The organism is Dorea sp. 210702-DFI.3.17, from assembly GCF_020560825.1.
Taxonomy (GTDB): Bacteria; Bacillota; Clostridia; order Lachnospirales; family Lachnospiraceae; genus Dorea; species Dorea formicigenerans.
The window spans coordinates 1-46,529 of sequence record NZ_JAJCNB010000022.1; the positions used below are offsets into that span (position 1 = coordinate 1).

The following is a 46,529-nucleotide window of genomic DNA, read 5'->3' on the forward strand; positions in this document are numbered from 1 at the left end:
GAAGTAGGAATGAAACATAGAAGTTTATAACTTTTTATAAGTTTTCAGTAACGGTAAAATCGAGTATGTGTGAAGCATTAAAAGAATTGATGGCAGAAGAATTTCAGGAAGTAAGAGATCAGGTAACAGAAGAAGTGACAGAACAACTCATTTGTAATGCGTATAAAAATATCGGTGATTTGGAAAAGGTTTCTGAGATACTAGGAGTACCTGTGGAAACTGTTAAGAAAGCAGTTGAAAAAGAAAAGTAAGAAAAGGTCTGACTTTTAAAAAGATTTAAGTAACAAAAGGGGAAGATTTCATAAGAAGGATTTGTGGAATCTTCCTCTTTAGGGTATTTGGTTAATATTTATAAAATAATATTTTGTGTTTTTAGTAGCTAAAATGTAAGGCGTTTTGACATTTTAAATTTGAGACAGTAATTAATTAAAGGTAAAGCTTTCGTTATGAAGAGTTAGATATTCCAGTAGATGAAAAAATCAGGGAGGAGTTGAATGATATGTGTAATTTATCAGAAGGTATTGAAGAAAAGGGAATGAAAAAGGGTGAATAAATGGTTGGACATATGTCATGTGATGTGCTAATATATACATGTATACAATCTGGAAATAAACGTAATTATTCAGAAGAATATAATTACAGGTAATCAGGAGGACTAGACATGTTGAAATTATATGACGGTGGTGCATATCTGGTAAATGGCACCGAGATCATTACAGACGAAGCAGAAGTAAAGGCAAAGACAGGCCGTGAGGTATCCAAGGAGGAAGCCAGAACGCAGACAATGGCTTACGGAATTCTGGACGCTCATAATACATCAGGCAATATGGAGAGACTGCAGATCAAATTTGATAAGCTGACATCTCATGACATTACATTTGTCGGAATTATTCAGACAGCGAGAGCTTCAGGACTGGAGAAGTTTCCAATTCCATATGTATTGACGAACTGTCACAACTCACTCTGCGCGGTCGGCGGAACGATTAATGAAGATGACCACATGTTTGGACTGACTTGTGCGAAGAAATATGGCGGTGTCTATGTACCGCCGCATCAGGCAGTTATTCACCAGTTTGCCCGTGAGATGCTGGCAGGCGGCGGCAAGATGATCCTTGGATCCGACAGCCATACCCGCTATGGAGCACTTGGAACGATGGCTATGGGTGAAGGCGGACCGGAACTTGTAAAGCAGCTCCTGAATAAGACATATGATATTAAGATGCCAGGTGTGATTGGAATTTATCTGGACGGAGAGCCGATCAAAGGCGTCGGACCACAGGACGTGGCACTTGCAATTATCGGCGCAACATTTGCAAATGGTTATGTAAACAATAAAGTTATGGAATTTGTTGGACCAGGTGTGGAGAAGTTAAGTGCTGATTTCCGTATCGGAATCGATGTTATGACAACGGAGACAACATGTCTGTCTTCTATCTGGAAAACAGATGATAAGATTAAGGAGTTCTATGAGATCCACGGCAGAAGTGAAGATTACAAAGAACTGAATCCTGGTGCAGTTACATATTATGATGGTATGGTCTATGTGAACTTAAGCGAGATACGTCCGATGATCGCAATGCCGTTCCATCCGTCAAATGTATATACAATCGACGACGTACGTAAGAATCTGAAAGACGTGCTTCACGATGTAGAGCAGAAAGCACTGGTGAGCCTGGATGGTGCTGTGGATTATTCACTTCAGGATAAAGTGATTGATGGAAAACTTTATGTGGATCAGGGAATCATCGCAGGATGTGCCGGTGGTGGATTTGAAAATATCTGCGCAGCAGCAGACATCATAAAAGGTCATTACATTGGCTCAGATGAATTTACATTTAGTGTATATCCGGCAAGTACACCAATCTATATGGAACTTGTGAAAAACGGTGCAGTTGCGGATCTTATGGAAGCAGGAACAATTGTAAAAACAGCATTCTGCGGACCATGCTTTGGAGCTGGAGATACACCGGCAAATAACGCATTTTCTATTCGCCACTCTACAAGAAACTTCCCGAACCGTGAAGGTTCCAAGCTTCAGAGTGGACAGATTGCATCCGTTGCACTTATGGATGCCCGTTCAATTGCAGCAACAGCAGCAAATAAAGGTTTCCTGACACCTGCAACAGATATGGACGTAGAATACAAGGGACAGAAATACCACTTTGACCAGAAGATTTATGCAAATCGTGTATTTGACAGTCATGGTGTGGCTGATCCGGATACAAAGATCAAGTTCGGACCGAATATCAAAGACTGGCCGGCAATGTCAGCACTTCCGGAGAATCTGGTATTGAAAGTTGTATCAGAGATTCATGATCCGGTTACAACAACAGATGAGCTGATCCCATCTGGAGAAACATCTTCTTACAGATCCAATCCACTTGGACTGGCAGAGTTTGCACTTTCCAGAAAAGATCCTGCATATGTGGGACGTGCAAAGGAAGTACAGAAAGCACAGAAAGCAATCGAAGCAGGCGAATGTCCGTTAGAGGTATTGGAAGAATTAAAACCGGTTATGGCAAAGATCCAGGAGAAATATCCGGAAGCAGGAAAAGGAAATATCGGAGTCGGAAGTACGATCTTTGCAGTAAAACCAGGTGACGGTTCAGCAAGAGAGCAGGCAGCTTCCTGTCAGAAGGTGCTCGGTGGCTGGGCGAATATTGCAAATGAATATGCGACAAAAAGATATCGCTCCAATCTGATCAACTGGGGAATGCTTCCATTTATCACAAAAGAAGACGACAAGAAATTAAGCTTCAAAAATGGCGATTATATCTTTGTACCGGAAATCAGAAAAGCAGTGGAAAACAAAGATGCAGAGATCAAAGCTTATGTAGTCGGAGATACATTGAAAGAAGTCACATTTACACTTGGAGATATGACAGACGCAGAAAGAGAGATTATTCTCAAAGGTTGTCTGATTAATTATTATAAGGGCTAAATAATCCGATAGGTAAAATTCACGTTCTATGTTCCGTTGCACTGGGAATTACGCTGAATTTTATCTTGCGCAGTATTTTCGGCGGTAATATAATTGAATAAACGAATGTAAATAAAAGGCGGCACTTATGAAAAAAAGTGACGCCTTTTTGTAACACTTGGGATATTTTGGGACTCTTATATGTAGAAGAAGTAATAATACTTTTTACACTGGGTATTGGGGAACGGCAATTGGATAAGTCAATGGAGGAGTGTGGAGAACTTCTTGAGAAAAACAAATTGAGGAGGAAAAAGAATGAAATGTGATGCAAAAGCATTTTCAAAGCTATATGAGCAGGTCTATCAAGACCTCTATCGCTACGCGCTTTGTCTGATGCGTGATCCGCATGAGGCAGAAGACGCGGTGAGTGCGGCAGTGTTATCTGCTTATGAACATATACATAAACTTCGAAAAGAAGAAGCTTTCAAGAGCTGGATTTTTACAATTTTGTCAAATACATGTAAGAAAAGATTGAAACAGGTGGCGAAAGAAGGAATACAGCAGACAGAAGATTTTTTCCCGGAAGGACAGGTGGAAGGAATTCATGAAGAAGATGTAGGACTTGCGATGGATGTGAGAAATGCATTTTTTATTCTTTCAGAAGAAGAGCAAATGATAGTCGGGCTGTCAGTGTTTGGCGGTTATAACAGCACAGAAATCGGGAAGATCCTAAGCCTGAAGCCGGGAACTGTCCGGGTAAAACGAAGCCGGGCGCTGGAGAAGATGCAGTGTGTGTTGGATGGGAGGACATTTTATGAATAAGAATGAGCAGGACATGATTCGGAAAATAAAGGAAAAGTCAGAACAGGTTCCGGTGCCGAAAGCGCTTGAACCGAGACAGATTGAAGCAAAGCTTGCAGGAAAGAAGAAAAAAGTGTGGACTCCGGCGAGAATCGGTGGGCTGGCAGCAGCATGCCTGGTGCTGATCGTGGGAGTGATGGTATATCAGAATTATTTTAAAATGGAAGACGCGACTCGAGATGATAAGATAGCATGCAGTGATGTGACGATCAGTGACAGTACGAAAGTAGAAAGTGCGGCGGAATATAAGGATGTCTATGCATATTTGGAAAAATATAAGAAAGATCAGGAAAGAGACAGTGCATACACTTCAAACGGGGCAAGATCATTGAATGATATAAGAGTCGATGAATCAGCTGACAGTAAGGCAAGCGGAGATGCAGCACAGAATATTGAAGAAAGCAGTACTGCAGCAGCGGACACCGGAATGGCAAGCGGTTCTTATTCTGAGACAAATGTACGTCAGGAAGGTGTGGATGAGGGGGATACAGCTAAAACAGATGGAACATACCTTTACGTGTTAAAAGATAAGAGCGATCAGATTGCCATTATAGATACCCGCGATAATCGGATGAAGCAAACGGCGACTATAACAGTGGAAGATGTTTCTGAAATCCAGGAAATGTATCTGGATATTGAAAGAAATCAATTAATCGTAGTGTGTGACGGTTATGTGGGCGGCAAATGGAATGATGATGATTATGGATATGGTCAGAGGGCTAATACGACCGCAGTAACTTATGACATTTCAGACCGGGAAAATCCAAAAGAAGTTGGCAGAGTCAGTCAGAGTGGATATTACAATTCTTCAAGAATTGCAGATGGATACTTATACTTATTCAGTGATTATTATGTAACACGTGATGGTATAACGGCGAAGAATCCGAAGTCCTATATACCACTTGTAAACGATAATCTGATTAAAGAAACAGATATCTGTCTTCCGTCCATTTCAAAGGCAGATATGTATTCGATCATCACATCAGTTTCTCTGGAAAATCCAAATGAGACAGCGCACAGTAAGGCACTTTTGGCAGACGGTGGTAATTTATATGTGAGCAACGATAATATTTATTTTTATGAAAATGTGTGGCAATATTCCGGAAAAGATGTGACGACAATCCGAAAAGTTTCTTATGAAAGTGGGAAATTGACGGCTGGAGCACAGTGCAAAATAGACGGCTATATTAATGATTCATTTTCTATTGATGAATATGATGGATATCTGAGAGTTGTAGTGACCGATGGCGACACGAACAGTGTTTATGTTTTGAATCAAGAACTGAAAGAAACTGGCTCCATCAAAGGTCTGGCAGAAGATGAGAGGGTGTACTCCGCAAGATTTATGGGAAAGGCAGGATATTTTGTAACATTTAAAGAGACGGATCCGTTATTTTCCGTTGATCTGTCGGATCCGAATAATCCAAAGATCATAGGAGCGTTGAAGATACCTGGATTTTCAGATTATCTGCATCCGTATGGGAAAAATAAGCTACTGGGTATTGGGATGAATGTTGATGAAAAAACTATGTCAACAGATGGCGTGAAATTGACGATGTTCGATATTTCTGATCCGAAAAATGTGAAAGAGGAGCAGACCTATGTCATTGAAAATGTGTACTATACAGATGTTTCTTATGATTATAAGGCAGCTTTAGTAGATGCAGAGAAAAATCTGATTGGTTTTGCTGCAGACAGCGAAGGCGGCCGGGAGTACTATACATTTTCTTACGACGAAAAACAAGGATTTACATGTACGATGCATGAGGAAATTAATGGAAATAATATGAGGATCACAAGAGGTATTTATATAGAAGATACGCTTTATGTTATCCAGGGAAATATTATAGAAGCGTATAGCCTGAAAGATTTCAAAAAAGTGGACGATATCATTTTGTAACATTTTTGTAACAAAATCTCGTATGTTTTTGACAATAAGACTAGTGTATGATAAACTTGTATCTGTAGAATTGTCAAAAAATTTGAGGTGAGAATATTGGATAAATATGAATATCGGGTAAAAACCGAGCAGATGCTCGAACATTACGAAAAGAAACAATTTAGAAAAGCAATGGAAATTGCCGATACAATAGACTGGAGAAGGGTGAAGAGCCCGGCAATGTTAAATACAGTAAGCGAAATCTACGAGAATAACGGGGAGTTTCAGAAGAGCCGTGATACGCTTATGATCGCATTTGACAGAGCACCGTCCAGCAGAAAGGTTGTGTATCGTCTGGCAGTACTTGCCCTGAAACTGAATGATCTGAATGAGGCTTCGGACTGTTATGAGGAATTTGTAAAACTGGCACCGAGAGATCCGAATCAATTCATTTTGAAATATCGGATTTTGAAGGCACAAGGGTCTGATCTGTCAGAACAGATTTCGGCACTGGAAGAATTTAAAAAGGCAGAATATATTGAAAAATGGGCGTATGAGCTCGCAAAGCTATATCATGAAGCAGGCATGACCTCAAAGTGCCTGGAAGAATGTGACGATTTGATCTTGTGGTTCAGCGAAGGAAAATATGTATATCAGGCAATGGAATTGAAGATGAAGTACAAACCACTGACACCACTCCAACAGGAAAAGTACGATGAGTATAAAGGCGTACCGAAAAAAGAGCCTAAGAAAGCAGTGGATAAAAAACCTGAGCGAGTTGCGCTTAAGGATGTAAAGAGTATTCCACAGGATACTGTATCAATTCCAAAAGAACAGATTAAAGCAGCGCAGGAAGCATCAGAAGCTGCGGAGGCAGAACAGCAGGAATCAGGAGCCAATACAACAGAAACTGTGGATGGTCTGGATGCAACGAGAAGAATTCCGACAGCAGAGCTTGGAGAAGCATTGAAGGCAATGGAAGAAAATGCCAAGGCAGACAAAGAAGTTCCGATAGAAGAATCGGTTTTAGAAGAACCAGTTTCAGAAGAGCCAGTTTCAGAAGAGCCGGAAGAAGCTGTTTCAGAAGAACCAGAAGTTGTAGAAATGGAAGCACCAGTCATTGAACCAATCGGAAAGGAAACTCCGGAAGAAGCTCGGAATGTCAGAGAGTTAGAAGGAATTCTTCAACATGCGGCAGAAGGACCAAAAAAGTCTATTACGACAGTTGTGAAGGGTGCGACACTTCAAGAAGCACTGGCTAATGGCGTGGCTATGGCGAGTGGAATTAATCCGGAAGACCAGAAGAAGATGGAGGAACGAGAAGAAGAACTCCGCATTGAAGGTCAGATGAAGATTGAAGACATCTTGATGGAATGGGAAGCCAAGCAGAAGGTAAATGCTGAGGCGATTGCAAAGCAAAAAGCATCCGATGAAGAACGACTTAGAAAAGAGAGAGAAGCACTGGAAGCCCGCCGTGAGGCAGAAAGACTTGAGGCAGAGAGACGCGAGGTAGAAGAAATAGCAAGACGGAAAGCAGAAGAAAAAGCCCGTCAGGAAGCAGAAGAGAAAGCACGCCGTGAAGCGGAAGAGAAAGCTCGTCTTGAAGCAGAGGAGAAGGCTCGTCGTGAAGCGGAGGAGAAGGCTCGTCGTGAAGCGGAAGAGAAGGCTCGTCTTGAGGCAGAGGAAGCAAGAAGAAAGGCATTGCTTTCTGATGATATCAGACAGCTTGTGGAAGAGCTGGAAGATCGTGTGACAGCACAGGAGAAAGAAGAGGAAAATTTTGATATAGAAGAGGAACTGGAGCTTGCAAAAGCAGAAGGGGAATCTGTTGAAGAAGAAATTGTAGATCAGTTTATTTCAGAAGAAGAGCTGGACGATATTGTGGAAGAACCTGAAGAGTCGGAAGAAGAACCTGAAGAAGAGATTGTTGAAGCAGTTTCGGAAGAAGAGGAGACGGAGGACGAGGATTCTGAGGATGAAGATGATTTCGAAGAGGAAGAGTTTGAAGACGAAGACTTTGAGGGTGAGGACGAAGAGTTTGAAGTAGAAGATGAAGTCGACGCTGTAGAAGAAATCGAAGAAGTACAAGAAGATGAAGAAATTCCGGAAACAGAAAACCAGGATGATTCGGAAGATAATTCCGAAGACGAGGATGATTTCGAAGACGAGGAATCCGAAGACGATGATTTTGAAGAGGAAGATGGATTCGACGAAGACGATTTTGACGAAGATGGTTTTGCAGATGAATTCCCGGAGGAAGATGAGGAAGAAGTAGAGGAATTCGATGCAGAGTGGAATGAATTCCCGGAAGATGAATCCGAGGACGAAGACGATTTCGAGGAAGAGGATGATTTCGAGGAAGAGGACGACTTCGAGGAAGAGGACGACTTCGAGGAAGAGGACGATTTCGAGGAAGAGGATGGCTTCGAGGAAGAGGACGACTTCGAGGAAGAGGATGATTTCGAGGAAGAGGACGACTTTGAGGAAGAGGATGACTTTGAGGAAGAAGACGACTTTGAGGAAGACGATGACTTCTATGAAGATGATTATGTAGAAGAGGACGATTACGAAGAGGATGACTTTGAGGAAGAGGACGACTTCGAGGAAGACGATTTCGAGGAAGAGGACGACTTCGAGGAAGAGGACGACTTCGAGGAAGAGGATGATTTTGAGGAAGATGATTTCGAGGAAGACGACTTTGAAGATGAGCTTCCTGAGATTCCGGATCCGGAAGACCTTGAAGGAGACTTGGAAATTGAAGAACCATCTGAGGAAGAGATTCAGCGCAGAATTAAGAAGTCAAAAGGAAGCGGAGTTCCATTTGATACCGGATTTGTTGTAACAGGAAGATATGACTTAAGTGCAACCAGTGAGATTGGACTGAAAGCCGGACTGACAGAGGAGCAGAAGAAATTATTCTCTTACTTCGTACCGGTCAGAGGAATGAGTGAACAGATTGTTGCAGTACTTGATAATGACAGACGTGCCCAGAGAGAGGGAACTTCAAGAACCGGTAACTTAATGATTATTGGCCGTAAAGGATCTGGAAAAACAGTACTTGCAGTAGATATTGTAAAAGCAATCCAGAAACAAAGAAATCTGAAACAGGGTAAAGTTGCTATTGTTACAGGTGAATCGCTGAATAAGAAGGAACTTGGCAATATTATCCAGAAGCTTCGCGGTGGAGCAATCATCATCGAAAAGGCTGGTAAGTTGAATTCCAGAACAATCAAGGAACTGAATGCATTGATGTCAAGAAAGACCGGAGAGCTTCTCTTTGTTCTTGAAGATCAGAGAAAACCTCTGGAGAGAATTATGACAGCTAATCCGGATTTCAAAAAGAAATTCACTTCTAAGCTTGAACTTCCGGTATTCATCAATGATGAGTTAGTAACATTTGGTCAGACTTATGCGAAGGAAAATGGATATAAGCTTGATGAAATGGGAATTCTGGCACTTTACAGCCGAATTGATGTAATGCAGCGTGAAGATCATGCGGTTACAGTTGCGGAAGTAAAAGAAATCATGGATGAAGCAATTAAACATTCACAGAAAGCAAATGTAAAGCATCTTGCAAGACGTGTATTTGGAAAATCTACGGATTCGTCAGATCGCATTATTCTGAAGGAAGAAGATTTTAAAATTTAATGATATAGTGAATGTAAGTGATGAAGCAGGGATACAATTGTAGAAAATTGTATCCCTGTTTTTTGTCTGGAATCGAGTGACATAGATTGAATTTTGTGTTCCGCTAAGGTATACTTAAGATATTGAAATCCGGATGAAATGTGAGGGAAGTTTATGGAGAAAGAATGGAAAGCTTATGAAATCGGAGAATTAGATCAGTACCTTTTCGGGCAGGGAAATCACTACGAAATTTATAAGAAGCTGGGTGCACATATGGTGGACGACGAAGGGCAGGAAGGAGTTTATTTTGCTGTCTGGGCACCGAATGCGAAATCAGTGTCTGTAGTGGGGGAATTCAATGACTGGGATCGCACAAGAAACCCTATGACAAGGGCGGAGTATATCGGAATTTACACATGCTTTGTACCAGGAGTAAAAGAAGGCATGATGTATAAGTTCTGCATTGAGACGATTACAGGGGAGTATCATATGAAGGCAGATCCGTATGCCAATTATGCAGAACTTCGTCCGGGTACAGCATCAAGAATAACGAATATTGAGAATTTGAAATGGACCGATAGTTCCTGGATGACTGCACGGGAAAAATGGAACCACAAAAAAGAACCAATGTCTGTATATGAGGTTCATATGGGTTCCTGGAAGAGACACCCAGGCACAGAGGACGAGGGATTCTATACTTATCGTGAGTTCGCAAAAGAAATTACAAAGTATATGAAAGATATGGGATATACGCATGTGGAGATCATGGGAATCGCAGAACACCCATTTGATGGATCATGGGGATATCAGGTGACAGGATATTATGCGCCGACAAGCCGTTATGGAACACCGGAAGATTTTGCGTGGATGATCAATTATCTGCATAGAAATGGAATCGGTGTCATTATGGACTGGGTTCCGGCACATTTTCCAAAGGACGAGCATGGACTTGCCGAGTTTGACGGAACAGCAACTTACGAGTATGCAGATCCAAGAAAAGGGGAGCATCCGGACTGGGGGACGAAGATATTTGATCTTGGCAAGAATGAGGTAAGGAACTTCCTGATTGCCAATGCACTTTTCTGGGTGGAGCATTTCCATATTGATGGACTTCGCGTTGATGCAGTTGCTTCTATGCTGTACCTGGATTATGGAAAGAAAGACGGAGAATGGGTTCCGAACCAGTATGGAGGTAATGAGAACCTGGAGGCAGTAGATTTCTTCAAGCATCTGAACACAGTTGTACTTGGAAGAAATCCGGGTGCACTTATGATAGCGGAAGAGTCTACGGCATGGCCGAAGGTAACCGGAGATGTAGAAGACGGAGGTCTTGGATTTAGCCTTAAGTGGAATATGGGGTGGATGCACGACTTTACGGAATATATGAAGCTGGATCCGTATTTCAGAAAAGACAATCATCATATGATGACATTTGCCATGAGTTATGCGTACAGCGAAGATTACATTCTCGTACTGTCGCATGATGAGGTTGTCCATTTGAAATGTTCCATGATCAATAAGATGCCAGGACTTGGATTTGATAAATATGCGAACCTGAAAGCAGGATATGCATTTATGATGGGACACGCCGGAAAGAAATTATTGTTCATGGGACAGGATTTTGCACAGCTTCGCGAGTGGTCAGAGGAACGTGAACTGGACTGGTATCTGTTGGAGGAGCCGGAGCATCAGGCAATTCAGTCATGGATGCGTGATTTACTCCACATGTATAAAAAGAAACAGGCACTTTATGAACTGGATCAGTCATGGGAAGGATTCGAGTGGGTCAATGCAGATGATGCATACAGAAGCATTTACAGTTTTATCCGCCATTCTAAAGATGGAAAGCATAACCTTTTGTTCGTGATCAACTTCACACCGATGGCAAGAGAAGATTACCGTGTAGGCGTTCCTAGAAAGAAGCAGTATAAGCTGATTCTGAACAGTGACGATGTGAAATATGGCGGAAATGGCGAGAAGAGACAGAACATTTATCATGCCGTGAAGAAAGAATGTGATGGAAGACCATATTCATTTGGATACAAATTGCCGCCGTATGGGGTAGCAGTTTTTGAATTTTAAAATGTATAATAAGAGAGGTGTGGAAGAGAAACAGGGAGATGGAATTTGATTATTCCATCTCCCTGCTAAAGTTATGAATTAATTTTATTCTGCGTTTGTAGAAGTGTCGTTATCAGCATTGTTGTCGGTGCTGCCTGTATCGGTGTTGTTGTTCGTATTTTCTTCGACTGCGTCAGTGCTATCTGTATTATCGGAGTTTTCGGTATCATCGCCTCCGAACAGATCCTTGAAAAATCCTACGATTTTATCCCAGAGACCTTCGTCTTTTGCCTGATTTACGGCATCGTTTGCTTTGCTTTTTACGGCATCTAATGTGCTGTCGATGATTGCATCATTTCCGAGTGCTGCATCATCCGTATTGTTAATAATTCCACCGCCAGAACTATCTCCGCCAAAGAAGCCTTTGATGGAGGACCACAAGTTGCTGAAGAATCCTCCAGATTTCCCGTCCAGGTTGTCGAGAGTCTTTTTCAGTGCTTTGACATCGTAGTCGTACTGGGAAATAGATTCCATCAGACTTGTGATTTTTGCAAGCTGGTCATCGGTCAGTGTAATTCCCTGCTTATCGGCTGCGTCAGAAATCGCGTCCTGAATATCGGACGGATCAGTCAGTTTATCTTCAATAACGGATTCTTTGACATCGTTGATCAGATCAGATGCTGTATCCTGACCGAGATCCTTGGCGAGGTCACCGGTTGTTACCAGCTCTTCTGTTGCAGTTGCTTTCTGGTCTTCGGAAAGTTCTTTCCCACTGGCTTTTTCGTAAGCCATCATAATACCTGTCAGTGCACCGGTTCCGGATACTTCAATTGGAGATCCGGCAACAACGTTACAGTTCTCAACGCCGGAAGTCAAAAGTGTACTGGCGATCATAGAACTTGTTACAAATGTTAGGTTTGCGACTTTTACCTGAATTCCGCCGCTGTCTGTCGGCTCAACATAAGAACAGCTATATGTTCTTGTACCAATCTGGGATTCGGTTGCGATCCCTTCCATATATTTTCTTTCGTCTGTGTTCGTGACTTCGATCGTGTCTACCTGATCGGCGGAAGTACCGAAGTATTTGTACATAGAAGCTTTCTGCTCGTCGGATAAGTTCGCTCCGAGAGTGACTACTTTTGCGCTGTCAGCCAGGGCAGTTACCGGCAGGCTTACAGATGCCAGAATTATTGCCAGGCTAAACGGCAGAACCCTTTTTAATTTTTTCATACTCATAATTATCCTGTGGTGTCAGACGCCACATCTCCTTTCTGTACCCCCAATAATAGCATACTTGTGTAAAAGTAAAAAGTAAAAAATTCTTAACTATTTCGAAAGATTTTGTTACGGCTTGTGTACATCTGTGGACTAAGACAGGATTTCCAGCATTCTGGATTCAAATGTGTGTTCATCCACCATTCCACCCATGACACTGATTGCCTTTTTATCTTTGAAGAGAACAAATGTCGGGACGATTTCCGGAGCGTATTCTGCGGCGAGTACTGCAGATTCTTCAATTTCGACTTCGCAGAACTTGATCTTTCCGGCGTATTTCTTTTCGATATCCTCCACGACCGGCTTCATCATGGCACATTTCCCGCACCAGATAGCGTAGAACATAACGACGACCGGGAGAGAGGTATCTTTTACTTCTATTTGAAAATTTTTTGCAGTTAAATGTAACATCAAATCAACCTTTCTGATCAGTGCCTTCGGCAGTCAGAACCGTGGTTCAGAATATCATATACTTCTTTCAGGGATTTCCTGAAACAATTGATCCACCTATGCAGACACCGATTTCGATAAGTGTATTCAAAAAACTTTTGTCGGAAGTTTTTTTTGTTATGACAATTTCGGCTCATGGCGAACAGACTCCGAAGGCTTTCTCATTAATAATATATGCGCTGTAGCGCTAAGAAAGTCACAGCAGACATCTTCTTTTAGCAATGAGCTTGCAGATCGGGTGATCCATGGATGAAAATTTCTCTTCATATTCTGTCATAATATTTCCAACGTTCATAATTTCATCATGGTGCAGGTCATAAGTACATTCGGAAATGCCCCATGTTTCGGATTCCCCTAAAGACTCAACGGAAAAATCAAAAAGATCACGGTTATCTGTCTTGAATTCTACCTGTCCGTCCTGGACAAGCAACTTGTCGTAACGTGCAAAAAATTCCGGTGATGTGAGGCGCCTTCTTGCATGGCGGGCTTTCGGCCATGGGTCGGAGAAATTCAGATAGATCCGGTCAACTTCATTTTCAGCGAACACATTTGCTATGTCCTGTGCGTCCATACAAATGAAGCGAATGTTTGGCAGAGTGCTTTCGTTTTCTTCTATATATATGTTTAACTTTTCCACAGCACGGAGAAGGACGCTTGTGTAGCGCTCGATTCCGATGTAGTTGATCTGTGGATTTTTCTGAGCCAGTGCCATGAGAAAACGGCCTTTTCCCATGCCGATTTCAATGTGGACCGGGTAGTCATTCTGGAATACATCAGATGCCCAGTGACCACGGAATTCTTCCGGAGTCTCGATAACCTGACTGCACTCTTTTAACACGCCTTCGGCGCGGGGTATATTTCTAAGTCGCATATATGCTCTCCTTATTTGTTGTATTTCTTTATTTGCAAACTTCCCAAATCCGGGAGATTCTTGCCTTGCCTTAGTTTACAGGCTTTGGCAAAAAAAGTCAAACTCAATGGTGTATAGCGGCCATATCTATATCATATTGCCGAAAGGAATATGCGTAACGACTAAAATTTTTCTGAAAAACACAAATAATTTGTGCAAATTTTCAACATGTTAAGGAGAAGGTATATAAAACGGGAGGAAAGTGACTAAATTTTGGACAAATGAAAAAACTCAAATAAGAGAATATGCTTAAAAAATTGTCAAATAAAGTAATTGTTAAGAAAAAAAGAAATGATTGACATTTAAAAAACAGGAGAGTAAAGTAATCACGAAATTTGAAGAAGAAAGGGAGGGAGTCATACGGAGAAATTAACAGAGAGTCTGTTGGAAGAGCTGAATTGTGATACAGCATTTACTATTCCGTTATTCGGGGGAATTAAGATTAGTGAATCCGTGGCGGTCACATGGATCATTATGGCTGTAGTTGTATTGCTGTGTGTCATATTCGTAAGGAATCTCAGTGTAGAGAATCCGGGGAAAGCTCAGCTTTTATTGGAATCCGCAATCGGAAAAGGAGTGGACTTCTTTGAAGATGTTATGGGCAAAGAAAACCGAAGATATATCCCATATCTGATCACGGTGCTGATCTATATCGGAATTGCCAATATCATTGGATTGTTTGGGTTTAAACCGCCGACAAAGGATCTGAATGTCACAATAGCGCTGGCTGTTATGAGTATGTGTCTGATCGAGTATTCCGGAATACATAAAAACGGATTAAAACACTGGGTCAAACATTTTGCAAAGCCGGTTCCGTTCGTCGCACCGATCATGGTACTGGAGATTGTAATCCGTCCATTGTCCTTGTGCATGCGACTGTTCGGTAATGTGCTGGGAGCATTTGTAATCATGGAGCTTTTAAAAATAGTAGCTCCGGCGATTATACCAATCCCGTTTAGTTTTTATTTTGATATATTTGATGGATTCTTACAGGCTTATGTATTTGTATTTCTGACGGCGCTGTTCATGAATGAGGAACAGGAGTAAAGCCGGAAGATAAGACGAACAGACTTAAAAGGGATTTAAGAAAACATTTTTAGACAAGAAGAAAAGGAGATTAAGATTATGTTAGTAGCAATTGGAGCAGGTATCGCAGTTTTAACAGGTTTAGGAGCAGGTATTGGTATTGGTCTTGCAACAAGCAAGGCAGTAGACGCTATCGCAAGACAGCCAGAGGCTGAGTCAAAGATCAGCAAGAACCTGATTCTTGGTTGTGCCCTTGCAGAGGCAACAGCTATTTATGGATTTATCATCGGTCTTCTGATTATCCTGATGCTGAAATAATTAGCAGTTCGTAAAGAAGCAGGAGAAAAGAAGAAAGGCAGGTGGGAAAAGGTGATAAAAGTAGATTTGAGCCTTCTCTGGACCATAATAAACCTTGTAGTCTTTTATCTATTACTGAAGAAATTCCTGTTCAAACCAGTTATGGGGATCATGGAAAAGCGTGAGCAGATGATTGCCGACGGACTGAAAAATGCAAGTGACAGACAGGAAGAGGCAGAGTCTCTGAAAAAAGAGTATGAGTCAGCTCTTTCCGGTGCAAAAGAGGAGTCGGTTAAAATCGTTGAAAATGCCCGTGTAGAGGCTAAGAGACAGTCAGATGAGATTCTTGCAGATGCGGACAGAAGAGCAGATGCCACGATCGAACGTGCCAGAAAGACCATCGAGACTGAGCGAAAGCAGGCACTGGATGGCGTTGAGACACAGATTGCAGGACTTGCAATGCAGGCAGCCAGAAAGATTGTAGATGAAGAGACAAGAAAACAAGGAAATCAGGCGATTTATGATCAGTTTTTGGAAAGCGTAGGTGACGCTCATGACGGCAAAGACGAGTAATACAGTAAAGTTCGTTCAGCCGGCAGCAAAGCGCTATGCAAGAGTTCTGTACGAACTGGAAATTCCGAAAGCAGATATTGAGAAAACAAAAGAAATCTTCTGTCAGGTACCGGAAGTATATGAAGTACTGTTAAATCCGGTAATTACGGCAAAGAACAAATACAGTGTTATCGAACAGATATTTCCAAAGTCTATTTGTAATTTCCTGAAGGTAACATGCGAGAACCAGAGAATGGGCATGCTTTGGGACATTTTCGAAAGCTATGATAAATATTGTGAGGAGCAGCAGCAAGTTATGACTGCGACTTTAATATGTGTAGACGAGCCAGACGAAGAGCAGGCTGAGAAGATGAAAACATTTATTATGGATAAATATCATAAATCGAAGGTAAATCTGGAGGTCGAAAAAGACCCGTCACTGCTTGGAGGATTTATCCTGAGAGCGGGCAGTGATGAATATGACTGGAGCATTCGTGGAAGAATGAACCGGTTAGAACAAAAATTGACCTGGAGGTGAACGTAAGTGAGTTCAATCAATTCAGATGAAATTATTTCAATTCTGAAAAGTGAAATAGAGAATTTTGATGAGATCAGTAAAGACAGCGAAGTCGGAACTGTTGTAACAGTCGGAGACGGAATCGCTACCATTTACGGAATCGATCATGCAATGTACGGCGAGATCGTTACCTTCGAAAATGGTCTGAAGGGTATGGTACAGGATATCCAGAAAGACGAGATCGGATGTATCTTATTTGGATCAGATACAGGAATCAAAGAAGGAACAAAGGTTGCACGTACAAAGAAAAAAGCCGGAATCCCGGTAGGAGATAAATTTATCGGAAGAGTTATCAATGCCCTTGGTGCACCAATCGACGGTGCCGGAGAGATTGAGGCAGATGATTATCGCCCGATTGAAAATGAAGCACCTGGAATCATTGACAGAAAATCCGTCAGCGTTCCTATGGAGACAGGAATCCTTTCTATCGACTCCATGTTCCCAATCGGACGTGGACAGAGAGAGCTGATCATCGGTGACAGACAGACTGGTAAGACATCTATCGCAACAGATACGATCTTGAACCAGAATGGAAACGGAGTAATCTGTATCTATGTTGCCATCGGTCAGAAGGCATCAACGATTTCAAAAGTTGTAAATACATTTAAGACATCAGGAGCTATGGATCACACCATCGTATTAGCATCAACAGCAAGCGACTGTGCGCCGCTTCAGTACATTGCTCCTTATGCGGGAACTGCACTGGCAGAGTATTTTATGTACAAAGGAAAAGATGTACTGATCGTTTATGATGATCTTTCCAAACACGCAGTTGCGTACCGTGCATTGTCACTGTTACTTGGAAGATCTCCTGGACGTGAGGCTTATCCTGGAGACGTATTCTATCTGCATTCAAGACTTCTGGAACGTTCCAGCCGTCTGAGTGAGGAAAAAGGTGGCGGATCTATCACGGCTCTTCCAATCATCGAGACACAGGCCGGAGATGTATCTGCATATATTCCGACAAACGTTATTTCCATCACAGATGGACAGATTTCCCTGGAAAGCAGTTTGTTCTTCTCAGGAATGCGTCCGGCGGTCAACGTAGGATTGTCTGTATCTCGTGTAGGTGGAGATGCACAGACAAAGGCTATGAAGAAGGCAGCAGGAAGTCTTCGTATCGATCTGGCCCAGTATCGTGAGATGGAAGTCTTCACACAGTTCAGTTCAGACCTTGATGATGCAACGAAAGAACAGCTGGAATATGGCAGCGGACTGATGGAGCTTCTGAAGCAGCCGCTTGGAAAACCAATGTCACTGGCAGATAAAGTTATTACACTTTGTGCTGCAAGACATAAAGTCATGCTTGGAATTCCAACTGCAAAAGTAAAAGGATTCCAGATGGATATGTTAAGTTACTTTGCAAGTGCACATCCGGAAATCGCAAGAGAAATTGAGGAGACAAAGGATCTGTCTAAAGAGTTGTCCCAGAAGATCGTGGAGATTGCAGAGGAATTCAAAAAGAGCAGGTGTTAATGTATGGCAAATATCAGAGAAATACAGACACGAATTAACAGTGTAAAAGATACGATGAAAATCACCAACGCCATGTACCTGATCTCTTCTACAAAAATGCGTCAGGCCAGAAAGAAACTGGCAGATGCAGAGCCGTATTTTTATAAATTGCAGGCTGAGATTGCCAGAATCCTGCGCCATATGCCGGAAGTGAGCAACCAGTATTTTGACAGTAGGGAAGAAATTCCGAAAGAAGAACGGAAAATCGGATCTGTAGTTATTACCGGTGATAAAGGACTGGCAGGAGCTTACAATCACAATGTAGAAAAAGCAGAAGAGGAAATTATGAAAATGCCGGGACATCACAAATTGTTTGTCGTAGGTGAGCTTGGAAGACATTATTTTGTAAGTCAGGGACATGAGATTGAACAAAATTTCCAATATACTGTGCAGAAACCGAACCTGAGCAGAGCCAGAATTATTTCTGAGACATTGATGGAACAGTTTAATAATGGCGAGCTGGACGAAGTGTATGTTGTCTATACGCGAATGGAGAATTCTATGGTATCTGAGGTGGAGACTGTAAAGCTGCTTCCGCTTGAGAGAAGTGCATTCGGAGAGGACAGCATTCCGGCAAACTTAAGGCGTGAGGCGATTCAGCTATATCCGTCTGTCGAGAGCGTCATGGACAATATCGTACCGAATTATGTAACCGGAATGATCTACGGTTGTTTGGTCGAGGCGTATGCAAGTGAGCATAATGCCAGAATGACGGCTATGAAATCAGCGACAGACAGTGCTGAGGCAATTATCAAAGATTTGTCTATTGCTTATAACCGGGCAAGACAGGCAGCCATTACGCAGGAGATCACAGAGGTATGCGCAGGTGCGAAGGCACAGAAACGGAAAAGGAAGTGAGAACAGATATGAATAAAGGACGAATTGTACAGGTCATGGGTCCTGTTGTCGATGTTTTATTTGAAGACGGAGAGCTTCCGAATATCAAAGATGCCCTTGAGGTAGATAACGGAGACAAGACTTGTATTATGGAAGTTGCACAGCATCTGGGAAACAGCGAAGTACGTTGTCTGATGCTGGCTGCAAGTGAAGGACTTCACAAAGATATGGAAGTCCGTGCAACTGGAAGCGGTATCAAAGTTCCAGTTGGAGATCAGACACTTGGACGTCTGTTCAATGTGCTTGGTCAGACCATTGATGATGGAAAAGAAATAGAGAAAGATGCAGAGCGCTGGGAAATCCACAGACAGGCGCCTACATTTGAAGAGCAGAGTCCTGCTGTCGAGATCCTTGAGACAGGTATCAAGGTCATCGACCTTCTTGCACCATATGCAAAAGGTGGTAAGATTGGTCTGTTCGGAGGAGCCGGAGTTGGTAAGACAGTACTGATCCAGGAGCTGATCCGAAATGTAGCAACAGAGCATGGTGGATATTCTATCTTTACAGGTGTCGGAGAGCGTTCCCGTGAAGGAAATGACCTCTGGACAGAGATGAAAGCGTCTGGCGTACTTGAGAAGACAGCTTTGGTATTTGGTCAGATGAACGAGCCGCCTGGAGCTCGTATGCGTGTCGCTGAGACAGGACTTACAATGGCTGAGTATTTCCGTGACAAAGAACATCAGAACGTGTTGCTCTTTATTGATAACATTTTCCGATTCACACAGGCTGGATCTGAAGTTTCCGCTCTGCTTGGACGTATGCCATCAGCCGTAGGTTATCAGCCGACACTGGCAACAGAAATGGGTGAATTACAGGAGCGTATTGCTTCTACAAAGAATGGTTCTGTCACGTCCGTTCAGGCAGTCTATGTACCGGCCGACGACTTAACAGACCCTGCACCGGCAACAACATTTGCACATCTGGATGCAACAACCGTACTTTCACGTAAGGTCGTTGAGCAGGGAATTTACCCGGCTGTAGATCCGCTGGAGTCTAACTCACGTATCCTGGAGGCAGACATCGTAGGTGAAGAGCATTATAAAGTAGCCAACCAGGTAACAGAGATTCTTCAGAAGTACAAAGAACTTCAGGACATCATCGCCATTCTTGGTATGGAAGAGCTGTCCGATGAAGATAAAGCAACGGTTATGAGAGCAAGAAAGATTCAGAAATTCCTGTCACAGCCATTCTTCGTAGCTGAGACGTTTACAGGAATTCCTGGAAAATATGTACCACTGAAAGAGACAATCCGTGGATTCAAAATGATCATCGACGGAGAAATGGATGAATATCCGGAGACCGCCTTCTTCAACGTCGGAACGATTGACGAAGTTATCGAGAAAGCAAAGACACTGAAAGACGGAGAGTAAGAGGTGCGTAAACTATGAAAACATTTTGGTTGAAAGTCATAGCCAGTGACCGCGTGGCGTATAACGGACGATGCCAGAAGGTGATCGTACCTGCAGCCGACGGCGGTCAGATGGGAATTCTGGCAGATCATGAGAACATGGTCATAGCAATCGAAGTCGGTGAAGCGAAGATGCAGCTGGAAGACGGAACGTGGGAGACACTTGCCGTTGGAACCGGATTCCTTGAGGTTGTTAACAACCGTGTTACCATGCTGGTACAGACCGCTGAAAAACCGGAAGAAATTGACGCCAGAAGAGCAGAAGAACGGCGTGAAGTCATGGAAGAAAAACTTCGTCAGAAGCAGAGTATCCAAGAATACTATCACACGAAAGCATCCCTGGCAAGAGCCATGAACCGGTTGAAGGTGTCAAGGGAGAAGAATACGAGGATATAATTTCACACAATACAATAAGTACAGTTTACTGCTTTCAGATGTGATGAATTTCGCAGATTTTGCTGCGCTATCTATTAAAATCTGTATGTGCAAACTCGCCTGAGGAACGGCTCAGACAGTGCACCTCCAGATTTAATGATGCTCGCAAAATACTGGAAATTGCATCAATCATCTGAGAAGCAGTGAACTGTACTTTTTCTATATGTGGAAGTTATATCGTATCGAGAGGCGAGGGAGGGTGAGTCTGGCAGAGCGGATTGCCAACGGTAGCTGTATTTTTATGTAAGTGGAAGTTTAAAGTTTGTGTGAAGGGGAAAGTGTGAGTGAAAGGGGAAGATTTTGCTGCGCTATTGACGAGCCAAAGTCAGAGCTTGCTCAAGACCTTGGCGACCGCGAGGTGGGTATGATAAAATAGGGAAATAAGGGAGATGCTACGCAAAGTAGCAGGAAAATGTTTTGATGACATCTTTGTGTGCTTGTGATGTAAAGTGCAGTTTTCTATACTGTAAGTTGTTAGGAGATGTTTAGAGAGTGCAGGCTGTCCAGACAAATAGTTTCGGATAAGAAATATGTCTGTGAAGCAACCTTAAGTTCTGTGATAAGACTCTCGAACGGGTAAGAAAAGACAAGGAGATTATGGATATGACTTTTGCAGAAAATGTGAAGATGCTTCGCAAGCAGGCTGGTATGTCGCAGGAGCAGTTGGCGGAGAAGCTTGGTGTATCGAGACAGGCGGTTACAAAATGGGAAACGGGTGCGGGGATCCCAGATATTGAAAATATAATGGCGATTTCAGCACTGTTTGACATTTCCATAGACGATCTACTTTCAAATGAAAGAGGTTCAAAAAAGGTAGTGGAGACGGAGTACTTGTATGAGAGTATTACGGAGTATGATATTGATGAATCGAAGAATTATGATATGAAGCTGGAAGGGGCGAAGCGGCTTATACTGGCGGGATATGAGGGCGAGAAAATCCGGGTCCGACTGGGGTCCAATACATTTTCAACTCTTCAGAATGATTTCAAGGTTAAGATTGATGATATCCGGAAACGAATTGATATAGATGTAAAACGAAAGAATGGTGCCACGGAAGCAATGGCGAAGAGTGAAATTGATATTTTCGTGCAGATTCCGGTGCAGTATATAGATAAGATTGAGTGTGAAGCTCATGCGGAAACGGTAGAAATCCGTTCCATAGAATGTGAAAATATGGAATTTGGTGTGAAGACAACAAATTTGATTTTGGAAAATGTTGTCGGTTCGGTGGAGGTTGATTGTAATCTTGACATGGAGATTATGTGCGATTCATTGAACGGCGAGATCGCAATTAATCAAGTGTCTGCGACATCAAAAATACATGTTCCAAAAGAGGCGATTTTCCAGGCAGTTGCAAAGGGCATTGGAACAAGCATTTCTTATGAAAAAGCCGGGCAGCAGGTGGAACGGTTTGATGCGCCGGAGGCGGACAACGTGATTGAACTGAATGGAATCAAGAGTGAATTAATTGTTTGTATAGGTTAAAAATGAAAATCTACAAGTTTGTCAAAAAGATGTAATGATTTTTTATTACTGGAAGAAAAATGTAAATAGTATAATAAGTAACAGACGGGAGGGATTTGTAATGCAGATTGAAACATACAGTGGAAAAGCGAGTATGACAGAATGGGAAAAACTGCAGGCGTGATGTGGGGATAGAGAAAAATTAATGGAAAATATATACTTATAGGTTGACTTTTATGAAAATAAAGCATATGATAATAACAGCTAAGAAATGTGATGAATTTCATGCATGAGCAAAACAAAACTCCCGGAAGTGGTCGAGACTTCCGGGAGTTTTTATTCCGTTTATGTAAGGTGGCTTATACCTTTCAGGCTGTTACTGCCTGTCGTTTCCGTCCAGCCATTTGCAAATAAAGTAGCTAACAATACTTGCCATAACAGAAACAAAAAATGTGATGAGAGTTTCGTGCATAAGACTTCACCTCCTTTCGCTTGGAGGGTGGCAGCAATTGTAGTATAACATGATAGTATAAAAAATTCAATATAAGTATATTACTGGTGAGTAAACTAATAAAGAATGAAGATATAAAAAGTGTGGAAATGTGGTAAAATGATTATATAAAACTGCGGAAATGTCAAAAGAAAAGAAATGGAGGAGTGTAGGATGGGAGCTTTTTTCAAACATAAGGAAAAGAATTCAGCGTCTGAGGACGGTTGTGTGAAGTTTTGCAATGTGCATGATATCATAGAGGCGGAAAGAATCATAGAGCTGCTAAAAGAGAATGAAATCGCTGCATTTTCTCAGGAATCAGGAGATGGTGTTTCTGTGTATGGTACAGTGGGATTCGGACTTTATGGAGTTGATGTTTTTGTGGAGGCGAAGAATGAGGAGCAGGCGAAAAAGCTTATAGACGCTGAAAATCTTTAATGGAGTCAGCTATGAGTGGGCGTATCTCAGCCCGTAAGTGAGACAGTTAAAAGAGAGTGTTTTGTCACTCAAAGTGTGAATTTAACAGCGGGACGGTTCTACCGTCCCATTTTTGTATACAGAGGGTAAATTATTGCCAGAAGGAATTTGTAATGCAGATCGAAACATACAGTGGAAAATATGATGATGAGATTATTTCGTTAATTTTAGATATTCAGAATAATGAGTCGAAGATTAATCTGTCTCTTGAGGAGCAGCCGGATCTGCTTACAATCCATGACTCCTATCAGAAAAATGGAGGCGAATTCTGGATTGCGCTAGATCAGGGAAATGTAATCGGAACTCTTGGACTGATGATAAAAGCTGACCACTGTGCAATCATGAAGAAATTCTTCGTGAAGAAAGAGTACCGGTCACAGAAAGTCGGGCTTGCTTTATACATGAAGCTGCTTGAATTTGCAAAAGAGGCAGAGGTAAAGCATATTATATTAGACACACCGTCGGTTGCGCATACATCACATCGGTTCTATGAGAAAGCAGGATTTCGGAAGATTAAAACAGAGGAATTACCGGTTCCGTATACTTATCCGGACAGAAACTGTATTTTATATATGTTGGATTTAGGAGAGACATCACAAATGACAGAATGGGAAAAATTACAGGCAGGACAAATGTACAATGATTTTGTTGATGATTTGTTTCAGCGAAGAATCGTAGCGAAAAAGTTGTTCCGGGCATACAACAAAACTGAGGACGAAGAAGTTGAGAAAAGAAATGAAATTCTGGCACAGCTTTTAGGAAAAGTGGGAAAGAACGTCTGGATTGAGCCGGATTTCCGGTGCGAGTTTGGAAAGAATATTGTTATCGAAGACAATGTGTATATTAACTTTGGCTGTGTTATTCTTGACTGTGCTGAAGTTGTGATTGGAGCAAATACATTGCTGGGTCCGAATATCGGCATTTATCCAGTGAATCATGCAATAGACGCAGAAGAGCGAATCAAAGGCGGCTGTTCTGAAAAACCAGTTCGCATTGGGAAAAATGTGTGGCTTGGCGGAGATGTAAAGATACTGGCAGGAGTTACGATTGGTGATAATACAATTATCGGAGCCGGAAGTGTTGTGCCAAAGGACATACCAGAAAATGTTATAGCAGTGGGTAATCCGTGTAAGGTACTGCGAGAGATAACAGAGGCAGACAAAACGGATTACCTGAAAAACGCGGAAACATGGTAAAATGATCATATAAAAAATGCGGAAACGTGGTAAAATGATCATATAAAAAATGCGGAAATGTCAAAAGTATAAGAAACGGAGGAGTGTAAGATGGGAGCTTTTTTCAAACATAAGGAAAAGGATTCAGCGTCTGGAGACGATTGTGTGAAACTTTGTAATGTGCATGACATTATAGAGGCGGAAAGAATGATAGAGTTGTTAAAAGAGAACGGAATTGCTGCATTTTCTCAGGAATCTGGAGATGGTGTTTCTGTGTATAGTACAGCAGGGTTCGGACTTTACGGTGTCGATGTTTTTGTGGAGGCGAAGAATGAGGAGCAGGCCAGGAAGTTTATAGACGCTGAGGGTATTTGAGCAATAAAGTGAAAAAATATTAGTTGAAAAAATGTAATATCATAGTTAGTGCTCTTGAAGATTATGAAGACAGTGGATTGTTTTTAGGCGGTTCACTGTCTTTTTTTATTGGAAATTAACTTATTTTTTAATAATGGATTGTGATTAACGTGAACTTAAAAAAGTTTTACGAAAGAATTACATGAATATGTCGCAATCCAAAAACAGAGGTTGCTACAATAAGTGCATCAAGGCAGAAGAGGGTTGATAAATGAATCGTTGAAGAGTAAGAAACGAGGAGGAAACTACGATGAAAATACGGCGGAGAGTACAAAAATACATTTTCATTATAAGCTTTGCGGTACTGGCTGGTTTTATGCATCAGAACACCTATGCGGAAACTCGGACGAATATTCAGCTTTATGTACCGGATGACAACCAGAATAACAGACAGGAAAATAATCAGACTGCCAACCGGGCTGACAACGGGAAGGTGGACAATTCTGTGGCAAAGACAGGTGATACCACCGGAGGTAAAATATTGGATTACGAGATAATGCTTGCAGTGAGTGCAGTATTGGGAACCATGGGAGTCATAATCCGTAAAAGCCAGAAGACAGAAAAGAATGGAGATTAGGTGCATGAAAGTAGAGAAAAAAAGAAATAAGAAAATATGGATATTCGCTGTGGTGGTGATTCTTGTCGCAGCGCTTGGAGTTGTATTTGCATATAAGCTGGGACAGCAGAAATCTGTAAACAATTCCAATGGGGTTGTGGTAGATCAGAATGCATCAGACTGGGACAAAGATTTAGATAATTTATCTGGACAGCAGGATTCAGGTATTAAAATGCCGGGATACGGAGAACTCAGTGTCGGGGCAGGAGATAAGACGTGGAAGATTACCCTGGCAAATCCGAAGGACAATGACTGCTATTTTAAATACAGCATTACAATTGGAGATGATGAGACTCCGATTTATGAGTCTGACTATATTGAACCGGGAAAGGCAATCAGTGAATTTCAGGTCGATAAGGCGCTGGATGAAGGAGATTATACAATATATATGAACATTTCTACATATTCTATGGATGGAAAAAATACACGCTTAAATGGAGCGAGTGTGAAAGCAGATTTACATGTTGTAAAATAACGGCCCCCAAAGGGCATATGCTCGAAGTGTGGCTGTAAATATAGATATTTATTAATATTTTTATTCAGGAGGATAACGAAAATGAAGAAAAGAATCGCAGCAGCAGTTATGACAAGTGTTATGGCAGGAATGATGATGGTAACGCCGACATTTGCAGCAAACACAGGTAGTGCACACACTGATTTTTCCCTTTATGTAGCAAATGATCCAGTTTATACAGTCACTGTACCAGAAACGGTAACATTGAATGCAAAAGAACACACATTGGTACCGATTACGGCCAGCGATGTAAAAAATATTCCGGAAGGTAAGAAAATTACAGTAACGCTGCAAAAAGGAAATGGAACTTATGGAAGGTTATATCTTGTCGGAGATAAGATGAATGGTGCAAAACCATATATGATGACTTTGAATATTAAAGGAACAAGCGGAGACTTTAAACTGGGGGCATTGGAGAAGCAGATTAAAGGTATGGAACTGGTTGCTTTTACAGAGGATGGTACAGCAAATTATGAAATATACCCATGTGCGCAGGATTATCCGGACCGTGAAGGAAAAGAAGGGGACAATCTGGCAATCCAGAAAGGCGTTCATTATACTGGCTGGATGGACTATGGCGTAGGTTTAACTGATATCAAATAAATGATTATCCATCAATTATACGAGGGAGGACTAAATATGAAATCTGTAAAGAATATGAAAATGCTTTCAACAGCAGTGATTGCAGCGGTGCTTACCGTATCTGCATTCGCGCTTCCGGTTCATGCAGAAGAGAATACAACATCTGCGTCAACAGAATTTTCTTATGTTCAGAAAAATGAACCGACATATACGGTATCTATACCTTCAGCGCTGGCACTTTCAAAGGAGGGAACTGCCCTTAATATTGAAGCAAAAGATGTCGCGGATCTGGACGGGAAGAAAGTAACGGTAACAATCGCAGGTACTGATTATTATCGAAATCAGCTTGTATTACAGGCAAAGACGTCCAAGCCAACTTATACGGGTACTATTCGTTATCAGTTGATTGCAGCAGATGGTAACACAATTGAAACAACTGGTAATGATACTGCAACAGGAACAGAGTTAGCTTCCTTTACAGGGAATGGAACTGTAACTTATACGGCAAAACCAGTACTTGATTCAAGAATGAATATTGAACCGGGTGTAAATTATACAGGAACCATGACATTTGGAATAGGATTAACAGAATAAGGAAGCATAGTTGGTGCTTTAGCAGAAATAAAATGAGGGGGCAGGCTTAGAAGCTTATAGCCCCTGAAATTCTTTAATGGTTGCTGCTGCCAGTACAATGACTCCAATTGCACAGACAATATATATAATTCCGACTGCGATGGAGCTTTTCTTTGCACGTTTCCATTTTACGGCTGCAAGGTACATGGCGCTTAAGACATCTGCCAGGAAGAAGAACTGCAGGATACCATGCAGGATAGCAGTTCCGAGGCTGATTTTTCCAGCTTTATAAGTCATGCGGATTACCTGCAGGGCGTAAAAAGAGCCCGGAAGGATTGTGAGCCAGAATGCAATGACGGTGAAAAATATCATAACACTCATGACCGGGAGCATAAGCGGTATAATCAGACCGCCGGTCATAAAAGTCAGTGCAGCACCAGCGAAAAAGTACATAATGAACAGTGTGATAAAACTGAACAGAAAAAATGCGACAAGACCGTATTTATGTATAAGCATGCGGTTTATAAGTGCGGTGGAATCGTCTTCTTCATAGGAGAAAAAAGATTTCCAGATATTTAGGATCCCAAGAATATAAAGTGCCAGAATGTAAATAATAGCAGGCAGGTTTGACAGGAAAAATCCCCGCAGAGTAGCAAAGCCGGAGGCATCATATGGAATTGCATCAAGTACATGGTTCTGGAAAGTAAGATTCGGAAGAACAAGTACCGGAATCAGAGATAATATAATTACATATGCAATTGCCAGTTTGTCAGCGGATTTTTTCATGGGTATCGGCTCCTTTCGGGAGATTTTTCATTGCTTTCTATATTTGATTATAATTTTTCCGGGGTGGATTGTCCAGAAGATTGAGCTGACCGCTGACAGATAGTTGGCAGTATGCCAGTAGGCATTCATTTTTTTAAGTAATTCCTGAGATAACGGTTGTTTTTCAAGACACATTTTGTTGTCGTCCATATTGTACCTCTTTCTTTCAAATCATATATTTTTTTAACCAGCATTATCATAGAACAGTAAAAATAAGATGTAAAATAGTAATTTTGCATTGAAATCATAACATTCTGATATGGATAAGGTTTGCGTATCGAGAAATAGGACTACAGAGCAACATACATTGGATAAACGCAATGGACACATAGATTATTAATGCATCATAAAAAACTATAGTGTTAGCCAATTAGAACTAGTATAGATAAAATGGATATAGATAGAAACGATATAGATAGAAATAATATGCAAAATATCAATTGGACAACATTGGATTTAAAGTGCAATATATAAGCAGAGTACACTATTTTATAGGGTAAACAAAAACAATGATTTGGAGGAAGAAGAATGAAAAAAAGATTAATCAGTATTTTGTTGTGTGGAGCGCTTGTTTTGTCTATGGCAGCATGCGGTAGCAAAGAAGGGACGAAAAAGGAAGAAGCTAAGGCGGAAGAGACAACTAAAGGAAATAGTGGGGAAGCAACTGATAAAAAGTATGGTCTTGATATGGATTCAATCGTAGTGGCAATTTCTTCAGGATATGAACCATTCTGTTTTGACAAGGATAATGAACTTCAGGGATATGATGTTGATATGTGGAAAGAATTTGAAGAAAGAACAGGCATCAAAGTAAAATGGGAACGAGCTGATTTTTCTGGTCTTCTTGGATTACTTGATTCTGGAAAAGCAGATGTGGTAGCTGCTCAGCTTACACCAACACCAGAACGTGAAGAGAAGTATGCTTTTACAGAGCCAGAAACATACTATGGTTCAGTTATTGTCGTTAGCAATGACAATACAGATATCAAGAGTGCAGATGATCTGGCTGGAAAAACTATTGGCGTGGGAGCTGGAAATGAAATGCAGCAAGATATTGAAGCTATGTACCCAAATGGTGAAGTGAAGTTTGAAATCTATCAGTCCGCAACACTTGAAAACATGTTAAAAGATGTTGAAATGGGAAGAATAGATGGTATGTTAGCACAGGATATACAGGCTTACATGGCAATTGAAAAGAGCGGAGTGAAATGTAAAGTTGTAACTCCAGCATTTGAAAGTTCTTGTGGAGCACTTGCTGTTAAGAAAGATAATACAGAATTGTTAGATGGGTTAAATGCATTTATTAAAGAGATTAAAGAAGATGGAACATTAAAAGCTATTTCTGAAAAATGGATTGGTGCAGACGTTTCTGTAGAAAGCAAATAAATTATGGAATATTTAACTCAAGAAGTAATGCCCTATGTGGTGAAACTCATTCCATTATTAATTAATGGAATGAAAATTACGATATTTGTATCTATATTGGCATTTGCTATAAGTATTGTTATGGGCGTAATTTTGGCAATAATTCAACATTATCATGTTGCAATCTTAGACCCCATTGCTAAGGTATACATCTCATATTTTAGAGGTACCCCATTATTAATTCAGTTGTTTTTGTTTTTTTATGGATTACCTATGGTAATGGATATTATGGTCAGATGTCCTAAAATATTAGCTCTAATTATATGTTTAGCAATGAATAGTGCTGCATATATGGCTGAAACAATCAGAGGTGCTATTGAAAGCGTTGATAAAGGGCAATATGAAGCTTGCCTTGGATTTGGAATGACGCATACACAGACAATGACGAGAGTTGTGTTGCCTCAAGCAGCGGTTGCAGCAATTCCACCAATTGTAAACTCAGCAATTGATATTATAAAAATGTCATCACTTGGTATGACAATTGGTATTCAAGATGTAATGGGTGAGGCGCAACTTTCAGCAGCGGTTTCTTATAAAACTTTTGAAACTTATATCATAGCAGCGGCATTTTATTGGATATTAGCTTTGATATTAGGAAAGATTCAGAGAATTGTTGAAAGAAAAATTGGTGTAGCATATCAGAAGTAGTCAGGAGATAGAAATGATAGAAATTAAAAATCTATGGAAAACATTTGGTGATAAATCTGTATTGAAAGGTATAGATTTAAAAATTGAAAAAGGAAAAGTGTTTGCTATCATAGGACCTTCTGGAACAGGAAAATCAACACTCCTTAGATGTCTGAATGTTTTGGAACGGGCTGATAAAGGGTCTATTGTATTAGGAGATAAAGAGATTGATTTTACTAAAATGAGTAAAAGCGATATTCAGACTCTTCGCATGCATATGGCAATGGTATTTCAAAATTCAAACTTATACAGAAATAAAACGGCCGTTGAAAATGTTATTGAGCCGTTGATAACTGTAAGAAAAATGAACAAGGGAGAAGCATTACAAATAGCAGATGAACTCCTTGCAAAAGTAGGAATGTCACATAAGAAAAATGCGTATCCTGAAACGTTGTCAGGTGGAGAGAAGCAAAGAGTTGGAATCGCTAGAGCAATGGCTGTGAATGCAGATGTAATCCTTTTGGATGAGCCCACATCTGCTTTGGATCCAGAATTGGTAAATGAAGTTTTAGATGTAATTAAAGATTTGGCAAAACAGCACACAACAATGTTGATTGTTACTCATGAAATGCGATTTGCAAGGGAAGTTGCAGATGAAATTGTATTTATGGAAAATGGTAATATTGTTGAACAAGCTACTCCTGATATATTTTTTACAAATCCTCAGACAGAGCGTGCAAAATCGTTTATACAGGCAAAAGTAGATGACATTTATGATACGGATTTTGATAAAATTATTGAAAGACGTTATATGAATTCTTATAAATGGAAAGACTTAAAGACACTAGATATTGACAAAGATATTTATCCTATGTGGGTCGCAGATATGGAATTTAAGTCATCACCAGCAATTCAGAGACAGATGCAGGAGAGAGTAGAAGCGGGGATTTTCGGATATGAGACATTAACACCGAAGTATTTTAAAGTTATTTCAGAATGGCTTGAAAATAGACATTCTTATAAGGTGGATGCAAGTGAAATACTATTTTGTGCAGATACAATGATTGGCATAAGTACATATATTCAAGCTGCGTCAGAAGTAAGTGATGAAGTTATGCTGTTAACACCTGTTTATGGTAACTTTTTTAGCACTATTACCGGATGTGGAAGAAATGTATTGGAATGTCCATTAATAGAAAAAGAGGGCAGATTTACCATTAGTTTAGAGTTAATGGAAGAAAAAGTTTCTGAAAAGACAAAAATATTATTGTTGTGTAATCCACAAAACCCAACAGGAACAGTTTGGACAAAGGATGAATTAAAAGATATTAGTTTGTTCTGTAAAAAACATGGGATGACTCTTATCTCAGATGAAGTGCATTATGAATTTATATTCAATCAGGCACAGCATACTGTAGCAGCAAGTATTGCAGAGGAAGTTGGTGTTATGGCAGCTACAGTAATTTCACCAGGTAAAAGCTTTAATGTCCCGATGCTAAGTGGTGCTTCGTTGATAATTAAAGATCAAAAGATGAGAGATAAAATTTCAGCAATAATGGAAAATTTGAAATATCCATTTGCCCATGCTTTTGTTGAGGGAGTTACTATTGCAGCCTACACAAAGAGCGTTGAATGGCTGGAGGCTGTAAAGTATTATATACAGGAAAATAAGAGGGTTTTTAAAGAATATTTTGAAACGCATTTTCCTCAGTTGAAAGTTGTAAATAGCGATTCAACATATGTAATGTGGGTGGATTGTAGTGGACTGAATATGTCTGATGCGGAATTGGAAAAGTTTTGGAGAGATGATTGCAAATTGATTCTAAGTCATGGTTCAGAATTTGGCACAGGATACAGTCAGTATAGAAGATTTAATGTTGCTTGTTCAAAACTTAAGCTAGAAGAAATTTTAGAACGAATTTTAAAGCAAATGCAAAAAAATAAGTTGATTTAAATTTGTAAAGTGAAATCAGAAGTATCTGTAATAAGTACTTCTGATTTCTTATCTGGTAATTGCAGTGTGAGATGGGCTGAACTCACACATTGACAAAGCCGTAAAATTATGTAATAATTATCATGATTTTGGACTATGAACATATGTAAGTACAGAAGATGTAGTGAAGCAGAGATGAAGTGTCACCGGCTGAGAGCATTTCACGCGAACCTTTTGGAAATTTCAGTATGGGAGTCTTCCGATGAAAAGCATTTGCCTGGCAGATGCGCTAAGTTGGATGTTCGTGTAGCAGATCGAATACACATAAAAGAGTGCAGAGTCATAAGGACTCTGAAATAGGGTGGTACCGCGAGTAACATCGTCCCTTGTTAATCACAAGTGGCGGTGCTTTTTTTATTTTCAATAAAAAAGACACTGAACTTAAAGAGTAGTAGAAAGGGGAATTAGAATGAAAGATAAAATCAACAGTATTTTATCAGAAGTGAAAACTAAGATTTCTGAAGCAGCAAATGAAAATGAACTGCAGAATGTGAAGAATGCATATGTTGGAAAACAGGGTGCGTTAAGTATGTTAATGAAGGAGATGCCAAAGCTTGACGCAGCGCTTCGCCCGGAGATGGGAAAGGTGCTCAACCAGGCTAAGAATCAGGTGACAGAGCTGATCAACTCTAAGAGAACAGAGCTGAAGCTGAAAGCTTCTGAGGTTTCACCGGACTTTGATTGTTCTGTACCGGGAATCCTGCCACCGAACGGAGGACTTCACCCGATCACACAGATGTGCTATGACCTGAACGATGCATTCCGTTCTATGGGATTTGAGATTTTCCAGGAGGATGACATCACAAGTGAGTTATATGCATTTGATAAACTGAACTTCCCTCCGAATCATCCGGCAAGAGAGAGTATGGACACATACTGGCTGGAGGGTCATGACAGTGGAAGCACAAATGAGAAGCTTTGCCTGAGACCACATTTGACAGGAGGAAGTGTCCGTTACATGCAGACACATAAACCGCCGTATCGTTTTGTATATCCGGGACGTGTATATCGTAACGAGACAACAGATTCACATCATGAGAGAGCATTTTTCCAGTATGAGGCTCTAATCGTGGATAAGGATATCAAGTTCACAGACGGAAAAGTTATGATTCAGAGCATTTTAAGTAAAGTATTCGGAAGAGACGTTCCGGTAAGAATGCGTTCCGGTTTCTTCCCATTTGTAGAGCCAGGATTTGAGATCGACATGGAGTGTCAGGTGTGCGGCGGAAAAGGCTGCAGCGTATGTAAACATGTGGGCTGGATCGAGGTTATGCCGGGTGGATCCCCACATCCAAATGTACTTCGTGCAGCAGGACTGGATCCGGATGAGTACACAGGTTTCTATGTAAATATCGGTCTGGACAGACTAGTCATGATGCGTTACGGCGTAGATGACGTAAGATTGTTCCACAGTGGCGATTTAAGATTCCTGAGACAGTTCAGATAAGCGGAGGAGAATAAAGATGAAATTATCATTATCATGGATTAAAGATTTTGTAAATATCCCTGAAGATATGGATATGAAACAGCTTGCATATGATCTGACTATGGATACTGTTGAGGTTGAGGACGTCGAGTACCTGGCAGACCGTTTTGACCATATGGTAGTAGGTGTGATCGAGGATATCGAGCCACATCCAAATGCAGATAAGCTTCGTGTCTGCAAAGTAGACATCGGTGACGGTGAGATCAAAGACATCGTCTGCGGTGGTATCAATCTTGAAAAAGGTATGCGTGTTGCCGTATCCTGCCCGGGAGCAATTGTCCGCTGGCATGGTGAGGGAGAGCCTGTTGAGATCAAGAAGTCTAAACTTCGCGGCGTGGCTTCCTACGGAATGATCTGTGCATCTGACGAGATCGGACTGGGAGATCTCTTCCCGGCATCTCAGGAAGCAGAGATTCTTGACCTGTCCGCATTTGACGTACCGGCAGGAACAACTCTGGCAGATGCCCTTGATCTGAACGATGTTCTTCTTGAGATTGATAACAAATCAATGACAAACAGACCGGATCTGTGGGGACACTATGGTATCGCCCGCGAGATCGCAGCATTATACAATCTGCCATTAGCTGAGATCAAGCCATTTGAGACAGATGTACAGTCTGATTTTAATGTAGAGATTGCTGATCCAGACAGATGTCCAAGATATATCGGAGTAGAAATGTCTGGTGTAAATGTAAAAGAGGCACCATATCAGATGCAGAGTAGAATCTGGAAGGTTGGTATGCGTCCAATCAATGCATTGGTTGACATTACAAACTACGTCATGCTTGCAACTGGTAACCCGACACATGCATTTGACGCAGATAACATTTCTGATCACATCGTTGTAAGACATGCAGCAGAAAATGAGAAGTTACTTCTTCTGAACGACAAAGAGCTTTCTCTTTGTACAGATGACCTTGTAATTACAGATTCCGAGGGACCTGTTGCACTGGCTGGTGTTATGGGTGGAGCAAAGGATTCTATCCTGCCTAAGACAGAGCGTGTCATTCTTGAGGTCGCAAACTTTGAAGCAGCAGGAATCAGAAGAACTGCACTTCGTTATGATAACCGTACAGAAGCTTCTTCAAGGTATGAAAAAGCTATCGATCCTGAGAGATGCGACCAGGCACTTGCACTTTCCATGCAGTATTTCAAAGAGCTGTATCCGGAAATGAAAGTGACAGGTTACTGTGATAAATATGTAAAGAAACTCAAGAGAGCTGAGATTGATGTAAATCTTGTATGGCTTGAGAAGAGACTTGGAAAGCATCTGACAAATGATGAGATCCAAGGCAAGCTTGAGAAACTTGGATTTGATGTACAGATCAATGGGGAGGACATGCACGTTATCGCTCCGACATGGCGTTCTACAGGTGACATTTCTATTAAAGATGATGTAATGGAAGAAGTTGCCAGAATGTATGGATACGACAATTTCGAGCCAACATCATTTACAACAACATTTGACAGCGCAATCAATCAGAAAGATCAGGATCTTGTAAGAAATATGAAAGAGTTCCTTGCAATTCGTTGTGGAATGCAGGAAATCTACACATATCCTTGGGTAAATGATGTATATCTGAATGCAATTATGCAGACGACAGAAGGAATGCTTCGTCTTTCAACACCACCGGCACCGGATCTCAGTTACCTGCGTGCTTCTCTGCTTCCGAACATTTGCGAGGCAGTTGCAAAGAATGAGCGTTACTTCAATGATTTCTCAATCTTTGAGGAAGCTCAGGTATTCCATGATGCGAACTATACTTCACCATACGACAAGTCTGAGTTACTGCCAGAGCAGCGCCGCCACATTGCCGGAGCATTTGCAAGCAGTGTGAAAGATGTGAAAGAGCTCTTCCAGGAAGCAAAAGGTGTTCTGGAGTATATGCCACGTTATACACATCAGGCAGCATTTGAGTTCAGAAAAGAAGAGAAACCAGTATGGGCTGACAATGTAGTATGGCTCAACATTTACCGTGGAGATGAGAAGATTGGTGATATGGGACTTCTGGCTAAGAAGGCATCTATGGACTGCGGAATCAAGAACTTGTCCGTAATGCTCTTTGAATTAGATGTTCTGAAACTGAAACCACTCATTTCCAGAACCAATAAATTCACTCACCTTGCAGCATATCCGGAGAACGAGTATGACATTTCCATGCTCTTTGACTCCAATGCAGTATGGAGTGATATGCATGAGGCAATTCTTGGCAAGAAGAAAGCCAGCGAGTTCCTTAAGAAAGCAGATTTCGTAGATGAGTACCGTGGAAAACAAATCCCACAGGGCAAGAAATCTGTGACAATCAGACTGACCATCGGATCTAATGAGAAGACACTGACTTCCCAGGAGATTGAAAATGTAGCAAATCAGGTTATGAAGAAGCTGCAGAAGAAGATGGGAGCAGAGCTGAGAACTCAGTAAATGGAATAACTTAACATAATTAATCCAGCTATTAATGTCACGATATGATTTGTTTTCTGATTTTCATACGCCACCTATTTTAGTCTGACAGTGCAAACTCGCCGATAAATCGGCTCAGACAGTACACTGTACAGACTAAGTTAGGCGTAAGAAAATCTGGAAAATAAAATCAATTATCGTGACATCAGCAGCTGGATTTTATTATGTGCGAAGTTATTGGAAGGCGGAAGGAGAGCGGGGGATTGGTAGGAGAAAGTGTCTGGTCAGCATAGAGTGGTGGAATACGAGAGTGTATATAAAGAAGAAGTGCGGTTCCGCATCGCATCTTTAAATTAACTATTGTATTTGATTCATATTTATGCTATTCTGAGTCCACGCAGATGGCGATTCTTGTTATCTGCAAAAGGTATCTATTTAATTTCATTCATTTCGGAGGCTCAGAGTATCGGGTGTTATTCCAAAGTGATGAACGTGTGACAAGTGAATATAGGCTGGGAAGGGAACCTGGTGCGGCACAGGATGTTATTTGAAGATTAGCATTTCCAACTGGAATATACTATTAATATATGATAAAATATCTATAGATAATCTTTTCTCAGACTATAGGAAGTTGTCGGAGAGGAGAGTATATGTCAAAAAGAACAGGAACTAAAGTACAAAAGAACCGTACAGATGACGAGTTTATCATGCTTCCGACCGTAGATTTTTGTTTCAAAGAACTGATGAGAAATGAAAAGGTGCGAAAAGGAATTATTGCAGCATTGTTGGGAGTAAGACCAGAAGAAATCAAGGAGACTAGACTGTTGCCGACCATACTCAGAAAAGAGTACGAAGACGATAAATATGGAATTTTGGATGTTCGAGTTGAAATGCATGATGGCACGCAGATAGACTTTGAGATGCAGGTGGCAGAATTTGATTTTTGGAAAAAACGGATTGTGTTTTATTTAAGCAAGATGGTCACAGATCAGATTCATAAAGGTGATGATTATGACAAAATTCAGAAATGCATTCATGTCAGTATTCTGGATTTTGTACATTTCCCGGAGGATAACAGGTACTATCGAAAAATTACATTTTGCAATACAAAAACGGGAGAGATTTATACAGATATCATGGAGATTCATGTGTTGGAATTGGGGAAGTTACCACCGGAAGATCAGAACGAAGAAGGAATCATAAGGTGGATGCGATTTCTCAATGCAAAGAGCCGGAAGGAGTTAAAAGAGATGGCAAAGCAGGACGAGTATTTTGGAGAAGCGTATGAAGAACTGGACAGACTCAGTGCGGACGAGAAGAAGCGTCTGGAGTATGAGACGAGATTGAAGTATAAAAGGGATAAGTATGCACAGCTCCATTATGCGACGCGGATTGGAAGAGAAGAAGGCGAACGGATTGGAAGAGAAGAAGGTGAACGGATTGGAAAAGAAGAAGGTAAGAGTGAAATGATTCGTTCCATGTGGAAGGCAGGGATTTCGGAAGAACAGATTGCGTCAATTGCACAGAAGACAGTGGAAGAAGTGAGAAAATTGTGTAAATAATTTTGGGACAGGAAGAACTGGCGAGCACAGTTAATATATCTGCAATTCAGGCAAAGCGTGCACTGGCACAGCTGAAAGAAGAGGGGGCTATTGAGCTGAAATGTGGAGAGATTATTATCAAAAATATTGAAGTTGTGAAAAAACATATTTCGGAGACACTGTATACACAGGAAGAGCAGAAGGTGAGTATCTTGCGGTTATACAACATGAACCGAACCGCTTAGTATATACAAAAATAGTCTTGTGATTTTTACTAATGAAATATCCATACACTTTGATGGAAGTGTATAAAAATTACACAAAAATCGGCATAACTTACTTGACAATTGTGCAATTTGGAGACTATAGTTAAATATAAACGTTCTGATTTAGAGCCATTTTCTAAAATATTTCATATTATAGAAAACTATTAGAATTTCAGTAGATTTTTTTGAGAAATCATTAAAAAAGTATGAGTTTTTTAGAGAGTTCTGTGATGATATGTGGCTTTGGTCAGACAGATAACAAGAAGGGGGCGGCTTATGAAATCTGTGATTGAAAGACTGGATGATATTGAGAACACTGCGCGCAGTATTGTGGCGAAGGCAGAAGAAGATAAGAGTCAGGTTGAGCAGGAGATTCAGGCGCAGAGAGATCAGTTTGATAAAGAACTGGATGAGAAGACGCAGGCAGAACTTACCAAAATCCGGGAAGATGGAAAGCGGCAGGTCGATGAACTCCTGAAGAGTCAGCGTGAGAAGAATCACGAGGCAGTTCAGACATTGGAAAAGGAATATGAGACGGCTCATGCAGTTTATGCAGAAGGTATTTTGCGTCATATAATAGAAGTGTAATATAAGATGCCAGTGGGAGCGTGAAGCGAGGAGTAAACCACAGGTATCAGAATTTCAGACATTTCAAAAAAAATATAGCGAGGAAGAGAACGATGGGCAATGTGATGGCATACAGCGGACTTACGACGAAAATCCGCGCAATGCAGGCAAAGCTTCTTACACAGGCTGATTATGAGACTATTTCCGGTTTTACGGATGTTGTGCAGGTGGTGGAATTTCTGAAGACGAAACCGGCCTACGCAGTCTATATGGATCAGTTGGAACTGGCGCATCTTCATCGAGGTGATATTGAGAAGATGTTGTATCAGTCTCTGTATAATGATTACACAAGAATCTTCCGGTTTGCGGGAATCGACCAGAAGAAATTTCTGAAGATTTACTGGAAGAAGTATGAAGTCAGTGTGATCAACTATTGTCTGAGAATCGTATTTAACCATTATGACAAGCCTTATGACCTGGATTATAAGAAGGAATTTTTTGATAAATATTCAAAACTTTCTATTGATAAGTTGATAACTTCCACAAATATCGACGAACTTGTGGATAACTTACGGGGCAGTGAGTATTATGAAGCATTAAAACCAATCCGGGATTCTGGGGCAGCGACATTATTTGACTACTATCAGGCACTGGAGCTTTACTATTTTACTAATTACTGGAGGCGGGGAAGAAAGGTATTCTCCGGAAAATCCAGAGAGCGTTTTTCAAGAGATGTGGGAATCAAGATGGATCTCATGAACATTCAATGGGTGTACCGTGCGAAGCAGTATTATCGTATGCTTCCGGCAGAAATCTATGCACTGACGCTTCCATATCATTTTCATTTAAGTACGGAAGAATTTAAGGCAATCGTGGAAGCACCGAATGTGGAAGAGATGAAAAAGCAGATTGAGAATACTTACTATGGAACACATGTCCACATGAAAGAGGGGCAGTCCATAGAAAAGAGTATCAAAGATATTTTACGGGATCTCTATATATCTGACAGGCAGAAGGATCCTTACTCCGATGCAACGATGCACGCATTTTTATTCTTGAAGGAGCAGGAAATCGACAAGCTGACGACAGCGTTAGAGTGTATCCGTTATGGACTGACCAGACAGGAGATATTGACATACTTGGGAGGTGAGAGCAAGTGATTGTAAAAATGAGATTCTTAAATATCAGCGGTCCGAGAGATGACATCGACCGGGTATGCGAGAAATATCTGTCAAAATATGAGATGCAGATTGAAAATGCGGTGACAGAACTTAAGACAACGGAAAATATCATGCCGTTCGTGGAAGTGAACCCGTACAGAGATCCGCTTGCAAAGGCAGAGCAGTTCGCACAGCTTCTGCCGGAGGACAGGGAAATTCGGGCAGATCTGTCAGGATCAAAGGATGATATGCTGGCGCTGATCCGGGATCTGAATCATGATTATCTGGAACTTGTGGAAGACAGAGAAAGGCTGAAGCTCAAGAAGGAAGAATTGCTTGGAAAGGAAAATGTCCTGAAACCATTTTCTGCGTTGAAAGTGGATGTTCATAAAGCATTGCAGTATCAGTACATGCAGGTACGGTTTGGACGCATTTCGCTTGACTATTACAGACGTCTTGAAAAATATCTGGCCGACAGTCTGAATGCCATATTTCTGGAGGCTGGAAAAGACAAAGGTTTTGTCTATGGCTGTTACATAGCGGCAAATGCGGATATTGCGAAAGCGGATAACACATTCCGGGCACTGCACTTTGAGAGAATTGACGTGACAGATGCTTACATCGGAACTCCTAAAGAAGCGTGTGAGAAGCTGGATCAGGATATTGAAGCAGTGCAAAAAGATATTGACGCAGATGAGGATAAGATTACAGCACTTATGAAACGTAATGCAGCCAAGCTTCTGGGAGCGAGAAAGAGATTGCAGGAGCTTGCGGACAACTTTGATATCCGTAAACTTGCAGCGAGAGTGACCAGTGAGGATGAGAGGGATGAGTTCTATATCTTATGTGGCTGGATGAGTGAAAAGGATGTAGATGCGCTTCTTGCTGAGACCCAGGATGACGATAAGATCAGTATCATGGTCGAAGATGAGCGTGACCAGTATTTTGGTGATCCTCCGACAAAGCTTGAGAACCCGAAGGTATTTAAACCATTTGAAATGTTTATCAAGATGTACGGACTTCCGGCTCACGATGAGATGGACCCGACCATGTTCGTGGCACTGACCTATACATTTATATTCGGAGCCATGTTCGGAGATCTTGGCCAGGGCTTCTGCCTCTTTGCAATTGGCGGAATCCTGTATCTGACAAAGAAGATCAATCTGGCAGGAATTATTTCCATTGCAGGTATTTTTTCCATGTTCTTCGGATTTATGTTCGGAAGCGTATTTGGATTTGAAGATATTATTGAAGCCCGCTGGTTAAGGCCTGTATCGGCAATGACGAATCTGCCGTTTATCGGGCAGCTTAACACCGTATTCGTCGTTGCCATTGCATTTGGTATGGCACTGAATATTCTGGTGATGATCTTCAATATTATCAATTCGGCGAAAGCCCACGATAAGGAAAATATGTTATTTTCCACCAATGGTGTGGCAGGACTTGTATTTTATGGATTCCTGGTACTGACAGTAGTACTTTATATGACCGGACACAAGACTCCGGGAAATGTAATGCTTGTGATTTTCCTTGGAATTCCGGTGCTCCTCTTTGTATTTAAAGAGCCACTTGGAAATCTGGTAGAGAAACGTCATAAGAAAATGGAAGGCGGCAAGGTCATGTTCTTTGTACAGGCATTTTTTGAATTGTTCGAGACCATGTTAAGCTACTTCTCCAATACCATTTCTTATGTGCGTATCGGAGCATTTGCAGTGAGCCATGCGGCAATGATGGAAGTTGTACTGATGCTCTCCGGAGCGAGTGCGGGAAGCACGAACTGGATCATATTTGTTATCGGTAATATCATAGTCTGTGGACTGGAAGGACTGGTAGTTGGTATCCAGGTTCTGCGTCTGGAATATTACGAGATGTTCAGCCGTTTTTATAAAGGAACAGGAAGAGAATTCAAACCATTTCATAAACAGAGCGAGTAGGAGGAAGAAGTCATGACATTAACTGTAAAATTATTACTGGTGGCAGCACTGGTACTTGGAATTATCGTACCATTTGGATATTTCCTTAAGGGAGAGAGAAGTAAGAAACGTTACAAACGTGCACTTGGAGCAAATGTTGTCTTTTATTTTGGAGCATTTGCCATCGCAGCGATCATGTTATTTTCCGGAGATCCGGTATACGCTGCAGAGACAACAGCAGCCGCTTCAAATGCAACTGGATTTGGTTATATCGCAGCCGCACTGTCAACCGGTCTTTCCTGTGTCGGTGGCGGTATTGCCGTAGCAAGTGCAGCAAGTGCCGCTCTTGGAGCAATCAGCGAGGACTCCAGCGCACTTGGTAAGTCACTGATCTTCGTAGGACTGGCAGAAGGTGTGTGTCTGTATGGACTGATCATCTCCTTCATGATCCTCGGTAAATTATAAGATGAAAATGTATCTGATCAGTGATAATGTCGATACTCTGACGGGACTGAGACTGGCGGGCGTAGATGGAGTCGTTGTACATGAAAGAAACGAACTGCGTGAAGAATTAGAAAATGCCATGAATGACAAAGAAGTTGGTGTCATTCTGCTGACTGAGCGGTTCGGACGGGAGTTCCCGGATCTTATCAACGAGATTAAGTTACAGCGGACCATGCCGCTTTTGATCGAGATTCCGGACAGACACGGAACCGGACGTAAAAAAGACTTTATCACATCGTATGTGAATGAGGCTATAGGATTAAAACTATAGGAAGCAGGTGATTGTGTGACAGTAGATGAGAAGATAACAAGACTGCAGGAATCTGCAATGCAGGAGGCAAGAAGCAAAGGGAATGCGATTGTGGAACAGCATAAGAAGGCGCTTACCCATGTCTTTGAGCAACATAAAGCAGAGGCACTGATACAGGCAGACACAAGAATCAAGGCTGAAAAGACCAGCGTGAAGCAGCAGCTTGGTATGGCGAATTCAAAGGCTGCGCTGGAACTTAAGCGAGAGCTTGGAGCTGCCCAGAAGCGTTTGAAAAAGCAGCTTTTTAAAGAAGTCGAAGAAAAACTGTCTGCATATATGGAGACGGAAAAATATCAGGATCTTCTGGTAAAATATATTGAAAAAGCGGTAGCATATTCTGACCGCGGCGAGATGACGATTTATGTTAATCCGACAGACGCAGATAAGAAAGCGTATCTGGAGGAGAAGACAGGATTTACACTGAGTATCAGCAAAGAAGACTTTATCGGTGGAATTCGTGCAGTCATTCCAGAGAGAAATATTCTGGTAGATTATGCATTTAAGGGCGCGCTGGAGAGAGAATATCAGAAGTTCGCATTTGGAGGAGGTATGGGCAGTGGACGCTAAACATACTGGAAAAATATATGGAATTAACGGCCCTGTCATTTATCTGAAAGGCAGGACCGGATTTAAGATGTCCGAGATGGTCTATGTAGGAGAAGAACGTCTGGTAGGAGAGGTTATTTCTCTGGACAAGGACAGGACAACGATTCAGGTCTATGAGGAGACTTCCGGTCTGAAGCCGGGAGAGATTGTGGAGGGTACCGGAGATGCAGTATCTGTTATCCTCGCACCTGGAATTATCAATAATATTTTCGACGGAATTGAACGTCCGCTGGAAAAGGTTGCGCAGGCAAGTAATGGCGCATTTATTACAAGAGGTGTCAGTGTAGATTCTCTGGATCTTGATAAATTGTGGGATACACACATGACGGTTGCAGAAGGTGACGCACTCCAGGGAGGGGCAATCATTGCAGAAGTTCCGGAGACGCATGCGATTGTGCACAAATGTATGGTTCCGCCGGATGTGGAAGGAATCGTGGTCAGTGTCGTACCTGACGGACAGTATCATATCAATGATACACTTGTTGTGATCGAGACAACAGAAGGGGAGAGAAAAGAACTCTCCATGATGCAGAAATGGCCGATCCGTGTGCCAAGGCCGGTGCATCACCGTTATTCTGCAAGAGTTCCGCTTGTGACGGGACAGCGTGTCATGGATACTATGTTCCCTCTGGCGAAAGGCGGAACAGCCGCAATTCCGGGAGGATTCGGAACAGGAAAGACGATGAGTCAGCATCAGATCGCAAAATGGTCTGATGCGGACATTATTGTATATATCGGATGCGGAGAGCGCGGAAATGAGATGACACAGGTTCTGGAGGAGTTCTCAGAACTGGTGGATCCAAGAACGGGGAATCCGCTGATGGACAGAACGACTCTGATCGCCAACACATCCAACATGCCGGTAGCTGCCCGTGAGGCATCTATTTACACAGGACTTACACTGGCTGAGTATTATCGTGACATGGGATATGATGTCGCAATTATGGCGGATTCTACATCCCGTTGGGCAGAGGCTCTTCGTGAGCTGTCCGGACGTCTGGAAGAGATGCCGGCAGAGGAAGGATTCCCGGCTTATCTGGCATCCAGACTTTCTGCATTCTATGAGCGTGCCGGTATGATGCAGACATTAAATGGAGCTGTAGGTTCTGTTACAATCATTGGAGCAGTATCTCCGCAGGGAGGAGACTTCTCCGAGCCGGTCACACAGAATACGAAGCGATTTATCCGTTGCTTTTGGGGACTGGATAAGTCTCTGGCATATGCAAGACATTACCCGGCAATCCACTGGCTGACCAGTTACAGCGAGTACTTACCGGATTTAAGTGCATGGTATGCTGATAATGTATCTCCAAAGTTTGTGGACTATCGGAACCGTCTGATGAATATTCTGAACCAGGAGAACAGTCTCATGGAGATTGTAAAACTGATCGGTAGTGATGTACTTCCGGATGATCAGAAGCTGACATTGGAGATTGCCCGCGTGATTCGCCTTGGATTTCTGCAGCAGAACGCATTTCACAAAGACGATACGTGTGTATCTCTAAAGAAGCAGTTCGGTATGATGGATATTATTCTGTATCTCTATAAGAAATGCAGAGAACTGGTGGCAAGAGGTATGCCGATGTCTGTTTTGAAGGCAGAGGGTATCTTTGAGAAAGTTATCGCTATCAAATACGATGTGCCAAATGGCGAGTTACAATTATTAGATATGTACAAAGTAGATATCGACCGTTTCTACGATACAGTGATTGAGAAAAATGCATAGAAGGAGGTCAAGATCATGGCAATAGAATATCTGGGACTAAGCAGCGTTGAAGGCCCTCTGGTTGTGCTGGAAGGAGTTCAGGACGCATTCTATGATGAAATCGTGGAATTTGTAGTCGATCATAAAACAAAGAAAATGGGACGTATTGTGGAACTGAATGAGGACAAAGCAATCATTCAGGTATTTGAAGGAACCGAGAATATGTCCCTGGACAATACACATACGAGATTGATGGGACGTCCGATGGAGGTTACTGTATCACCGGAAATGCTTGGAAGAACCTTTAACGGAATCGGACAGCCGATCGATGATATGGGACCTCTCATTTCCGAGGATAAACGTGATGTCAACGGACTTCCGCTTAATCCGGTCAGACGTGAGTATCCAAGAAACTATATCCAGACAGGAATTTCAGCCATTGATGGTCTGACAACACTGATCCGTGGACAAAAGCTTCCAATTTTCTCAGGAAACGGACTTCCACATGACCAGTTAGCAGCGCAGATTGTAAAACAGGCCTCTCTGGGCGGTGATTCTGATGAAGATTTCGCAATTGTGTTTGGAGCTATGGGAGTTAAGCATGACGTGGCAGATTTCTTCCGCAAGACATTTGATGAGAACGGAGTATCCGACCATGTGTGTATGTTCCTGAACCTGGCAAATGACCCTGTCGTAGAGCGTCTGATCACACCAAAGGTAGCACTGACTGTGGCAGAATATCTGGCGTTTGAGTGTAACATGCATATTCTTGTAATCCTGACAGACATGACTTCTTTTGCAGAGGCACTTCGTGAGGTATCCTCTTCAAGAGGAGAAATTCCGTCACGAAAAGGATATCCAGGTTATCTTTACAGTGAACTGGCAACAATTTATGAGCGTGCCGGAATTGTGGAAGGGGCAAATGGATCGGTGACACAGCTTCCAATCTTGACCATGCCGAATGACGATATCACGCACCCGATTCCTGACCTGACCGGATATATTACGGAAGGTCAGATCGTACTGGACCGCAATCTTTATGGACAGTCAGTTTATCCGCCAATTAATGTATTGCCGTCACTGTCACGTCTGATGAAAGACGGAATCGGAGAAGGCTATACGCGAGACGATCACCAGGCGCTGGCGAACCAGTTATTTGCTTCCTACGCAAAAGTAGGAGAGGCAAGAAACCTGGCCTCCGTTATCGGTGAAGATGAATTGTCACCACTGGATAAGAAATATCTGGAGTTCGGACGCGAATTCGAACAGCGTTATATTGGTCAAGGAACAACAGAGAACCGTACCATTCAAGAGACGCTAGATCTTGGCTGGGAACTGTTAGCACTGCTTCCAAGAGAAGAACTGGATCGAATCGATACAAAACTCATTGATTTCTATTATCCGAAGAAGAATGAAGCGTAAAAATGATTTAGAAGTGCAGGAATCTGGAAAATATGCCAGAATTCTTGCATTATAATTGCTATATTGCAAAAGTGGGAAAGGAGGGAGTCTATGGATCCACGGGAATTTCCGACAAAAGGAAATCTGATGCTTGCCAAAAACTCGCTGGCACTTGCCAATCAGGGTTATGAACTGATGGACAAAAAACGAAATATACTTCTTAAAGAACTGATGGGACTTATCGATGAGGCAAAAGGCATCCAGGAAGAGATAGATTCCACATTTACCCAGGCATATGCGTGCCTGCAGCGCGCTAATATTGAGATGGGAATCAGCAGGGTACAGGAATTTGCATTCACTGTACCAATTGAAGATTCCATTCGTATACAGACCAGAAGTATTATGGGAACAGAGATTCCACATATCAAATATGATGAAAAGCAGAATGACCTGACTTACTCATTCGGAGATACAGGCGAATCGCTGGATATCGCCAGGGAGGCATTCCGAAAGGTAAAGAATCTGACCATCAAGCTGGCTGAAGTCGAGAACTCAGCATATCGTCTGGCAACAAACATCAAAAAGACACAGAAACGTGCCAATGCTCTGAAGAACATCACCATACCGATGTACACGAATCTGGTCTACAACATCAACAACGCGCTGGAAGAAAAAGAAAGAGAAGAATTCACAAGGTTAAAAGTAATAAAACGAAGACAATAATTTGATTGGGGACGTAGTAAAATGCCAAAACAATGTCATTAAGTTAAGGATTTTAGTAGTGTGAAAAGTAGTTTTTTACTT

The 46,529-nt window shown here is 41.7% G+C and carries 42 protein-coding genes; 38 read left to right on the plus strand and 4 right to left on the minus strand.

Annotation, left to right across the window (positions count from 1 at the left end; all coding sequences use genetic code 11):
* The first annotated feature begins 65 nt into the window (after positions 1 to 65).
* From LI149_RS10640 to glgB, 6 genes are all read left to right on the plus strand, one after another.
* Complete coding sequence (locus tag LI149_RS10640) at positions 66 to 251, plus strand: hypothetical protein (protein ID WP_168933497.1); 186 nt, start codon at positions 66 to 68, stop codon at positions 249 to 251.
* Between the two features lie 410 nt (positions 252 to 661).
* Complete coding sequence (locus LI149_RS10645; RefSeq protein WP_227143336.1) at positions 662 to 2,941, plus strand: hydratase; 2,280 nt, start codon at positions 662 to 664, stop codon at positions 2,939 to 2,941.
* Positions 2,942 to 3,235: 294 nt separating this feature from the next.
* On the plus strand, positions 3,236 to 3,742 hold the full coding sequence (locus tag LI149_RS10650; RefSeq protein WP_168933499.1) for an RNA polymerase sigma factor: 507 nt from the start codon (positions 3,236 to 3,238) through the stop codon (positions 3,740 to 3,742).
* A complete protein-coding gene (locus LI149_RS10655; protein ID WP_227143337.1) occupies positions 3,735 to 5,681 on the plus strand; it encodes a beta-propeller domain-containing protein in 1,947 nt (648 codons plus the stop codon). Before LI149_RS10650 ends, LI149_RS10655 begins: the two co-directional genes overlap by 8 nt.
* A 132-nt stretch (positions 5,682 to 5,813) precedes the next feature.
* A complete protein-coding gene (locus LI149_RS10660; protein WP_227143342.1) occupies positions 5,814 to 9,308 on the plus strand; it encodes a hypothetical protein in 3,495 nt (1,164 codons plus the stop codon).
* A gap of 153 nt (positions 9,309 to 9,461) precedes the next feature.
* On the plus strand, positions 9,462 to 11,369 hold the full coding sequence (glgB, locus tag LI149_RS10665) for a 1,4-alpha-glucan branching protein GlgB (protein WP_005335073.1): 1,908 nt from the start codon (positions 9,462 to 9,464) through the stop codon (positions 11,367 to 11,369).
* An 84-nt stretch (positions 11,370 to 11,453) separates the two neighbouring features.
* Here the strand turns inward: glgB and LI149_RS10670 are convergent, their stop codons facing one another.
* The 3 genes from LI149_RS10670 to trmB all read right to left on the minus strand — a co-directional run bounded on the left by LI149_RS10670 (position 11,454) and on the right by trmB (position 13,944).
* The gene (locus tag LI149_RS10670; protein ID WP_227143338.1) at positions 11,454 to 12,578 is read right to left on the minus strand and encodes a DUF1002 domain-containing protein; all 1,125 of its coding nucleotides are present in this window, start codon (positions 12,576 to 12,578) and stop codon (positions 11,454 to 11,456) included.
* A 138-nt stretch (positions 12,579 to 12,716) separates the two neighbouring features.
* On the minus strand, positions 12,717 to 13,034 hold the full coding sequence (locus tag LI149_RS10675) for a co-chaperone YbbN (protein WP_118145428.1): 318 nt from the start codon (positions 13,032 to 13,034) through the stop codon (positions 12,717 to 12,719).
* Positions 13,035 to 13,269: 235 nt separating this feature from the next.
* Complete coding sequence (trmB, locus tag LI149_RS10680; protein WP_173789500.1) at positions 13,270 to 13,944, minus strand: tRNA (guanosine(46)-N7)-methyltransferase TrmB; 675 nt, start codon at positions 13,942 to 13,944, stop codon at positions 13,270 to 13,272.
* A gap of 423 nt (positions 13,945 to 14,367) precedes the next feature.
* Here trmB and LI149_RS10685 point away from each other — a divergent pair, with 423 nt between their 5' ends.
* From LI149_RS10685 to LI149_RS10765, 16 genes are all read left to right on the plus strand, one after another.
* Positions 14,368 to 15,030 (plus strand): F0F1 ATP synthase subunit A, encoded by a 663-nt coding sequence (locus tag LI149_RS10685; protein ID WP_005335082.1) that lies wholly within the window; start codon positions 14,368 to 14,370, stop codon positions 15,028 to 15,030.
* A gap of 78 nt (positions 15,031 to 15,108) precedes the next feature.
* Positions 15,109 to 15,327: an ATP synthase F0 subunit C gene (atpE, locus tag LI149_RS10690; RefSeq protein WP_005335083.1), complete on the plus strand. Its 219-nt coding sequence runs from the start codon at positions 15,109 to 15,111 to the stop codon at positions 15,325 to 15,327.
* Between the two features lie 51 nt (positions 15,328 to 15,378).
* Positions 15,379 to 15,879, plus strand: coding sequence for a F0F1 ATP synthase subunit B (atpF, locus tag LI149_RS10695; protein ID WP_005335085.1), 501 nt, complete (start codon positions 15,379 to 15,381; stop codon positions 15,877 to 15,879).
* Positions 15,860 to 16,396 carry an ATP synthase F1 subunit delta gene (gene atpH, locus LI149_RS10700; protein ID WP_117613738.1) on the plus strand — a complete coding sequence of 179 codons (537 nt, stop codon included), beginning with the start codon at positions 15,860 to 15,862 and terminating at the stop codon, positions 16,394 to 16,396. The genes atpF and atpH overlap by 20 nt, the downstream gene beginning before the upstream one ends.
* A 6-nt stretch (positions 16,397 to 16,402) precedes the next feature.
* Positions 16,403 to 17,911: a F0F1 ATP synthase subunit alpha gene (atpA, locus tag LI149_RS10705; RefSeq protein WP_227143339.1), complete on the plus strand. Its 1,509-nt coding sequence runs from the start codon at positions 16,403 to 16,405 to the stop codon at positions 17,909 to 17,911.
* Positions 17,912 to 17,914: 3 nt separating this feature from the next.
* Positions 17,915 to 18,808 carry an ATP synthase F1 subunit gamma gene (gene atpG, locus LI149_RS10710; RefSeq protein WP_005337451.1) on the plus strand — a complete coding sequence of 298 codons (894 nt, stop codon included), beginning with the start codon at positions 17,915 to 17,917 and terminating at the stop codon, positions 18,806 to 18,808.
* Between the two features lie 8 nt (positions 18,809 to 18,816).
* Positions 18,817 to 20,217 (plus strand): F0F1 ATP synthase subunit beta, encoded by a 1,401-nt coding sequence (atpD, locus tag LI149_RS10715; RefSeq protein WP_105310361.1) that lies wholly within the window; start codon positions 18,817 to 18,819, stop codon positions 20,215 to 20,217.
* A 14-nt stretch (positions 20,218 to 20,231) separates the two neighbouring features.
* Positions 20,232 to 20,651 (plus strand): ATP synthase F1 subunit epsilon, encoded by a 420-nt coding sequence (gene atpC / locus LI149_RS10720; protein ID WP_005337449.1) that lies wholly within the window; start codon positions 20,232 to 20,234, stop codon positions 20,649 to 20,651.
* Positions 20,652 to 21,293: 642 nt separating this feature from the next.
* Positions 21,294 to 22,175, plus strand: a complete 882-nt coding sequence (locus LI149_RS10725; RefSeq protein WP_173785409.1) for a helix-turn-helix transcriptional regulator — start codon at positions 21,294 to 21,296, stop codon at positions 22,173 to 22,175.
* Positions 22,176 to 22,818: 643 nt separating this feature from the next.
* Positions 22,819 to 23,082, plus strand: a complete 264-nt coding sequence (locus LI149_RS10730) for a DUF2007 domain-containing protein (RefSeq protein WP_022279497.1) — start codon at positions 22,819 to 22,821, stop codon at positions 23,080 to 23,082.
* A gap of 152 nt (positions 23,083 to 23,234) precedes the next feature.
* Complete coding sequence (locus LI149_RS15605) at positions 23,235 to 24,317, plus strand: GNAT family N-acetyltransferase (RefSeq protein WP_330590377.1); 1,083 nt, start codon at positions 23,235 to 23,237, stop codon at positions 24,315 to 24,317.
* A gap of 90 nt (positions 24,318 to 24,407) precedes the next feature.
* On the plus strand, positions 24,408 to 24,671 hold the full coding sequence (locus tag LI149_RS10745) for a DUF2007 domain-containing protein (RefSeq protein ID WP_173785410.1): 264 nt from the start codon (positions 24,408 to 24,410) through the stop codon (positions 24,669 to 24,671).
* A gap of 289 nt (positions 24,672 to 24,960) precedes the next feature.
* Positions 24,961 to 25,287, plus strand: a complete 327-nt coding sequence (locus LI149_RS10750) for a hypothetical protein (RefSeq protein ID WP_022279494.1) — start codon at positions 24,961 to 24,963, stop codon at positions 25,285 to 25,287.
* Positions 25,288 to 25,291: 4 nt separating this feature from the next.
* On the plus strand, positions 25,292 to 25,801 hold the full coding sequence (locus LI149_RS10755) for a hypothetical protein (protein WP_173785411.1): 510 nt from the start codon (positions 25,292 to 25,294) through the stop codon (positions 25,799 to 25,801).
* 81 nt (positions 25,802 to 25,882) lie between these two features.
* On the plus strand, positions 25,883 to 26,443 hold the full coding sequence (locus tag LI149_RS10760; protein ID WP_022279492.1) for a hypothetical protein: 561 nt from the start codon (positions 25,883 to 25,885) through the stop codon (positions 26,441 to 26,443).
* 36 nt (positions 26,444 to 26,479) lie between these two features.
* Positions 26,480 to 27,016 (plus strand): hypothetical protein, encoded by a 537-nt coding sequence (locus LI149_RS10765; protein ID WP_173785412.1) that lies wholly within the window; start codon positions 26,480 to 26,482, stop codon positions 27,014 to 27,016.
* A 54-nt stretch (positions 27,017 to 27,070) separates the two neighbouring features.
* Here LI149_RS10765 and LI149_RS10770 read toward each other — a convergent pair whose 3' ends face one another.
* Positions 27,071 to 27,781 (minus strand): hypothetical protein, encoded by a 711-nt coding sequence (locus LI149_RS10770; RefSeq protein ID WP_022279490.1) that lies wholly within the window; start codon positions 27,779 to 27,781, stop codon positions 27,071 to 27,073.
* Between the two features lie 567 nt (positions 27,782 to 28,348).
* On the opposite strand from LI149_RS10770, the gene LI149_RS10775 reads away from it, so the two are divergent.
* The 16 genes from LI149_RS10775 to LI149_RS10855 all read left to right on the plus strand — a co-directional run bounded on the left by LI149_RS10775 (position 28,349) and on the right by LI149_RS10855 (position 46,448).
* The gene (locus LI149_RS10775) at positions 28,349 to 29,206 is read left to right on the plus strand and encodes a transporter substrate-binding domain-containing protein (protein WP_173785413.1); all 858 of its coding nucleotides are present in this window, start codon (positions 28,349 to 28,351) and stop codon (positions 29,204 to 29,206) included.
* A gap of 3 nt (positions 29,207 to 29,209) precedes the next feature.
* Positions 29,210 to 29,893: an amino acid ABC transporter permease gene (locus LI149_RS10780; RefSeq protein ID WP_117660789.1), complete on the plus strand. Its 684-nt coding sequence runs from the start codon at positions 29,210 to 29,212 to the stop codon at positions 29,891 to 29,893.
* Positions 29,894 to 29,906: 13 nt separating this feature from the next.
* Positions 29,907 to 31,826 carry a PatB family C-S lyase gene (locus LI149_RS15610; protein ID WP_173785414.1) on the plus strand — a complete coding sequence of 640 codons (1,920 nt, stop codon included), beginning with the start codon at positions 29,907 to 29,909 and terminating at the stop codon, positions 31,824 to 31,826.
* A gap of 448 nt (positions 31,827 to 32,274) precedes the next feature.
* Entirely contained in the window at positions 32,275 to 33,312 is a 1,038-nt protein-coding gene (locus tag LI149_RS10795; RefSeq protein ID WP_005335111.1) for a phenylalanine--tRNA ligase subunit alpha, read from the plus strand.
* Between the two features lie 16 nt (positions 33,313 to 33,328).
* Positions 33,329 to 35,773 (plus strand): phenylalanine--tRNA ligase subunit beta, encoded by a 2,445-nt coding sequence (gene pheT, locus LI149_RS10800; RefSeq protein ID WP_022279484.1) that lies wholly within the window; start codon positions 33,329 to 33,331, stop codon positions 35,771 to 35,773.
* Positions 35,774 to 36,402: 629 nt separating this feature from the next.
* The gene (locus tag LI149_RS10805; protein WP_227143340.1) at positions 36,403 to 37,314 is read left to right on the plus strand and encodes an Rpn family recombination-promoting nuclease/putative transposase; all 912 of its coding nucleotides are present in this window, start codon (positions 36,403 to 36,405) and stop codon (positions 37,312 to 37,314) included.
* Positions 37,315 to 37,316: 2 nt separating this feature from the next.
* Positions 37,317 to 37,538: a helix-turn-helix domain-containing protein gene (locus tag LI149_RS10810; RefSeq protein ID WP_173785417.1), complete on the plus strand. Its 222-nt coding sequence runs from the start codon at positions 37,317 to 37,319 to the stop codon at positions 37,536 to 37,538.
* 297 nt (positions 37,539 to 37,835) lie between these two features.
* Positions 37,836 to 38,147 (plus strand): hypothetical protein, encoded by a 312-nt coding sequence (locus LI149_RS10815; RefSeq protein ID WP_173785418.1) that lies wholly within the window; start codon positions 37,836 to 37,838, stop codon positions 38,145 to 38,147.
* Positions 38,148 to 38,239: 92 nt separating this feature from the next.
* Complete coding sequence (locus LI149_RS10820) at positions 38,240 to 39,286, plus strand: V-type ATPase subunit (protein WP_227143341.1); 1,047 nt, start codon at positions 38,240 to 38,242, stop codon at positions 39,284 to 39,286.
* Positions 39,283 to 41,220: a V-type ATPase 116kDa subunit family protein gene (locus LI149_RS10825; RefSeq protein ID WP_173785419.1), complete on the plus strand. Its 1,938-nt coding sequence runs from the start codon at positions 39,283 to 39,285 to the stop codon at positions 41,218 to 41,220. The genes LI149_RS10820 and LI149_RS10825 overlap by 4 nt, the downstream gene beginning before the upstream one ends.
* Positions 41,221 to 41,232: 12 nt before the next feature.
* Entirely contained in the window at positions 41,233 to 41,664 is a 432-nt protein-coding gene (locus LI149_RS10830) for an ATP synthase subunit C (RefSeq protein ID WP_005335119.1), read from the plus strand.
* A 1-nt stretch (position 41,665) separates the two neighbouring features.
* Positions 41,666 to 41,974: a V-type ATP synthase subunit F gene (locus tag LI149_RS10835; RefSeq protein ID WP_005335121.1), complete on the plus strand. Its 309-nt coding sequence runs from the start codon at positions 41,666 to 41,668 to the stop codon at positions 41,972 to 41,974.
* A gap of 15 nt (positions 41,975 to 41,989) precedes the next feature.
* A complete protein-coding gene (locus LI149_RS10840) occupies positions 41,990 to 42,580 on the plus strand; it encodes a V-type ATP synthase subunit E (protein ID WP_173785420.1) in 591 nt (196 codons plus the stop codon).
* Complete coding sequence (locus LI149_RS10845) at positions 42,570 to 44,345, plus strand: V-type ATP synthase subunit A (RefSeq protein ID WP_119196099.1); 1,776 nt, start codon at positions 42,570 to 42,572, stop codon at positions 44,343 to 44,345. The genes LI149_RS10840 and LI149_RS10845 overlap by 11 nt, the downstream gene beginning before the upstream one ends.
* A gap of 15 nt (positions 44,346 to 44,360) precedes the next feature.
* Positions 44,361 to 45,746 carry a V-type ATP synthase subunit B gene (locus LI149_RS10850; protein ID WP_005335131.1) on the plus strand — a complete coding sequence of 462 codons (1,386 nt, stop codon included), beginning with the start codon at positions 44,361 to 44,363 and terminating at the stop codon, positions 45,744 to 45,746.
* Between the two features lie 90 nt (positions 45,747 to 45,836).
* Positions 45,837 to 46,448, plus strand: coding sequence for a V-type ATP synthase subunit D (locus tag LI149_RS10855; protein WP_119209973.1), 612 nt, complete (start codon positions 45,837 to 45,839; stop codon positions 46,446 to 46,448).
* Positions 46,449 to 46,529 lie beyond the last annotated feature (81 nt).

Bases quoted from the DNA above. Each gene is read 5' to 3' on its own strand.
- LI149_RS10660 (WP_227143342.1), top strand. From the start codon at position 5,814: ATGCTCGAACATTACGAAAAGAAACAATTTAGAAAAGCAATGGAAATT.
- LI149_RS10815 (WP_173785418.1), top strand. From the start codon at position 37,836: ATGAAATCTGTGATTGAAAGACTGGATGATATTGAGAACACTGCGCGC.
- LI149_RS10745 (WP_173785410.1), top strand. From the start codon at position 24,408: ATGGGAGCTTTTTTCAAACATAAGGAAAAGGATTCAGCGTCTGGAGAC.
- LI149_RS10650 (WP_168933499.1), top strand. From the start codon at position 3,236: ATGAAATGTGATGCAAAAGCATTTTCAAAGCTATATGAGCAGGTCTAT.
- LI149_RS10755 (WP_173785411.1), top strand. From the start codon at position 25,292: ATGAAAGTAGAGAAAAAAAGAAATAAGAAAATATGGATATTCGCTGTG.
- pheT (WP_022279484.1), top strand. From the start codon at position 33,329: ATGAAATTATCATTATCATGGATTAAAGATTTTGTAAATATCCCTGAA.
- LI149_RS10835 (WP_005335121.1), top strand. From the start codon at position 41,666: ATGAAAATGTATCTGATCAGTGATAATGTCGATACTCTGACGGGACTG.
- LI149_RS10750 (WP_022279494.1), top strand. From the start codon at position 24,961: ATGAAAATACGGCGGAGAGTACAAAAATACATTTTCATTATAAGCTTT.
- LI149_RS10760 (WP_022279492.1), top strand. From the start codon at position 25,883: ATGAAGAAAAGAATCGCAGCAGCAGTTATGACAAGTGTTATGGCAGGA.
- LI149_RS10805 (WP_227143340.1), top strand. From the start codon at position 36,403: ATGTCAAAAAGAACAGGAACTAAAGTACAAAAGAACCGTACAGATGAC.
- LI149_RS10780 (WP_117660789.1), top strand. From the start codon at position 29,210: ATGGAATATTTAACTCAAGAAGTAATGCCCTATGTGGTGAAACTCATT.
- atpC (WP_005337449.1), top strand. From the start codon at position 20,232: ATGAAAACATTTTGGTTGAAAGTCATAGCCAGTGACCGCGTGGCGTAT.
- LI149_RS10730 (WP_022279497.1), top strand. From the start codon at position 22,819: ATGGGAGCTTTTTTCAAACATAAGGAAAAGAATTCAGCGTCTGAGGAC.
- atpG (WP_005337451.1), top strand. From the start codon at position 17,915: ATGGCAAATATCAGAGAAATACAGACACGAATTAACAGTGTAAAAGAT.
- glgB (WP_005335073.1), top strand. From the start codon at position 9,462: ATGGAGAAAGAATGGAAAGCTTATGAAATCGGAGAATTAGATCAGTAC.
- LI149_RS10765 (WP_173785412.1), top strand. From the start codon at position 26,480: ATGAAATCTGTAAAGAATATGAAAATGCTTTCAACAGCAGTGATTGCA.
- atpH (WP_117613738.1), top strand. From the start codon at position 15,860: ATGACGGCAAAGACGAGTAATACAGTAAAGTTCGTTCAGCCGGCAGCA.
- LI149_RS10725 (WP_173785409.1), top strand. From the start codon at position 21,294: ATGACTTTTGCAGAAAATGTGAAGATGCTTCGCAAGCAGGCTGGTATG.
- LI149_RS10795 (WP_005335111.1), top strand. From the start codon at position 32,275: ATGAAAGATAAAATCAACAGTATTTTATCAGAAGTGAAAACTAAGATT.
- LI149_RS10820 (WP_227143341.1), top strand. From the start codon at position 38,240: ATGGGCAATGTGATGGCATACAGCGGACTTACGACGAAAATCCGCGCA.
- LI149_RS15610 (WP_173785414.1), top strand. From the start codon at position 29,907: ATGATAGAAATTAAAAATCTATGGAAAACATTTGGTGATAAATCTGTA.
- LI149_RS10655 (WP_227143337.1), top strand. From the start codon at position 3,735: ATGAATAAGAATGAGCAGGACATGATTCGGAAAATAAAGGAAAAGTCA.
- LI149_RS10770 (WP_022279490.1), bottom strand. From the start codon at position 27,781: ATGAAAAAATCCGCTGACAAACTGGCAATTGCATATGTAATTATATTA.
- LI149_RS10670 (WP_227143338.1), bottom strand. From the start codon at position 12,578: ATGAAAAAATTAAAAAGGGTTCTGCCGTTTAGCCTGGCAATAATTCTG.
- LI149_RS10855 (WP_119209973.1), top strand. From the start codon at position 45,837: ATGGATCCACGGGAATTTCCGACAAAAGGAAATCTGATGCTTGCCAAA.
- trmB (WP_173789500.1), bottom strand. From the start codon at position 13,944: ATGCGACTTAGAAATATACCCCGCGCCGAAGGCGTGTTAAAAGAGTGC.
- LI149_RS10830 (WP_005335119.1), top strand. From the start codon at position 41,233: ATGACATTAACTGTAAAATTATTACTGGTGGCAGCACTGGTACTTGGA.
- LI149_RS10775 (WP_173785413.1), top strand. From the start codon at position 28,349: ATGAAAAAAAGATTAATCAGTATTTTGTTGTGTGGAGCGCTTGTTTTG.
- atpD (WP_105310361.1), top strand. From the start codon at position 18,817: ATGAATAAAGGACGAATTGTACAGGTCATGGGTCCTGTTGTCGATGTT.
- LI149_RS10850 (WP_005335131.1), top strand. From the start codon at position 44,361: ATGGCAATAGAATATCTGGGACTAAGCAGCGTTGAAGGCCCTCTGGTT.
- LI149_RS10640 (WP_168933497.1), top strand. From the start codon at position 66: ATGTGTGAAGCATTAAAAGAATTGATGGCAGAAGAATTTCAGGAAGTA.
- LI149_RS10675 (WP_118145428.1), bottom strand. From the start codon at position 13,034: ATGTTACATTTAACTGCAAAAAATTTTCAAATAGAAGTAAAAGATACC.
- LI149_RS15605 (WP_330590377.1), top strand. From the start codon at position 23,235: ATGCAGATCGAAACATACAGTGGAAAATATGATGATGAGATTATTTCG.
- atpE (WP_005335083.1), top strand. From the start codon at position 15,109: ATGTTAGTAGCAATTGGAGCAGGTATCGCAGTTTTAACAGGTTTAGGA.
- LI149_RS10645 (WP_227143336.1), top strand. From the start codon at position 662: ATGTTGAAATTATATGACGGTGGTGCATATCTGGTAAATGGCACCGAG.